Annotated in this window: 56 protein-coding genes (1 of these 56 running past the window's edge); 31 read left to right on the top strand and 25 right to left on the bottom strand. The window is 41.6% G+C overall.

The window, feature by feature from the left end; translation table 11 throughout:
• On the top strand, positions 1–241 hold the 3' portion of the coding sequence (locus ACLHG9_RS01035; protein WP_054281017.1) for a response regulator. Its footprint begins 191 nt before the window's first position; the window shows 241 of its 432 coding nt (coding positions 192–432); the start codon falls outside the window, past its left edge; the stop codon is at positions 239–241.
• Positions 242–327: 86 nt separating this feature from the next.
• On the opposite strand, the gene ACLHG9_RS01030 is transcribed toward ACLHG9_RS01035, so the two are convergent.
• The 13 genes from ACLHG9_RS01030 to ACLHG9_RS00970 all read right to left on the bottom strand — a co-directional run bounded on the left by ACLHG9_RS01030 (position 328) and on the right by ACLHG9_RS00970 (position 10,058).
• On the bottom strand, positions 328–762 hold the full coding sequence (locus tag ACLHG9_RS01030) for a DUF3872 domain-containing protein (protein ID WP_054281016.1): 435 nt from the start codon (positions 760–762) through the stop codon (positions 328–330).
• Between the two features lie 11 nt (positions 763–773).
• Entirely contained in the window at positions 774–1,331 is a 558-nt protein-coding gene (locus ACLHG9_RS01025) for a conjugal transfer protein TraO (protein WP_054281015.1), read from the bottom strand.
• Between the two features lie 17 nt (positions 1,332–1,348).
• Entirely contained in the window at positions 1,349–2,251 is a 903-nt protein-coding gene (traN, locus tag ACLHG9_RS01020; protein ID WP_054281014.1) for a conjugative transposon protein TraN, read from the bottom strand.
• A 27-nt stretch (positions 2,252–2,278) separates the two neighbouring features.
• Positions 2,279–3,610, bottom strand: a complete 1,332-nt coding sequence (gene traM, locus ACLHG9_RS01015; RefSeq protein WP_054281013.1) for a conjugative transposon protein TraM — start codon at positions 3,608–3,610, stop codon at positions 2,279–2,281.
• Complete coding sequence (locus tag ACLHG9_RS01010; protein ID WP_054281012.1) at positions 3,600–3,884, bottom strand: nitrogen regulatory IIA protein; 285 nt, start codon at positions 3,882–3,884, stop codon at positions 3,600–3,602. The genes traM and ACLHG9_RS01010 overlap by 11 nt, the downstream gene beginning before the upstream one ends.
• 13 nt (positions 3,885–3,897) lie before the next feature.
• Positions 3,898–4,326: a hypothetical protein gene (locus tag ACLHG9_RS01005; RefSeq protein ID WP_054281011.1), complete on the bottom strand. Its 429-nt coding sequence runs from the start codon at positions 4,324–4,326 to the stop codon at positions 3,898–3,900.
• A gap of 10 nt (positions 4,327–4,336) precedes the next feature.
• Positions 4,337–4,960 carry a conjugative transposon protein TraK gene (gene traK, locus ACLHG9_RS01000; protein ID WP_054281010.1) on the bottom strand — a complete coding sequence of 208 codons (624 nt, stop codon included), beginning with the start codon at positions 4,958–4,960 and terminating at the stop codon, positions 4,337–4,339.
• Between the two features lie 11 nt (positions 4,961–4,971).
• Positions 4,972–5,970: a conjugative transposon protein TraJ gene (gene traJ, locus ACLHG9_RS00995; protein WP_054281009.1), complete on the bottom strand. Its 999-nt coding sequence runs from the start codon at positions 5,968–5,970 to the stop codon at positions 4,972–4,974.
• A gap of 3 nt (positions 5,971–5,973) precedes the next feature.
• Entirely contained in the window at positions 5,974–6,606 is a 633-nt protein-coding gene (locus ACLHG9_RS00990; protein ID WP_054281008.1) for a DUF4141 domain-containing protein, read from the bottom strand.
• A 62-nt stretch (positions 6,607–6,668) separates the two neighbouring features.
• Positions 6,669–6,884: a hypothetical protein gene (locus tag ACLHG9_RS00985; protein ID WP_054281007.1), complete on the bottom strand. Its 216-nt coding sequence runs from the start codon at positions 6,882–6,884 to the stop codon at positions 6,669–6,671.
• A 20-nt stretch (positions 6,885–6,904) separates the two neighbouring features.
• Positions 6,905–9,412 (bottom strand): TraG family conjugative transposon ATPase, encoded by a 2,508-nt coding sequence (locus ACLHG9_RS00980; RefSeq protein ID WP_054281006.1) that lies wholly within the window; start codon positions 9,410–9,412, stop codon positions 6,905–6,907.
• On the bottom strand, positions 9,409–9,741 hold the full coding sequence (locus tag ACLHG9_RS00975; protein WP_054281005.1) for a DUF4133 domain-containing protein: 333 nt from the start codon (positions 9,739–9,741) through the stop codon (positions 9,409–9,411). Before ACLHG9_RS00975 ends, ACLHG9_RS00980 begins: the two co-directional genes overlap by 4 nt.
• A gap of 11 nt (positions 9,742–9,752) precedes the next feature.
• Positions 9,753–10,058, bottom strand: coding sequence for a DUF4134 domain-containing protein (locus ACLHG9_RS00970; RefSeq protein ID WP_054281004.1), 306 nt, complete (start codon positions 10,056–10,058; stop codon positions 9,753–9,755).
• Between the two features lie 212 nt (positions 10,059–10,270).
• Here ACLHG9_RS00970 and ACLHG9_RS00965 point away from each other — a divergent pair, with 212 nt between their 5' ends.
• The 5 genes from ACLHG9_RS00965 to ACLHG9_RS00945 are packed head-to-tail and all read left to right on the top strand — an operon-like array spanning position 10,271 to position 14,511.
• Positions 10,271–10,588, top strand: coding sequence for a helix-turn-helix domain-containing protein (locus tag ACLHG9_RS00965; RefSeq protein ID WP_054281261.1), 318 nt, complete (start codon positions 10,271–10,273; stop codon positions 10,586–10,588).
• A gap of 20 nt (positions 10,589–10,608) precedes the next feature.
• Complete coding sequence (locus tag ACLHG9_RS00960; RefSeq protein WP_054281003.1) at positions 10,609–11,514, top strand: hypothetical protein; 906 nt, start codon at positions 10,609–10,611, stop codon at positions 11,512–11,514.
• Between the two features lie 4 nt (positions 11,515–11,518).
• Positions 11,519–12,655: a hypothetical protein gene (locus tag ACLHG9_RS00955; protein ID WP_054281002.1), complete on the top strand. Its 1,137-nt coding sequence runs from the start codon at positions 11,519–11,521 to the stop codon at positions 12,653–12,655.
• 3 nt (positions 12,656–12,658) lie between these two features.
• On the top strand, positions 12,659–13,705 hold the full coding sequence (locus ACLHG9_RS00950) for a nucleoid-associated protein (RefSeq protein ID WP_054281001.1): 1,047 nt from the start codon (positions 12,659–12,661) through the stop codon (positions 13,703–13,705).
• A 5-nt stretch (positions 13,706–13,710) separates the two neighbouring features.
• The gene (locus tag ACLHG9_RS00945; RefSeq protein WP_054281000.1) at positions 13,711–14,511 is read left to right on the top strand and encodes a TIGR02391 family protein; all 801 of its coding nucleotides are present in this window, start codon (positions 13,711–13,713) and stop codon (positions 14,509–14,511) included.
• A 19-nt stretch (positions 14,512–14,530) separates the two neighbouring features.
• Here the strand turns inward: ACLHG9_RS00945 and ACLHG9_RS00940 are convergent, their stop codons facing one another.
• The 3 genes from ACLHG9_RS00940 to ACLHG9_RS00930 are packed head-to-tail and all read right to left on the bottom strand — an operon-like array spanning position 14,531 to position 16,367.
• The gene (locus ACLHG9_RS00940; protein ID WP_054280999.1) at positions 14,531–15,169 is read right to left on the bottom strand and encodes a hypothetical protein; all 639 of its coding nucleotides are present in this window, start codon (positions 15,167–15,169) and stop codon (positions 14,531–14,533) included.
• Positions 15,170–15,180: 11 nt separating this feature from the next.
• A complete protein-coding gene (locus ACLHG9_RS00935) occupies positions 15,181–15,594 on the bottom strand; it encodes a DUF3408 domain-containing protein (RefSeq protein WP_054280998.1) in 414 nt (137 codons plus the stop codon).
• Positions 15,595–15,599: 5 nt separating this feature from the next.
• The gene (locus tag ACLHG9_RS00930) at positions 15,600–16,367 is read right to left on the bottom strand and encodes a ParA family protein (RefSeq protein ID WP_054280997.1); all 768 of its coding nucleotides are present in this window, start codon (positions 16,365–16,367) and stop codon (positions 15,600–15,602) included.
• 518 nt (positions 16,368–16,885) lie between these two features.
• Between ACLHG9_RS00930 and ACLHG9_RS00925 the strand changes: the two genes are divergently transcribed.
• From ACLHG9_RS00925 to ACLHG9_RS00820, 22 genes are all read left to right on the top strand, one after another.
• Positions 16,886–17,020, top strand: coding sequence for a hypothetical protein (locus ACLHG9_RS00925; RefSeq protein ID WP_298938465.1), 135 nt, complete (start codon positions 16,886–16,888; stop codon positions 17,018–17,020).
• Between the two features lie 94 nt (positions 17,021–17,114).
• Positions 17,115–17,546, top strand: coding sequence for a conjugal transfer protein MobA (gene mobA, locus ACLHG9_RS00920; RefSeq protein WP_054281260.1), 432 nt, complete (start codon positions 17,115–17,117; stop codon positions 17,544–17,546).
• The gene (mobB, locus tag ACLHG9_RS00915; RefSeq protein WP_054280996.1) at positions 17,543–18,847 is read left to right on the top strand and encodes a conjugal transfer protein MobB; all 1,305 of its coding nucleotides are present in this window, start codon (positions 17,543–17,545) and stop codon (positions 18,845–18,847) included. Before mobA ends, mobB begins: the two co-directional genes overlap by 4 nt.
• 121 nt (positions 18,848–18,968) lie before the next feature.
• Positions 18,969–20,972, top strand: a complete 2,004-nt coding sequence (gene mobC, locus ACLHG9_RS00910) for a conjugal transfer protein MobC (RefSeq protein WP_211321416.1) — start codon at positions 18,969–18,971, stop codon at positions 20,970–20,972.
• 118 nt (positions 20,973–21,090) lie between these two features.
• Positions 21,091–21,690 (top strand): TetR/AcrR family transcriptional regulator, encoded by a 600-nt coding sequence (locus tag ACLHG9_RS00905; RefSeq protein WP_054280994.1) that lies wholly within the window; start codon positions 21,091–21,093, stop codon positions 21,688–21,690.
• Positions 21,687–22,142: a hypothetical protein gene (locus tag ACLHG9_RS00900; protein ID WP_054280993.1), complete on the top strand. Its 456-nt coding sequence runs from the start codon at positions 21,687–21,689 to the stop codon at positions 22,140–22,142. Before ACLHG9_RS00905 ends, ACLHG9_RS00900 begins: the two co-directional genes overlap by 4 nt.
• A 9-nt stretch (positions 22,143–22,151) precedes the next feature.
• Positions 22,152–22,487: a cupin domain-containing protein gene (locus tag ACLHG9_RS00895; RefSeq protein WP_054280992.1), complete on the top strand. Its 336-nt coding sequence runs from the start codon at positions 22,152–22,154 to the stop codon at positions 22,485–22,487.
• Positions 22,488–22,510: 23 nt separating this feature from the next.
• The gene (locus tag ACLHG9_RS00890) at positions 22,511–22,903 is read left to right on the top strand and encodes a VOC family protein (protein ID WP_078781138.1); all 393 of its coding nucleotides are present in this window, start codon (positions 22,511–22,513) and stop codon (positions 22,901–22,903) included.
• 30 nt (positions 22,904–22,933) lie between these two features.
• Positions 22,934–24,259 (top strand): TolC family protein, encoded by a 1,326-nt coding sequence (locus tag ACLHG9_RS00885; RefSeq protein ID WP_072188814.1) that lies wholly within the window; start codon positions 22,934–22,936, stop codon positions 24,257–24,259.
• Positions 24,260–24,283: 24 nt separating this feature from the next.
• The gene (locus ACLHG9_RS00880) at positions 24,284–25,339 is read left to right on the top strand and encodes an efflux RND transporter periplasmic adaptor subunit (protein ID WP_054280989.1); all 1,056 of its coding nucleotides are present in this window, start codon (positions 24,284–24,286) and stop codon (positions 25,337–25,339) included.
• An 11-nt stretch (positions 25,340–25,350) separates the two neighbouring features.
• Complete coding sequence (locus ACLHG9_RS00875; protein WP_054280988.1) at positions 25,351–28,449, top strand: efflux RND transporter permease subunit; 3,099 nt, start codon at positions 25,351–25,353, stop codon at positions 28,447–28,449.
• A 3-nt stretch (positions 28,450–28,452) separates the two neighbouring features.
• The gene (locus ACLHG9_RS00870; RefSeq protein ID WP_054280987.1) at positions 28,453–28,902 is read left to right on the top strand and encodes a DUF2141 domain-containing protein; all 450 of its coding nucleotides are present in this window, start codon (positions 28,453–28,455) and stop codon (positions 28,900–28,902) included.
• Between the two features lie 233 nt (positions 28,903–29,135).
• The gene (locus tag ACLHG9_RS00865; protein WP_054280986.1) at positions 29,136–29,963 is read left to right on the top strand and encodes an RteC domain-containing protein; all 828 of its coding nucleotides are present in this window, start codon (positions 29,136–29,138) and stop codon (positions 29,961–29,963) included.
• A gap of 246 nt (positions 29,964–30,209) precedes the next feature.
• Positions 30,210–30,584: a hypothetical protein gene (locus tag ACLHG9_RS00860; protein ID WP_054280984.1), complete on the top strand. Its 375-nt coding sequence runs from the start codon at positions 30,210–30,212 to the stop codon at positions 30,582–30,584.
• Positions 30,585–30,826: 242 nt separating this feature from the next.
• Positions 30,827–35,197, top strand: a complete 4,371-nt coding sequence (locus ACLHG9_RS00855; RefSeq protein WP_410219705.1) for a CusA/CzcA family heavy metal efflux RND transporter — start codon at positions 30,827–30,829, stop codon at positions 35,195–35,197.
• A gap of 2 nt (positions 35,198–35,199) precedes the next feature.
• Positions 35,200–36,366, top strand: coding sequence for an efflux RND transporter periplasmic adaptor subunit (locus ACLHG9_RS00850; protein WP_054280982.1), 1,167 nt, complete (start codon positions 35,200–35,202; stop codon positions 36,364–36,366).
• A 42-nt stretch (positions 36,367–36,408) separates the two neighbouring features.
• Complete coding sequence (locus ACLHG9_RS00845; protein WP_054280981.1) at positions 36,409–36,852, top strand: thioredoxin family protein; 444 nt, start codon at positions 36,409–36,411, stop codon at positions 36,850–36,852.
• A 1-nt stretch (position 36,853) separates the two neighbouring features.
• Positions 36,854–37,780, top strand: coding sequence for an FAD:protein FMN transferase (locus ACLHG9_RS00840; RefSeq protein ID WP_054280980.1), 927 nt, complete (start codon positions 36,854–36,856; stop codon positions 37,778–37,780).
• Positions 37,777–38,007: a DUF4266 domain-containing protein gene (locus tag ACLHG9_RS00835; RefSeq protein WP_054280979.1), complete on the top strand. Its 231-nt coding sequence runs from the start codon at positions 37,777–37,779 to the stop codon at positions 38,005–38,007. Before ACLHG9_RS00840 ends, ACLHG9_RS00835 begins: the two co-directional genes overlap by 4 nt.
• Before the next feature lie 18 nt (positions 38,008–38,025).
• A complete protein-coding gene (locus ACLHG9_RS00830) occupies positions 38,026–39,231 on the top strand; it encodes a DUF3570 domain-containing protein (RefSeq protein ID WP_054280978.1) in 1,206 nt (401 codons plus the stop codon).
• Positions 39,232–39,248: 17 nt separating this feature from the next.
• Complete coding sequence (locus ACLHG9_RS00825) at positions 39,249–39,710, top strand: heme-binding domain-containing protein (protein ID WP_054280977.1); 462 nt, start codon at positions 39,249–39,251, stop codon at positions 39,708–39,710.
• A 23-nt stretch (positions 39,711–39,733) separates the two neighbouring features.
• Positions 39,734–40,453 (top strand): VIT family protein, encoded by a 720-nt coding sequence (locus ACLHG9_RS00820; protein ID WP_054280976.1) that lies wholly within the window; start codon positions 39,734–39,736, stop codon positions 40,451–40,453.
• A 50-nt stretch (positions 40,454–40,503) separates the two neighbouring features.
• Here the strand turns inward: ACLHG9_RS00820 and ACLHG9_RS00815 are convergent, their stop codons facing one another.
• Positions 40,504–40,707: a hypothetical protein gene (locus ACLHG9_RS00815; RefSeq protein ID WP_054280975.1), complete on the bottom strand. Its 204-nt coding sequence runs from the start codon at positions 40,705–40,707 to the stop codon at positions 40,504–40,506.
• A gap of 93 nt (positions 40,708–40,800) precedes the next feature.
• Between ACLHG9_RS00815 and ACLHG9_RS00810 the strand changes: the two genes are divergently transcribed.
• The 3 genes from ACLHG9_RS00810 to ACLHG9_RS00800 all read left to right on the top strand — a co-directional run bounded on the left by ACLHG9_RS00810 (position 40,801) and on the right by ACLHG9_RS00800 (position 44,886).
• Complete coding sequence (locus ACLHG9_RS00810) at positions 40,801–43,299, top strand: cation-translocating P-type ATPase (RefSeq protein WP_054280974.1); 2,499 nt, start codon at positions 40,801–40,803, stop codon at positions 43,297–43,299.
• A 117-nt stretch (positions 43,300–43,416) separates the two neighbouring features.
• On the top strand, positions 43,417–44,244 hold the full coding sequence (locus ACLHG9_RS00805) for an RteC domain-containing protein (RefSeq protein ID WP_054280973.1): 828 nt from the start codon (positions 43,417–43,419) through the stop codon (positions 44,242–44,244).
• A 48-nt stretch (positions 44,245–44,292) separates the two neighbouring features.
• The gene (locus tag ACLHG9_RS00800; RefSeq protein ID WP_054280972.1) at positions 44,293–44,886 is read left to right on the top strand and encodes an HD domain-containing protein; all 594 of its coding nucleotides are present in this window, start codon (positions 44,293–44,295) and stop codon (positions 44,884–44,886) included.
• A 61-nt stretch (positions 44,887–44,947) separates the two neighbouring features.
• Here ACLHG9_RS00800 and ACLHG9_RS00795 read toward each other — a convergent pair whose 3' ends face one another.
• The 8 genes from ACLHG9_RS00795 to ACLHG9_RS00760 all read right to left on the bottom strand — a co-directional run bounded on the left by ACLHG9_RS00795 (position 44,948) and on the right by ACLHG9_RS00760 (position 57,354).
• Positions 44,948–50,455: an N-6 DNA methylase gene (locus ACLHG9_RS00795; RefSeq protein WP_054280971.1), complete on the bottom strand. Its 5,508-nt coding sequence runs from the start codon at positions 50,453–50,455 to the stop codon at positions 44,948–44,950.
• The gene (locus ACLHG9_RS00790) at positions 50,445–50,879 is read right to left on the bottom strand and encodes a DUF1896 domain-containing protein (protein WP_054281259.1); all 435 of its coding nucleotides are present in this window, start codon (positions 50,877–50,879) and stop codon (positions 50,445–50,447) included. Before ACLHG9_RS00790 ends, ACLHG9_RS00795 begins: the two co-directional genes overlap by 11 nt.
• Positions 50,880–51,017: 138 nt before the next feature.
• Positions 51,018–51,899, bottom strand: coding sequence for an ORF6N domain-containing protein (locus ACLHG9_RS00785; RefSeq protein ID WP_054280970.1), 882 nt, complete (start codon positions 51,897–51,899; stop codon positions 51,018–51,020).
• Entirely contained in the window at positions 51,896–53,977 is a 2,082-nt protein-coding gene (locus ACLHG9_RS00780; RefSeq protein ID WP_054280969.1) for a type IA DNA topoisomerase, read from the bottom strand. The genes ACLHG9_RS00785 and ACLHG9_RS00780 overlap by 4 nt, the downstream gene beginning before the upstream one ends.
• A 17-nt stretch (positions 53,978–53,994) precedes the next feature.
• Positions 53,995–55,482, bottom strand: a complete 1,488-nt coding sequence (locus ACLHG9_RS00775; RefSeq protein WP_054280968.1) for a DUF3945 domain-containing protein — start codon at positions 55,480–55,482, stop codon at positions 53,995–53,997.
• 86 nt (positions 55,483–55,568) lie between these two features.
• Positions 55,569–55,877 (bottom strand): helix-turn-helix domain-containing protein, encoded by a 309-nt coding sequence (locus ACLHG9_RS00770; RefSeq protein ID WP_054280967.1) that lies wholly within the window; start codon positions 55,875–55,877, stop codon positions 55,569–55,571.
• 15 nt (positions 55,878–55,892) lie between these two features.
• Positions 55,893–56,243: a helix-turn-helix domain-containing protein gene (locus ACLHG9_RS00765; RefSeq protein WP_054280966.1), complete on the bottom strand. Its 351-nt coding sequence runs from the start codon at positions 56,241–56,243 to the stop codon at positions 55,893–55,895.
• Positions 56,244–56,505: 262 nt separating this feature from the next.
• Positions 56,506–57,354, bottom strand: coding sequence for an RteC domain-containing protein (locus tag ACLHG9_RS00760; protein WP_054280965.1), 849 nt, complete (start codon positions 57,352–57,354; stop codon positions 56,506–56,508).
• Positions 57,355–57,671 lie beyond the last annotated feature (317 nt).

Genomic DNA, 57,671 nt, shown 5'->3' with positions numbered 1-57,671 from the left:
TGCGGCAGCAAAATTGTTACTCGAAAAACATCCCGATTTAAAGCTATTAATATCAAGTACCGATGATGCAGAGGAAAGTGTTAGAACTATGCTGAAAGCTGGTGTATCGGGCTATATATTGAAATTCGCCGACCCTGATGAGATAATAACCGCCGTAAAAGCATTGAGCAAAGACAGGAAATATGTCAGTGTTGGAATTAGTGAAATAGCAGCAGAATATTTTAGCAGTCACAGCTTATAACGGCACAAATTAAGAACTGCAATAAAAAAGTCGTCCGACTTTTTAGGTCAGACGACTTCTATTTTCCGATTGGTATAGCCGTTCGCTTAGTCTTTATTATTAAATTGAAAACTTATCTGCTTTTCGTTCCCGAAATTGTCGCTTATCCATACATCAAACGACTGCGATACGGCAGATTGTGAGGTGTAATACAGCCGGAACTGTGTCGCTGGCAATTGGTACAAATCATTAGGCATATACGGCGGTTCGCTGTAATATCGCAATGCGCCTTGCCCGTCATATTGGAAATAGCGGATAAAGTATTTTGCATCGTTGAAATTACCACTCCGTTCAATGGTAAACCTTATTTCAACAGTCTGCCCGTTTGCCACATCTCCCGGAACTGGCATCACTTTGACCTCAAACGGATAGTTCTGCTGTATGTCGAGTTCCTCCTTATTACAGGACGATAACACGGCGGCACTTGTAAAGACCAGGAGAAGCAGCCACAAAAATTTATTTCTATTCAAAAATCGTTTCATTGTTATTCTTTTTAAAAGTTAAACCTTAGCCCAATGCCTGCTGATGGGCGGAACTGTTTTAAATCTGTACCCCATAATACTTTGGTACGACCTTGCAGGAGCAGCACAAACCTGTCGGACAGGTATGTTTCCAAAGACAAACGCCCTCCGGCTCCGTAAATAAAATTGTCTTTGTCGAGGACTTTAGAGCCATCATAGAGCGTTGCATCACTCCGGTTAATGGTTTCGTACCCGGCAACAGCAGTAAGCCCCGCATTAAGGTTTGTAGTCTTTCTTGCATCGCCTAAAAGCTGGAGGCTGTACCCCATTTCACCCGTATAGGTTTCAAGAGGTATTTGTACAGTCCTGTAATCGGCAAATTGGTGGGTATATTCTGCACCCCAAATCCAATAGTTTCCAGCTCTGCTATTTACAGTAAGGGTCAAATTCAAAAAGTAATTATCCTTTACTTTCTTAGATAACAATCCGGCGTTTACTTCCAGTCCTTTTTGTCCGGGTGTCATTCGTTGTGCTTGCGTTGCTGTAATGCTCAACACCGCAAGCATTACAGCAAAAATGTATTTTGTCATTGTTTTTTCTGTTTTGGTTACTTAATCTTTAGGTGCATAGCGTTTACCAGCTTGGCGTGTACGAGGTCGGAATTTTCGACCTGTAAGGCTTGCTGCCTGCCGCCATTCTTTTCAAAGATTTCAATTACCAATACCTTATCATCGGTAATGGTGAACTGGTCGAGTAGGAAGACGTTTTGGTCAGTCGTATTGCCCGCAATTTCGGTAAGCGGTTTATACATACGCAACGGGGTCATTGGCTTTTCCTGCACTACGGTACGCTTCGCCACTTTCTTATCTACTACTTTGAAATTCACAAAGTCAATAGCAAACGGAACGTTGCTTGTATTGCGCAACTCTGTATGAAAATAAAATTTGCCGTTGTGTACATAGATGCCTTTCAGTAGAAACTGTACGCCGTAACTTTTGGAGGCTATATGCTTTACAATCCTTTTGTCCTTTTTATAAATGGTTTCCATGAGCAACCCGGCCAGCGATGGCGAATTGCTCCCCAATTCCTCAAACAGCACATCGTTACCGTTTTCCCTGTCTGATGCTTTTTGCATCGTCAGTAAATCATAATTCAGGGTGGTTGGATAAGCACTGTAAAAAACATTGAAGTTGTAGAAACGACCATCATCGGTAATTACAGAAAAATTGGTTTCTTCTTTAAAATCTTTAACGGTAGCCTTTATACGCAGCACGTTTTCGGCATCATCTGCCTTACCTGCAATCAGGTATTCACTGCCCAAATCCACATACCGGATGGCTGCCGGAAAAATCAAATGGGAGGTCTTATTGTACGTTACCTGCATTTCGTAAGGTTCTACTTTACCCATGCTTAATTTGCTTGTATTAGATGCAACCTGCTGCGCATTGGTATTGGCAGTAAAGGCTATTAAACAAGCCATTGCCAAAAGACTTTTAAATATTGCTTTCATTTTATTGCTGATTTTTAGTGTTGAACATTAGTTTTTTGAAACAAGGAAAAGTTGATGACCGGCTTTAACGGTAACTTTCGGTGTTCTTAGTTTTTTAGAGAAGTAGCCCGATATACCCTGCACCACGCCACGGGAAAGGTCGCCTGCCGCCTGCTGCCCTGCAGAGCGGGTCATCATAATGGACGTGCCGGACGTCTGGCTCATGTTGGAGGCTATTTCCGTTAAGGCATTTACTTCAGGCGAATAAGGCACATATAAGCCTTGTTGTCCGTCCAAATCGTACACGGTTATTTCCATAGGGATAATATTGCCCTCAAATTCAATGGACGTTATTTTCAACTGTAACCTACCGCCTGCAAACTTTGCATTTGCTGTTAGCACCGTTCCCGCCGGAATAGTACGACCGGGCGTTTTCGCAGTTTCCATCAAACGCAAGCGCACACCACTTTCATCGGTTACAGTCTGCGTTTCCTGTACTATCGCCCTGATGCTGTTTTTGGGCTGCTGTACCTGCTTACTGGTTCCGGCTGTATAAAATCCCCTGTTACGGGTTTCGTTCCAGTTGGCAAGAAAAGCACTGTCTGTCGGCTCACGGTACAATGCAGACACCGCAGTTTTCCTCACAGGTGAGAACGCTACAAAATGTTCTTTTTGCGTACCGCCACCCTTTACCGGAACCGTTGTATCTACTTTATTGGATTGTGGAACTGTATTTGTTGGCAAGTACTTTGCCGCCATTTGGTACGACTTCTCCATCAATGCCATTTGGTCTTGCACGGTCGTTGTAGCGGGTACATCCTTTTCCGCCAGTTTCTCTTTCAGTTCATCAACCTGTTTGCGGAGTTCCTGCGTTTGATAATCGTTGTTGTCGTAAAATGAACCTAAAGTACTTTGGGCATTGCGATAACTGCTCAAAGCCGGATTGCCCTTAGCAGGCATACCACCTCCGTAAGCAGATCCGTCTTCGTTAACCTCATCCGGATTAGCAGCTTTCTTGTCGGCGGCACTGTCTTCGCTCCAGTAATCGGAAAGGGACATAAGCGCATTGCGTTTTTCCTGTTCTTTCTGTTCCAGCATTTCCTGTTCATACGCTTTTTGCTTATCCGATTGCATTCCGGCATCGGTAGCCTGTGGTACGGCATCATTCAAACCTATATCTACCGCCTTTTTCTTGTCGGAAGATGGTTTGAAGATTAAATACATACAGCCGAGAAATACCACGCCCATAAGGACAAAAATGATTGGCTTTTTTAGCTTTTCGGCTTTGTTCTGCGCACCGTCTTTCGGTGCATCCTGCTGGTTATTCAGGTCGTCATCTTCGACCAGAATACTCACTTTTTTGTTTTCATTATCTTTCATACATCTTATTTTTTAGGATTTTTGAAATACTGTCCTGCGGCGATACCGGGGACTTGTTTTGTTTGATAAGCGGGTTTTCGATATGCTCTATTTTCAGCTTGCTATCGCTTGCGCCAACATCATAGCAGACTTTTGCTATTACTATAATGGACAACAACACATAGCCAGCGAAAAGCAATAGCGTATAGCGGTGCTGTTTTTTTATGGGCAACTCCCGCCACCTGTCATCGAGCCTGTCAAACCACTTGCTGATTTTTGTTCGTAACTTTTTCATTCCTTGACTGTTTTTAGTGCCTGAAACCTTTGCTTTTGGGAACAACTCTTTGCTTAGGCGCATCACTCACCAAAGCGATTGCCTCCCTTACTTTGGGAGCGGTAACCACTGATAGATTTGTGAGTTCCGAATGCTTCAATAATTGCCCGTATTGGTCTTTTCTTGAAACCTCCATTTTTGAGAGGAAGAATTTTCCGTTCAGGTACTTGACCCACATACTGCATTCCACATGGGGCTTGTCTTCACCTGCCCATTGCAGGTAGCCCGTAACCAACAGTACGGGCTTAGGTGCGCCCTCTGTTCCTTTACGACAACTTTCGAGGTATTCGCCTATGCTATCTTTGAGCTTTCCGGGATATGCCCCCTGCGTATGGAAATAGCCGTTATATCCTTTGTCGGTAAGGATTTTGGCGAACGTGTTTAAATCTGATAATGCTTCCATAAAATTGGTTTTAGCGTTCGATAACCTCCATGTCTTTGTTTTCCAGCACGGCAAATTTTTCGATGTTGAAGCCCTGCGGATTGTTGTCCGAACGGACGGAGTTCACGAGGTAGCAAGAGGTAACAAGGCTGCGCCTGGTTACATTGCTTGAACGGATGATGAATTGCTTGGCGTAGGTACGAACCGCATAAGGATAGGTATCGAAATTGCAGACGACACTATCTACTTCGATGCGCTGTTGTACGTTGCCCGAAATGATACGGTTGTAATAGCCCTTTTCCGAAAGGTCTTTGTAGTAATCAAAAGCCGATTTATCTGCGAGATTAAAAGCCCGCTTCATATTGCTTTCGATAGCATTCTTATCGGGTGCGAGCGTAAAAAACAATTCATGGAAACGCCTAACGTGTTCACGGGCTTCCACTGGTCGGTTAATGCTGGCATCCTGTGATAAAGCAAGCATCAATGATTTGCCGTTATCCAATACATAAATCTTTTGTCTTTGTAACTCCGCAAAGCGGTAGGACTGCCAAAGGGCATATCCTACCACTGCAATGCAGAGAATGGCAAAAACAATAGCGTACAGTCTTATCTGTCTAAAACTGTTTTCGATGTTTCTTAATGTTTTAAATTCCATTTTTACGATGATTAATTTTTGTTCAATAGCCTGCCGCCAATGTTGCCCACTGCGGCTCCCGTTCCGGCTCCGGCAAGATTTCCTGTTTTTGCAGCCGTAGAGTTTACGTTACGCATAAAGTTTCCTGCACCGCCTGCCTGTATTACCCAGCCCGCCACCGTTGGGATAGTGAAGTAGCCCACTATGCCTATCAGCATAAAAATGATATACACGGTATTGGAAGTATCGGGGATGTAAGTAGGGTCTGCCAGCATTTCAATATCCCGCTCCAGTATGAGCGATTGTATTTTCGCCAGTATGGAACTGAACATATCGGATATGGGCAGCCACAGATAAACGCTGATATATCGGGTTAGCCATTGCGTGAGCGTGGACTGAAAACCGTCCCAAACGCTTATCGCAAAGGCTATCGGCCCCAATATAGACAGTACGATGAGGAAGAACGTCCGTATCGTATCTATGACCAATGCCGCTGCCTGAAAGAGTATCTCCAGCAGGTCACGAAACCACTCCTTTATGGCTTTCTCCATTTTATAGGCTTGCCTGTCGAGATACATTCCCGTCATGGTAGCCAAATCGGACGGCGACCAGCCCAATTCGTCCAGCTTCTTATCAAATTCCTCGTCGCTTACGAGGTAAGCGGTTTCGGGATTGCGAAGCATGGCTTCCCGCTCCAACTGGTCTTTTTGCTGTTGTAGCTTGTTCAGGTCAAGTACCTGCCCTTCGAGCATGGAGTGCGTGCCTTTTACTACGGGAGACATTACCGCATTGATGGTTCCTAAAACCATCGTGGGAAAAAACATAATGCAAAGCCCGATGGCGAACGGACGGAGCAAAGGGAACACGTCTATGGGTTCTGCCCGGCTCAACGCCTGCCACACTTTCAGCGCAACGTAGAACAGTGCGCCCAATCCGGCAATTCCTTTGGCTATTGCAGCCATGTCTGCCGTCAATGGCATCATTTCATCGTACAGGCTGCGCAGCATTTCGTGAAGGTTATTCCATTCCATAGCTTACCAATATTTTTGTTCTGCGGTTCCGTACAGTTCCAGCACACGCTTGGTGTTGTTCTGTTTCTTCGCCCTCAAAATGCTTACAGAAATATTTTTATTGGTGTAATAGCGTACAAGGTTATGGTAGTCCTTAACCTCTTTGTACACTTTGTCGATTATATCCATACGCTCCTTATCATTTAAGGAAAGCCCGGTCGAGGTAACGATTTGTTTCAACTCTTTCAGCAACTCGGTACTTTCATTCAGAAGCGTAGAATAACCATTAGCAATTGCCGTCAATTCCTGTGGGGTGAAATTGGGGTCGTTCATCATCTTGCCGAAATTCTTCACGTACATTTCGGACACATCGCCCACCAGCAAAACGGTCTGCTGTACCTTGCGGGCATCTTTAACCAGGTTGTTTACGGCTTTCAGTTTGTCGTAATACTCTTTGCCTTGGTCATACACCTTTTTTACCTCATTGAAATTCTTAACCACATTCGATACGGTGGATGAGGTCTGCACGATTTCGTTTGCACTGTTGAGAATGCCGGAGATAAGATTACCGGGGTCAGTTACTACAAATTGTGCTTTAGCGGATGGTGCAACGGCAAGCATAATTGCCGTACACACCAGTAACATTGCTTTTTTCATTGTTTCTGATTTTTAAAAATTAATAACTGTTTGATTTTTTCTTTTCCTGTTGAAAAGCTGCTTTACATTTTCCGACCCATTTTCCTTTTTGGTTCAGGAGGCTTCTTTTGTTGCAGGTCATTGAGCCGGGTAAAAAAGTCTTGCAGGCTTTGAGGTTGGGATGCTGCTGCTTCCTTGCACAGTTTTGCAAAATCCTGTTCCTCTTTGTTGGTGGGGTCGGCTTCAAATATCAAAGCCTTGTTACCACCAATGGGCAGTGTGATTTTCTCCTTTTCCACTTCTCTTGCTTTTAAAATGATTAGTAACTGTTTGCTTTCTCACGTCTTTGGAGGGCAATGCGTTTAATGGCTTGCTCCACGTTACCATCCAGTTCATGGGCAAGCTGCATCACTTCCATTTTTTCGGTTTCCTCCGTGGTGTAGGCTAAGTATTCTTCGAGCGATACCTCTGTGGCGTAAACTGCGGAATGCGTACCGCCCAGCCCAATCCATACTTCTTTGTAAAGCCTTGACGGGTCGTTGTTCATGTTGATGGAAAGGATTTGTGATTTTTCCTTTTCGGTAAGTCCGAGCATCGCCTGAATGTCATCGAACTTGTTCATGTACTTGCGCTGGTCAAGCAGGATTTTGCAGTCGGAGTTGTTGATGATACTTTCTTTCACGATGGGCGACTGGATGATGTCGTCCACTTCCTGCGTAACCACGATGGCTTCACCAAAGAATTTGCGGACGGTCTTAAACAAATACTTGATGTATTCTGCCATACCCTCTTTAGCAATCGCTTTCCACGCTTCTTCAATCAGTATCAGCTTACGCACACCTTTGAGCCTGCGCATCTTGTTGATGAACACTTCCATAATGATGATTGTGACCACGGGAAAGAGGATTTTGTGGTCTTTTATCGCATCAATTTCAAACACGATAAAACGTTTGGAAAGCAGGTCGAGTTGCTTATCGGAGTTCAACAGGTAATCGTATTCGCCGCCCTTGTAGTAAGGTTCCAGTACGTTCAGGAAATTGGCGAGGTCAAAGTCTTTTTCCCTTACCTGCTTTTCTTCCAGTACCGTTTTGTAATCACCCTTTACATATTCGTAGAATCCGTTGAACGATGGGTATTCATCGTTTTGCTTAATGTGGTCAATGTAACCGCTCACGGCGTTTGACAACGCCACTTCTTCCGAACGCTTCGGCGGTTCGTCATCACGCTTCCAAAGCGTAAGGATGAGGGTTTTGATGCTTTCCCTTTTCTCAATGTCAAATACGCCGTCATCGGTATAAAAGGGATTGAACGCAATCGGGTTCTCTTCGGTGTAAGTAAAGTAAACCCCGTCTTCACCTCTGGTCTTTCCTTTAATCAGTTCGCATAAGCCCTGATAGGAATTACCTGTGTCCACGAGCAGGACGTGTGCGCCCTGTTCGTAATATTGGCGCACCATGTGGTTAGTGAAAAAAGACTTACCCGAACCCGATGGCCCCAAGATGAACTTGTTGCGGTTCGTGATGATGCCTTTTTTCATTGGCAGGTCGGAAATATCCAAATGGATAGGCTTACCCGTAAGCCTGTCTGCCATCTTGATACCGAAAGGCGATGGTGAACTTTGATAATTGGTTTCTTCGGTGAAGAAACACAGGGCGGGTTCAATGAACGTGTAAAAACTTTCCTCGCTTGGAAAGTCGGCCGCATTGCCCGGCATAGCCGCCCAATACAGCGTGGCAACGTCAATGGTATTGTGGCGAGGCTTGCACTCCATTAAAGCCAATGCGCTACCGGTATCGTTCTTTAGCTGTTTGAGTTCGTTTGCATCATCCGACCACGCCATTACATTGAAGTGCGCACGGATAGACGAAAGCCCGAAGCTGTGGGCTTCGTTCAGGTACTTTTCAATCCACTCTTTGTTGATTTGATTTGCACGGCTATACCTTGCCAGCGAGTGCATATTCCTTGCGGATTTTTCAAACTTGCGCAGGTTCTCATCGCTGTTATCCAAAAATAAATACTGGTTGTAGATATGGTTACAGCTAAGGAGCAAGCCCACCGGAGCCGCAAAGGACAACAGGCAGTCGCTTCTATCGGTGGACAGCTTTTCATAACGTGTATTTGCTGATACTGTTCCGGGCAAATCGTCTGTATCTGAAAGCGTGTGCAGGCACAATCGCTTATTACCGATGCGCACATCTTCCGTACCGAGTGCCAAATCCTGCAACGGCGTATTGGCTGTCCGTGATAAGGTCAGGTATTGCTCCAACAATCCCTGTTTTTCATTTGCACCGATGATGTCATCTTCTGTCAACCGTTCCAGTTTCACAAACCCGCTGTCGTTGATGATGCGCTCGAATTGCGCCACCGCTTCCATAAATCGGCGGACGGTTTCTTTATCCCTTATTTCTTTCGGGATAAGAACGCCTTTGCAAAGCGAACTAAAGTTGCTTTGCATCCGCATACGCTCTTTGGTTGTCTTCGTCAAAAAGAGGTAGCAGTAATGGTTGAGAAAAGGACGCTCGTTGAAATGTTGCTGGTAGGATTTCGCTAAGAAACTCAATCCGTCCTGTGCAATATCCGGTGCATAATTTTCCTTGATGAACCAATCCTGTTTGTGGATGATGGAGTAATCCGGTAAGGTTTTGATTGCCTTGTGCCATGCGGAGTGTATGGCATCGTACTCCGGTGATGCTACGGTAAACAGTTCCGGCAGGTGTACCCGAAAGCAGGCGGTAATGTCTGCATCTTTTGAAATGACGCAGTTGTGTTCCACCGCCAGTAATGGAAACTTGCTTTCCAGCGTTGTAGTTTTTGCGGTGTTTCTCATACGGCATCGGATTTAGAGGTGAACCTTAAACTGCGATGTACCGCTTTGCGACTGATGATGTATTTGGGATGCTTTTTCTTTGCGCCCAGCTTCATCAACCCGTGTTCGCCGTACTTGCCATTTAATGAGAATGTTTTCCAAACAATCAGTGATGCACCGCCTGCGCCTATGAACAGGCAGATGTAGGAGTTTACGCCTGCCATGTACATAATCATAACAAGGATAAGCACGCCGAGCAAGCCACCTGCGAAGATGAACAGGTATTGTGCTTTCAGCCCTTTGAACTCTACGGTTCTTCCAATGCCTTTGTTGATGTTGTAATTACTCATAGGGCATTGGATTAAAGGAAGAATGAACGCAGGATGGTTGCTGCAACGATTAAGAAGATACACGCACCGAACCAGCTTGCCGCCGTTTTCGATGTGTCCGGGTCGCCACTGCTGAATTTGTTGTAAACCTTTACACCTCCGATTAACCCAACCACCGCACCGATGGCATAAATCAATTTGGTAGCCGGGTCAAAATATCCCGTTACCATTTGTGTTGCTTCCTGAATGCCAGCATTGCCGTTTCCCTGTGCGAACACACCAAATGCCGACAGTAACGCAACGCCTGTCAGCAATACTTTTTTCTTTCTTCTTTCCATAATCTGAATGAATTATTTTGTTTCTACTTCCCGCTTTCTGTGGGCTTTCGGAACAAAAGTGTCAGGAAAAAAGAGGCGCAATAACGATGTGTCTTTCAGTGGAATTACTTGGCAGTGAGTGGCAGTGTTATGAGTAATTGATACCTATGAAATACATATTTTTCAAATCATAGAATTTTATTACTTTTGGACAAATGATGTCCAAGAAGTCAATGTCAACATTAGAAAGAATATCATTTGGCGAGTATGTCCGGTCATTAAGGGGAAAAGCGAATCTTCCTCTTAGAAAAGTCGCAGCGGAATTGAATATTGATACGTCAACATTGAGTAAAATAGAGAAGAATGAACGAAATGCCAATGAACAAATCATTGATGGAATTTCAAGAATGTTCAAAATTGACCAGTCCGAACTAAAGGTTAGATACATTAGCGATAAGATCACTAATCAACTTCTTAATGAGGAAGATGGACTTGAAATCCTAAAAATAGTAGAGAAGAAAATCAAATACTATCGAAGAAAAAAAACTTAGACTTAACTTAAATAGAAATTATGGGAGAATATTCAAAACGTGTAGGAGAAGTAGGCGAAACAGTAGTAGCGGATTTTTTAGCCCTTATAGGATGGATAAATCCTTTAAGAAATGATGATATTGATAGTATTGATACCGAGTTCAGAAAAAGAACAAATGGGATAGATGGATATTTTCATTACGTTAATCCTATGGTGAGCAGCACAATTGAAAATGTCATCTATTCATCAAAATATAGCACAGATCCTTATCCTGTATCACAAGTAACAACACAATTTAAAGAGCGATATCTTGAATTAGCTAAGGCAATTGAATCCTTTAAAAAGTCTGAGTTAAAACAATACACAATAAATCTTCACCAGAACATTGACACACATTTCGATCGAGGTGTTTTGTTTTGGTTGAACAATTCAGGAACAGGTGAGAACGATTTAGTAAGTCGATTATCTCGGATTGAGTTAAATACAGGGGTAAATCACGACGGCATTTTTTTAGTTGACAATAAACGGATTGAGTTCATATATGATTCGATTTGTTTTGCTCAATTGAAATATCGTCTACACAATATTGACTTTGTTTATTTCAACAATGGGCTAAATAATGATGACCGAAATCCACGAAACGGGAGAGTTATGCCGATTCAGTACATTAACTCAAGTATATTACCATTGAGAGCATCAAAGGAGAATGAAACAACTATCATTATAAATGCAATCGACAATTTTGATAGAGATGATTTGATGAAATACATGGGAATAGCAAAAAATATTGGCTGTAATGCACAAGGAGCGACATTAATTGGCTTTCCGGACTATTCAGAAACTGAACATTTGCCAACGGTAAACAACATTAAGCAAATATTCAATGATGCCTCTTTTACTTCGCAGTTAGAAGTAGTAAATTATAATAACCCTATTTTACGTTAGTACTATGGAAAAGTTAGAAGTAAATAAGCATATCCCTTTTGGAGCAACTCTTCAGGACGTTTTAAATCATCCGTCATTATCCGACACAAAATTGAAATACTTGCTCAGACTGCGTGGAATTTATTTAGAGGATTCAAAGAATAATGATACATATCCAATTTTATTGTCAACAATACTTTCTCCGAGTGAATTTGAATATATTAAAGAAAACATTCGAGGAAAAGAATTAAACCAAAAAATTCTTTCAAGACCTTTAGCCTGGCATAATACAGATGATCTCATTAAAGTTGTTCCTGACAAGATTGATTTAAAGGAAATTATAAGAACAGCGGATTCACGACAGGCTGTTATTTCGCAAACCAATTTTGCAATGGTTGAAGGAAATCCAAACAAAGTGAAAATGCAATTTAGATGTCAAACGAATAATTATAATTCTGGCTGGTATAGAACTAAAAATGAGTATGATGGAGAAATTGTCTTAGAGAAGGTACAAGAAAATGACAAGGTATATCTAAGAATGATTTACACCTCTCCTGAAACTCAAACAATTGCGGATTTGGGTGTTAAGCATTTGGTTAATGAGTTTAAAAGTAAAAACTATACTAAACCAAATACAGACGTTGAAAGAATCTTGTATAGCAATTTCACAAATGAAGAAAGGATTAAATTTTTTTTAAGTCTAACTGATAGTTCTGAAATTTTTGAATTTCAAAGAGCCACAGATTTGGATATTGCTCCTGATAGAACTATGGAAATGCCAATTGAAATTGCCAAGTTAATGACGGGTAAAGTAAATACTTTAAAAATAAATGGCGAAACACTACATGAACATTATTTGATTAATGAAAATGAGAATCATAAATATATTGAGTTAGCCTCAGTTGAAGCTCTTTACAATTTTTCCTATCATGCCGCTGAAGGGAACTGCGTAGTTCAATTTGGCTTCAACGGATATTTCAAAAAACGACTTAGCAACATTGAATTTTCAATAGATGTTTCAACCGTTAATCTTAAAGATGAATATAAAGGAGTAAACAAAGATAAAGTGAGGTTATTTTTATTACAAGAATTTGAAAAATTCAAAATGGAAAAATATAATTTACTGAAATCTCAACCACATTCTGTACAACATACGACATAAAAGATGAATAATATAGATTTTACCCAAGTAGAAATAGAGAAAATTATTACGCACCAAATTGGAAATAAATTACGAGATGAAAAATATAGTCTTTCTAATGAAGAATCGCTCTTAGCATCGGACACGAAAAACTATCTTTTAAAATATTTCTTATCCCTTTTAAAAACAGAAGAACTTTACAAATTTACCCATGCAGTAAATATTGAGATGAATGAAGTGTTTACTTTAGCTAAGCAGATATTTTCAGATCCAAATTCTTTTATCTCAAATTCTCAAAGTATAGCAAAATTACTTTATGAACAGTCAATGCACCCCAAAATAAAAGAAGGGCAACTCAATATTTCACTATTCGACAATATAATTATAGAAGATGAGGTTGTTAATGTACTTGGCATTTTCAAATCAGAAACACCTTCTCCATTTATTCAGATGAAGAAGCAAAGATCGAATTATAATATTGTACATGAAATTGGATTCGATTTGAAAAGCATGGATAAAGGCTGTTTGATTTTCAATACAACTGCCGAAACAGGATATAAAATTTTAATTATTGATAATGCAAGCAAATCAAACGAAGCACAATATTGGAAAGATGAGTTTCTTAATGTGAGCATTATCAAGGATGAATACCATCAAACCAACCAATTTTTAGGAATAGCCAAACAGTTTGTAACAAAGCAATTAGATGAAGACTTTGAGTTGAGTAAAGCCGATAAAATTGATTTTTTAAATCGATCTGTGGACTATTTTAAAAAGAATGAGACATTTAATAAAGAGGAGTTTGAAGAGGAAGTGTTTGGAGACAACAATGTTATTGAATCGTTTAGAAAGTTCGATCAAACTTACAGACAGGAAAATGAGGTAGAATTAGCAGATAGCTTCCCAATATCTTCCCAAGCTGTAAAAAAACAATCTCGTGTTTTCAAAAGCGTACTAAAACTTGACCGAAATTTCGACATATATATTCATGGGAATAAAGATCTTATTGAAAAGGGTGTTGAGAAAGATGGTAGGAAGTATTACAAAATCTATTACGAGGAAGAAAAGTAGAAAGTATGGCAAGTATTAAACGTCCAATGTTTGAAGCGCATGTGTTGGAGGGATTATGTAAAACTATTGGAGATGCTTCGGATGGTTTGACAGGTACGGAAATAGGGCAAATTCTATTGAACGCAAACATCCCGGATGTTGACCCTCAAAACACAAAATGGAGAAGACTGTATTCTGCATTTGCTGATTGGCAGAATAAAAATCAATGTTCAAATCATATACTAAGATTTGTGCAAGATGCTTTGCAACCTGTTCGGTATATTGGGAAAGAAGAAATTTTTCATAACCGCAGATTAGAGGTTAATAAACGTTTAGCGTTTATAGGTACAGAACTCACAGAGCAAGGTAAATTCAGATTAGTTGAAAAAGCTACAACAATCGCAGAAGCCGAACAACGTGCCAGCCGCTTAAAACATAAGTTGGAAAGCAGGAATGTTCATGCTGCGATATTTGAATATTGTAAGGCTGAACTATTGGTTGAAAACTACTTTCATTCTGTTTTTGAGGCTACCAAAAGTATTGCAGACCGTTTAAGGAAAATGACCGGGCTTTATGCAGATGGCAATGCTTTAGCAGAAACTTCATTTTCTACCAGTAATCCGTTGGTTAAAATCAATCACTTAAAAACGGATACGGATAGAAGCGAGCATTTAGGATTATGCAACTTGATTAAAGGTATGTTTGGCTTAATTAGAAACTCTACGGCGCACGAACCTAAAATCAAATTTGAAATTACCGAAGACGAGGCTTTGGATATTTTGAATACCATATCCTACATTCATAAAAGACTTGATAAAGCGATATAAACAAAAGGGAGCTGTCTTTTCAGACAAACTCCCCAATGTCGAAACCCTCTAAATCCTTATTCCGCACGTTGGAAGAATTGAAATCCGCTCTGGCGGGGAGGCTTTTATCCAGCAGCTCCGCAATCTTTCGTGAAGCCCCCTCTATGGAGTTTTCGAGCAAGCTAAACAATTCGGTTCCCTGTATTCGCTGAACGATGTCTACCGCTTTTTGTTGAGAGGCAGGTTCCAGCACGTCTTGCTGAAGCAATGCCCCCACGGTTGTCAGTTCCTCGTAGGTAACCCCTGTGGCAAACCCATTGTCGCTGTTCGGTAATCCCTGTTCTTGCCATTCCTCGTCCTCACTCTCAAAATCGGAAACAGGTTCACTCCCAAAAACTTCATCCAATTCCTCCTGCGGAATTTCCCTCGCAAAACCTGCTTCGTTGGTTTCTGCTTCAAAATTATCAGGTATATCAGCCTTTTTATCAAATTGGCGTTTCGTGGCACTTGTTGGCACTATGTGTCGCTTTACAGGCTTTGGCTTGCCCATTATTTCCGATAAATCGGGATTTACCGCAGGATGTTGAGGCTTGCTTTTCACCACCTTTTTGATGATGATTTTATCCTTTGCCAGCAGCACAATAACAATCAGCAGGCAGATAACAATTATTATTTCCATAATCAAATACTTTAAAATATGGGTTTAAATTTCTCATTAAAATCATCGGTGATGGCTTTCTCAAACTGTTCAAAATGGTGTTCGAGAATATTGTCCAAATAAGCATACAGGGGTATTTTATCCTCACCGATAACCTGTACAATACGGGAAAGCCGTTCGTGATATTCCTGCCGGATGTAAATGCTTTTATCACCCCTGCGGGTCATGGTATGACCATTGAGGAAACGCTCACCGTAACTGAACCCGGAAACTTTCTTTTGACGGGTACGCTCCTTAGATGCGGGCTTTTCGTCTATCAACTCCTTTTGTTCTGCCTGGGGTTCCTCCGTTGCTTTTTCAGGCTTTTTTGTTTCACCCGCCATTATGGACATGATGTATGCCTCGTCTATCGGGGCATTTGTTTTTTTCTTATTCTCATTTTCCATAGCCGTTACAATTTGACGGTTCTTAAAAACTCTACCATAAACAAATCCAGCCCGCAGGCTTTCATCAATCTTTCATCGGGAGGTAATAATGTGGAGCGGAAAACGGTCTTTGCGGTAGCTTCGCTTTCCTTGCGAAAGCGTTTGCTGTCTGCAATGCGGGTTTCCATCGTTTGCAGCCCAACTTCATTGATGATATTTCCATAGGCTTCATACAGGTGCGATTTTTCCCGTCCGTCCACCTGGTTCCAAAATAACCGTATCGTTTCGATGCAAGTCTGTCCCCGTTTCATCAAAACATTGGTCAGAACATCGGTAAAGCTCAATGTACTTTCCATCACTACACGGTCTGCCGTGATAGGTGAAAAGATATGTTGCATTCCTGCCAGCGTATTGAGCAAGCCGGGGGTGTTCACAGTTCCCGGTAAGTCGAAGAAAACCACATCCACCGGGACATCGGAAGATTGTAAAAATGCCTCCGCATCCCTTAAAGCATTGTCTGCCTTGCTCTGCAATACCGGATATGCTTTTTTGTTAATGGTCGTGAACTGGCGGTACGCCAGTCTTTTCAGGATTTCGCTTTTCATCACCGTTTTTAAATCCCGTTCCCGCATCTGCCAAAGACTGTGCTGTGGGTAATCACAATCAAATACGACCACGTTATACCCCATGCGGTAATGGAGTATGCTTGCAGTGATGGTGGTAAAAGTGCTTTTACCCACGCCTCCTTTTTGGCTGGAAAAAGCAATGAATCGGGTTTTGTTTTTTGTTTCCATTTTCTATTCTGTTTTAAAATTTAATTCTGTTTGTACTGCCTGCAATCCTGCGGGATGGCTTTCTTGATAGCGTGTTATCCTGCATGAAATAATACTGTCATGCTATCCCGATGGAACTCCGGCTATCAGGCAAACAACCTTTCTGCCTGTCGTGCCGACCATCTTGCATTTCTGCTGTCACGCTTGCAAGCCGTTTCCTTTGTGAGCTGTCATGCCACCTTGCAGCCCAACATGAAAGCCGTCCTGCTTTCTTTCAGGTGTGCCAGCCTGCCGGACTGAATGCTATCAGACATTCTTAGGTTCCTGCAATCTTGTATGCTGTCTTTCTGAACTGCCAACCGGAATGAATGCCTGCCAACACGCTTGCCTGAATGCTATCACAAAGGAGCGGGTTATTTTATCGCATTGCTGCGAAGTGGTAGCTATTGGCGTTCTGTGGCAGTGTTTGGCAGTGTGCAACAGGGTGATGCTTCGGGAAAGCTGCACTTATTTTGTAGTTGCATCAATGCAACAGGAGAATGGAAAAATCATTGGAGATAAGAGGCTATAAGTGGAACGGCTCTAAGTCGTTTTTTTCTGCTTTATCCAATCCGTCCCGCAGGGCGGATTTTCTGTTCAACCGAACAGAGCAAGTTATGTTTTTAGCTGCTTGAAATGCTTTCCGCAGCTAAAAACAACTTGCCATTGCATGGAGCCGGAAAACCCCCTCCGAAGTCGGGGTTTATGGAAATTGTAATGGATAGAGATATGGACGACAAGAAAAGAAATCAAATAAGCAAAGGTGGTCGCAAGCCTAAGAATGACCCTGCAACCCACCGCTATTCGATTAGCCTGAACGATACGGAAAACGCACAGTTCCTTACGTTGTTCGAGCAATCGGGAATGAAAGTAATGGCGCATTTTATTACTGCCTGCATCTTTCAGAAAACAATTAAGACAGTAAAAATTGATATGGATGCCGTAGAATTTCATACAAGGCTCACCAGTTTTTACAGCCAGTTCAGAGCCGTTGGTGTGAACTACAACCAAATCGTGAAGATATTGTACCGCAATTTTTCGGAGAAAAAAGCATCTGCTTACCTCTTTAAACTGGAAAAACAGACGGCAGAAATGGCGGACTTGTGCCGGAAAGTAATTGAACTGACACAGGAATTTGAGAAAAAACACTTGCAAAAATGATAGCAAAGATTGGAAAGGGTGAGCATTTGTACGGTGCTATATCATATAACCAGCAGAAGATTGACAAAGAAAAAGGGCAGGTTTTGTTGCTGAACAAGATACCGGAAACATTGAACAATACTTATTCTACCCATTACCTGCACCAGCAATTTGAGCCCTATTTAGCCGCCAATATCCGAACGGAAAAACCAGTTCGCCACATATCGCTGAACCCTGATCCTGCGGATAAGGTCAGCGATGGGCAGTTTATAAAAATGGCGCAGCAGTATATGCAGGAAATGGGCTATGGCAACCAGCCCTATGTTGTTTTCAAACATACGGATATAGAGCGCACCCACATCCATATTGTGACCGTTGCCGTTGGATTGGATGGCAAGAAGATAGCGGACAGTTACGACCATCCCCGTTCAATGGCAATTTGCAGGAAATTGGAACAGCAGTACAATCTTGTACCTGCAACGGAAAAGCAACGCACGGGGAACGAGCGGGTATTCCACCCGATAGACTACAAAGCCGGGGATGTTAAAAGTCAGATAGCATCGGTGGTACGACATCTGCCAAAGTATTACGGATATGCCAGTTTGGGCGCATACAATGCGTTGCTTTCCCTCTTTAATATTACCGCCGAAGAAGTGAAAGGCGAGCTGAACGGACAGCCCAAAAACGGGCTGGTGTATTTTGCCTTGAACGAACAGGGAGTAAAAGCCAGCAATCCTTTCAAGGCTTCACGTTTTGGCAAACACGCAGGATTGGAAGCCTTGCAGGAACATTTTGCACAATCTAAAGAGCAGATTAAAAATAACCCGGTAAGAGCCATACTGAAAAACAGCATCGAGGTAGCAATGCACACGGCCACCAATGAAACCGATTTTAAAAAGCAACTATTGGAGCAGGGCATCAATACCGTTGTACGCCGCACTGATAAGGGGCGCATATATGGTATGACATTTATAGACCATGAAAGCCGCACAGTTTGGAACGGTTCAGCTTTGGACAAAAAACTATCGGCAAATGTGTTTAACGACTGGTGGAAAGAACAAGTAATGGAACAACGCCAAAATACAGAACATACAAGTACCTCCGCATTGCCAGCCGCAGATAAAAACGTTGTTGAGGAAAAAGAAGAAACTCACAGGCTTTTTGATTTCTTTGATAAAGAACAGCCAACCGATGATACAGGATTGATAGACGGATTGGGCGGGCTATTACCGGAAGCACAGGGCGAGGATTACGAGGAACAGGCTTTTGCAAACCGCATGAAGAAAAAGAAGAAAAACAAAAGACCAGGAAGACGGCAATAAGATTTTGTTCTCTATCAGGAAGCCAGTTTAATGCCAAATAATGCCACTACACGCCATCTGACACCGCTTTCTCTACACCGCTATTCATAGCGGTTACACTTGCATCAAAACAAATTTTTGAATTATGCAAGGAGAAGACGATTTAAGAGGGTTAGCCAAAATAATGGCTTTTATGAGAGCGGTAAGCATCCTCATTGTATTGATGCACTTTTATTGGTTTTGCTATGGGTTCTTTGCCGAACGTGGCTGGACTTTAGAAGTTATAGGCAAGATACTCACCAATTTTAACCGTACCGCAGGGCTTTTCTCACACACGCTTTACACCAAATTTTTTGCATTGGTGTTACTGGCGTTAAGCTGTTTGGGTACAAAGGGCGTGAAAAACGAAAAGATAACATGGACTAAAATCCGTGTTGCCTTAGCCACTGGCTTAGTGCTGTTCTTCCTGAATTTCCCATTGCTGAAATTATCGGCAGGGTTAGCTACTTCGCTTTACATTCTTACAACGGGCGCAGGATATATTGCCCTGCTGATGGCTGGTGTATGGATGAGCCGCTTACTACGCAATAACCTGATGGACGATGTTTTCAACAACGAGAACGAAAGTTTCCAGCAGGAAACCAAACTGATGCAAAATGAATATTCCGTTAACCTGCCTACGAAGTTTTACTACAAAGGCAAATGGAATGACGGTTGGGTTAATGTGGTCAATCCTTTTAGAGCCTCTATTGTGTTGGGTACTCCGGGTTCGGGGAAATCCTATGCTATTGTAAACAACTACATCAAACAACACATCGAGAAAGGGTTCAGTATGTATATCTACGATTTCAAGTTTGATGACCTTTCCACGATTGCCTACAACCACCTGCTAAAGCATACCAACAAGTACAAAATAGCCCCCAAGTTTTATGTTATCAATTTTGATGACCCACGCCGGAGCCACAGGTGCAACCCGCTTAATCCCGACTTTATGACGGACATATCGGATGCTTACGAAGCTGCCTATACCATCATGCTTAACCTTAACAAGTCGTGGATTTTGAAGCAAGGGGATTTCTTCGTTGAAAGCCCGATTATATTGCTTGCAGCAATTATTTGGTTCCTGAAAATTTACGATAACGGCAAGCATTGCACGTTCCCGCACGCCATCGAATTGCTCAACAAAAAATACGCAGACGTATTTACCATACTTACGTCATACCCCGAACTCGAAAATTATTTATCGCCGTTCATGGATGCCTGGTTAGGGGGCGCACAAGACCAGTTACAGGGGCAGATTGCATCGGCAAAAATTCCTTTGTCCCGAATGATTAGCCCGCAGTTGTATTGGGTAATGACGGGGGACGATTTTTCACTGGACATCAACAATCCGAAAGAGCCTAAAATACTGTGCGTTGGCAACAACCCCGACAGGCAAAATATTTACTCCGCAGCTTTGGGTTTATACAATTCAAGGATTGTAAAACTGATTAACAAAAAAGGACAGCTTAAAAGTTCAATTATCATAGATGAGTTGCCAACCATTTATTTCAGGGGATTGGATAACCTGATTGCAACTGCACGTAGTAATAAGGTAGCAGTATGTTTGGGCTTTCAGGATTTTTCACAACTGACAAGGGATTACGGCGATAAAGAAAGTAAGGTAATACAGAATACCATAGGTAATATTTTCTCCGGTCAGGTGGTGGGCGAAACAGCAAAGAGCCTTTCGGAACGCTTTGGAAAAGTGTTGCAGAAAAGGCAGAGCATGACCATCAACCGAAATGATAAGTCCACTTCCATTTCTACCCAAATGGATAGCCTGATACCAGCATCCAAAATTTCAACACTTACGCAGGGCATGTTTGTTGGTGCGGTTTCCGACAATTTCGATGAACGCATCGAGCAGAAAATATTTCATTCTGAAATTGTAGTAGATAATGATAAAGTTGCCGCCGAAACCAAAGCCTACAAGAAGATACCGCAGATATTATCCTTTACCGATGAAAGTGGAGCGGATAATATGAAGCAAGAAATTGAAGCCAACTACAAGCAAGTCAAGCAGGATGTTATGACCATTGTTGAAAGTGAAATGGAACGCATCAAAAACGACCCTGACTTACAACATTTGGTGCAAAAGGAATAAAGAATGATAGTATTGGTTGACAATATCCTTTTCTTGAAGAAATATCGCTAAATAAAAAAATATCACTACCTTTGTTAGCGAATGCTAACTAACATAATTTTGTTAGCGAACGGGTAACATGGAAAAATTCACAAACAGACAAATAGAAATAATGGAAGCCGCAACGGTTCGGATTGATGCTTACGGTATTCAAAACCTGACTATCAAAACGCTGGCTGCCGATATTGGTTTATCCGAACCGGCTTTATACCGTCATTTTAAAAGCAAGAATGATATTTTACTTGGTTTGCTCAACTATTTCATAACAGGAATGAAAAACCGCATAAGTAACATTCCTGTAAATCCTAACGCAACGGCAGGAGATGAATTGAGGGATATTTTTAAATCGCAACTACAAACCTTTACAGATAAACCTGCGATTGTCAGTGTCATTTTTGCGGAAAGTATTTTTCATTATGATGAGGGATTGAGTTATAAAGTTTCCGAAATAATGGAATTAATGCACCAATATGTCAATGCAAACATTGAAAAAGGACAGAAGGTAGGGCAATACGGCAAGCTAATCAATGCCTCCACGCTTACCACTATTATACTTGGTGGAATGAGAATGACGGTTTTGAAATGGAAACTTTCGAGGCATAAGTCTAACCTGATAAAAGACGGTACAGCAGTTTTAGAGGGAATTTTAAAAATGATTGAAAAAAAAATTGAGATATGAAAAAACTACTTGTATTTGGATTGAGCGTTATGCTTTTGTGGAGTTGTAATAATGTTACTGAAAAATCAACGGCACATCAGGAAACAGAAAACCACGCAGAACATCAACACGATGAGGGTTCCAAAGCTATTGAACTCAACAATGGCGAAAAGTGGCTGGTGAACGAAGAAATGAAACCTTTTGTAGTGAAAGGCGAAGAATTGGTAAATACTTATATTCAGGACGGAAAGACTGATTATAAAGCATTGGCTCAACAACTAAAAGAGCAAAACGACCAGCTCGTAAAAAGTTGTACAATGGGCGGCAAAGGTCACGATGAACTGCACAAATGGCTACATCCACATCTTGAAATAATTAAGGCGTTGCAAAATGAAACAGATGCAACCAAAGCAAGTGAAATTGTTTTGCGCCTGCAACATTCGTATCAGCAATATCATCAGTATTTTAATTAAACAACGACTATGGCAACATTTGAAAAAGAAAGCATTTTCAATCTCGAAAATGCAATTGAATACACAAACGGCGGTGTTATCAGCAAACAGGTAACTAAAAGCAAAGGTGGAACCTTGACTTTATTCTCGTTTGACAAAGAACAGGGACTATCGGAGCATAAAACACCTTATGATGCCATTGTGCAGATTTTGGATGGCGAAGCAGAAATAACGATTGCCGGAAAACTTCATCATCTGAAAAAAGGTGATTGTATCATTATGCCGGCAAACATTCCACACGAATTGAAAGCCATTGAACGCTTTAAAATGTTGCTGACAATGATAAAGGAAGAACAATTCATATAACCATATTTAATATCAAACTAAGAATGAAACATATTATAACAACTGAATTTATACTTTATGTAATTGACCAACAGAAAAGTACAGATTTTTACACAAAGCTTTTTCGTATAAACCCTGACTTGAATGTACCTGGAATGACTGAATTTAAACTTTCCGAAAACTGTAAATTGGGACTTATGCCTAATAAAGGAATTGCCAAAATACTTTCGGACAAAACACCACATCCTGACCAAGGAAACGGAATTCCGAGATGTGAGCTATATTTTTATGTTGATAATATTGAACTTGAATTTCATAACGCAATGAAAATAGGAGCTAAACTTATTAGTCCGATAGAAGACAGAGATTGGGGCGACAGCGTTTGCTATTTTACCGATTTAGACGGGCATATTATCGCTTTTGCTCAAAGAATATAAATAAAAAGAAACAAAAAAATTTGCTCAATTATGTTAGTGAACGCTCGCAAACTATTTATTATTCCGTTGATATTTATCGGGTGGAATACTGTTCAGGCACAGGAAGTCTGGACACTGAAACAATGTACTGATACGGCACAGGTCTATAACAAAACCCTGCAAATCAACCGAAACCACATCAGCATCAGCGAACAAAGGGAAAAAGAAGCAAAAGCCAATCTTATTCCGAAAGTTACAGCCAATGCCGATTACAAATATTTTATGGAATTGCCTACACAGCTCATGCCGATGAATGCACTCAATCCGCAAGCACCCGAAGGGCAATTCAGAGATTTGCAATTTGGTGTTCCTCACAACATCAATGCAAATGTGCAGTTGGCAATGCCGTTGTATAATCCGCAGGTTTATGGAGTGATTGAGAATACAAAAATTGCCAACAAACTGACACTGCTTCAATTTCAAAAATCGGAAGAGCAGGTTTTATACGACATCACTATGCTGTATTACAACGCTCAAATATTGAAACATCAATTGGATTTTTTGGAAAGCAATATGCTCAACACCCAAAAGCTATTAAAGAATATGGAACTTTTGAAAAAACAGTTATTGGCAAAGGGAACAGATGTGAGTAAAGTGAAATTGCAAACCGAACAGTTAAATACCCAAAGGGAAAACGTCCACAACAAATACATTTCAATTCTAAATGCACTAAAACTGAATATCGGTATCCCATTGGAGCGAAATATTACCGTTGTTTCTGAAATCGAACAGCGAGCCTTAACTAAAAATAATGTAGAAAACATATTGGATTTGAAAATTATTCAGACACAAAACAAACTATTGAACAGCGAATTGAGTACGTTGAACAAATCACGATTTCTACCCTCGCTTAATTTGATTGCCTCCTACGGAACAACAGGTTTTGGCTACGACAAAACCCCAAATGACTTTCTGAAATTTTATCCCATAGGCTTTGCAGGTTTGCAACTGACTTACCCGCTTTTCAACGGAACAGTTACACAGCGAAAAATAAATCAAAAAAAACTGGAAATCAGCAATAACGAATTGCAGGCTCAACTGATTGGCGATAAAAACAAAATGGAAACTGAAAATGCTTTAAGGCAAAGAACGATTGCACAGCAAACAGTCATCAATACCGAAAATCAAATCACTTTGGCTCAATCTATTTATGAGCAAACCATTTTACAACAAAAGCAAGGTACGGCAACACTTACCGATGTTTTATTGGCTGATAATACACTTCGTGAAGCACAGCAAAATTACCTGTCGGCAGTTATAGATTATCTGAAAGCGGATTTGGAGCTAAAAAAGCTGGCAGGAACAATTAAGAATTAAAATAACGGATAAAAAATCAGGAATATGAATTGGAAAAAAATAATCGGGATAATTGCTTTGATTGCGGTAATAGCACTTGTGTTTTTTAAGTTGAAAAACAATAAAGAAACCACCGAAAGCAAGGTGTATCAATATGACAAAGAAAAACCTATTACTGTAAATGCTGACACCATTCGTTTGCAGACTATTGATGATGCAAATACTTATGCAGGTACTTTTGAGCCGAATAAGGAAACAAAAATCAGTGCGGATATACAAGGAAAAATCAATGCTGTTTTGGTAGATGTTGGAAGTAGTGTAAGCAAAGGACAAACACTTATTCAGTTGGATAACTCGTTGTTGAAGCTACAACTGCAAGCAGTTGAAGTACAGATTGAGGGTTTGGAAGACGATGTAAAACGATACACCATTTTAACAGAAGCCGATGCCGTTCAAGGTGTGCAGTTGGAAAAGGCAAAATTGGGATTGAAAGCTGCAAAAGTTCAGAAAGCGACTTTATTGGAGCAAATCAGTAAAACCACTATAAAAGCACCTTTCAACGGTGTGGTAACTGCCAAGCTCAATGAGGAGGGTGGTTTTGCAGCACCGGGTATTCCGTTGCTACAAATTACGGATATAAGCACTTTACGCTTTACGGTCAATGTTCCCGAAAATGATTTGGTGCAGTTTCAAAACAATCAGACTTATAAAATTAGTGCTGATGTTTATCCCGACATTTCCCTTTCGGGCAAAGTAACAATGACAGGAAGTAAAGCCAATATGGGCAATAGTTTTCCTATACAGTTTCAGGTTGCCAACACCAACAACTTAACCATAAAATCGGGAATGTTCGGTAAGGTAAATCTTTCTGACACCAAGCAAGAACAAGGTATTCTTATTCCGACATCTGCCATTACAGAAGAAAATGGAAAAGCGAAAGTATATATCATAAAAAACGGAAAAGCCGTATTGCAACCGATAACCATATCAAGAAATATCGGCAATAAAACGATTGTATCAGGCGGATTGGCAACAGGCGATATTGTTGTAACGAATGGCTTTATCAACCTGTTTGACGGAGCGAATATTACGATTAAATAAAATCAGCGAAAATGAATATTACAGAAATATCAATCAAACGTCCCTCGCTGATTATCGTACTTTTCAGCGTATTTGCCCTGTTGGGAATTATCGGCTACAAGAATTTGAGCTATGAACTGATGCCCGATTTTAATCAGCCTGTTGTGGTTATCAAAACCGTTTATCCCGGTGCAGAACCCAACGAAGTGGAAACTTCCGTTTCCCGAAAAATTGAAGATGCACTTTCTAATCTGGAGGGCGTAGATTATTTGCTTACCAAATCATTACCCAATGCTTCAATCATCATAGCCAATCTGAAATACGGAACGGATTTGGACAAAACAATGCAGGACGCTCAACGCTACATTGACAATATCCGAAAGGACTTGCCTAACGATATTCAAAACCCTGTAATGAGCAAAGTATCGCCTAATGATTTGCCGATAATGTCGGTAAGTGCAACAAGCAATTTAGAGCCGACTGACTTTTACCAAAAAATGAAAGACGATTACCTGCCACAAATCCAACAACTAAAAGGAGTAGCAGAGATTGCCATTTTAGGCGGAGAAGAACGGGAAATTCAAATCAAGGTGGATAAAGAAAAATTGAAGCTCTATAAAATTTCTTTGTACCAGGTAGTGGAAGCCGTCAATCGTTCAGGTATTGATTTACCTGCGGGAAAATTACAAACCGATACAGAAAATAATTCAGTTAGGTTAGTTGGCAAATTCAATACTATCAATGATATTCAGAATGTTCAGGTCGCAATGCCTTTTCCAAACAGTCCTGTTTATGTGAAAGATATTGCGGAAGTAACAGACGGCATTAAAGAAATTACTTCGTATAGCCGTTACAACAGTAAAAACGGTATTGGCTTAATGATAAAGAAACAAGGCGATGCCAATGCCGTTGATGTTTCAAAACTGATTAGGGAAAAATTTCAGTCCATTGAAAAACAAAATGCCAATGCAGATGTAAAATTTGTAGTTACGGACGATAGCACCGATAACACCATTGCAGCCGTTAACTCGGTGGTGTTTGACTTGATTTTAGCCGTGATTTTAGTGTCGTTGGTAATGTTGCTGTTTCTGCGAAGTTTCAGAAACTCACTGATTGTTTTAGTTGCCATTCCGACTTCCTTAATTACCGCTTTTGCCGTGATGTGGCTTTGGGGCTATACGCTCAATCTGATGACTTTGCTGGCGATGTCTTTAATCATCGGCATTTTGGTGGACGATGCTACCGTAGTTTTAGAAAATATCCAACGCCATTTGGATATGGGTAAAGAAAAAAGAACGGCAGCTATGGACGGAAGAATGGAAATCGGTTTTTCGGCATTGTCTATTACATTGGTTGATGTGGTGGTGTTCTTGCCGATTTTGTTCTTACAGGTTTTTGTTGCCGATATGCTCAAACAGTTTTCGGTAGTAGTTATCACTTCTACGCTTACAAGTTTATTGGTCGGGTTTACTTTAACGCCTTGGCTGGCTTCACGCATCGGGAAAAAAGAAGATTTGCAACCGACTAATTTCTTTAATCGTTTTTTGCTTTGGTTTGAACATCAGTTAGACCAATTCATCAATTGGTATGGCAGAACATTGAATTGGGTTTTACATCACAAACTCATTTTTACAGGATTTGTTTTGTTGCTGTTCGTAGGAACGGTAGCAATGATGAAGCAGGGAATTATTGGAAAGGAACTCATTTCCACAGGCGACCAAGGGAAATTCCGTTTGGCATTAGAGTTTGATAAAAGTACTTCCATTCAGCAAAACAATTTGGTTTCAGAAAAAATAGAAAACTATATTCTGAAGCAACCCGAAGTTTCAACTGTTTTCAGCAATGTAGGCGGACCAAGCACAGGTATCGGAAGTTTGGGAGTTGGTTCTGCCAATAAAACTGAATTTACTATTCAGCTAAAATCCAGGAAAGAAACAAATAATCTCTCTACCGAAACCTTTATGCGGAAATTGCGAACTGATTTGCAAAAAGAATATTCAGGCATCAATTTTTCAATGATAGCATTAGGCTTAATTCCACGTTCTGCACCGATAGAAATTACATTAAGCGGAAGCGACTTAGACCAGGTAATGCAGACAGGTAATGACTTAAAAACAGTTATTGAAAAAATACCCGGAGCAGATAATGTGCGGCTTTCGGTAGAAGCAGGAAGCCCTGAATTAAAAGTCATTCCTGACAAAGACAAAATGCAGCGTTTAGGATTGAACACGGCTTATGTGGGAATGAATTTGCGTACCGCTTTTACAGGAAATGACGATGCCACTTTAACGGAAAACGGAACAGAATATCCTGTACGGATTTGGTTGGATAAATTCAGCCGTAAAAATTATGATGATGTAAACCAACTCAACATTATAAATCCAATGGGCATTCCGATTGAAGTTTCACAGTTTGCAACTATTGAAAGAGATAATTCGCCTTCGCTTTTAGAACGAAAAGACCGGCAACCTGCCGTTACATTAACTTCCGATGCACTCGGCAGACCTTCGGGAACAGTAGCAGACGATGTAGTGGCATATCTCAAAAACAATCCTTTACCCAACGGCATACAAATGACTTGGGGAAGCGATATTAAACGGCAAAACGACAGTTTCGGGGCTTTGGGTTCGGTATTGCTGATTTCATTCTTACTGATTTATTTGATTATGGTAGCCTTATACGACAGTTACATTTATCCTTTTGTTGCCCTGTTTGCCATACCCGTTGCAGCAATCGGAGCATTTTTAGCCTTGAATTTATCGTTAAGCAATTTGAGCTTATTTGCTTTGCTCGGCTTGATTATGCTAATGGGATTGGTAACAAAAAATTCCATCTTGATTGTGGACTTTACCAACCATTTGAAGGCAGAAGGAAAACATTATCAGGAAGCATTGATTACCGCAGGAAAAGAACGTATGCGACCCATTTTGATGACGACTTTATCAATGGCAATAGGAATGTTGCCCATAGCATTAGCCAGCGGAACAGCAGCCGAATGGAAAAACGGTTTGGCGTGGGTAATCATTGGCGGTTTGCTTTCTTCATTAGCATTGACGGTTTATTTAGTGCCAATGGTGTACTACGGAGTAGATAGAATGAAAGAAAAATTGGGTTCAAATAAAAAACAATAATAAATGAAAGCAACAATTTTTATTATACTGACAGTTGGGTTATGTTTTTTTCTCTGTTCATTTTCGGAAAATCAGGCAGAAACCTACACCTTGACCGTTAAGGTAGAAAATTTACGAAATTCAAAGGGTGTTGTTCAATTCGCCCTCTATAACAAAGATAATTCAATCCCCGATGAAGATTACAAAAAATATTACCGATTAGAGAAAGCGAAAATTGTAAATGGCAAATCTGAAATTACTTTTAAAAGCCTGCCCCAAGGGAGATATGCCGTAAATATTTTACACGATGAAAACAATAACGGAAAGATTGATAAAGGTTTGCTTTTACCCAAAGAGGGAATTGGATTTTCCAATTATCAGTCAATAGGTTTACGAAACAGGCCTAATTTTTCCAAAGCAAGTTTTGAATTGAACGCAGACAAGACAATTGACGTAACAGTAATTTATATGTAAACAAATGAAAGATGTTTTATGGGGTGGACATATAAACACATAGAGAAAGTAAACTTAATTCTTTGGGGATTGAGGTTGTAGAACCCCTTTGAGATAAAACGTCAAAAGAGCAATAAATGACTTTTTTAAACCAAAAATTCAAGCAAAAATAATTGTTACACAACCGGATAAATTAAGCAAGTATTTAAGAGTTATTCTGGGGTAATCAATTAATTACAAAAGTGATAATTTGAATGACAGAATATTTTAAGAAAATATCAGATGAATTAGATGAAGAAATAAAAGAATTGGCATACGAGCAGGGAAATGTCTTAGCTTCCTATGAGAAAGCAATTGAACTCATTTTAAGCAAGACTACTGAACTGAAAGAATATGTATTGAAAACTGGATTTGAAAACGAGCAGGAAGAAATACATTTTTTCAAATATCAGAAACCAGCCATTATCGCTCAACTCATTTATTACAATGCCATCTATAAAATTGAGGCAAGAAAACCCTATGGAACGAAATCTATAAGAAAATACCTCAACAAAGAACTCAAAAAATTAAAGAGGTTCTTTGATAATAACCTCGATTTCTATAAGTACTATCGTAGCAATAATTCCTTTCTTGATGAAAATTTTTTTGTGCGGGGTAAGCACGATATTAAGTTATGGCTGGACACTTATTACTTTCAATCTGACCAAACCTTTTCCACTTCACATGACTATAAGGTTGCCAAGATAATCGCCAACGACTTGATACAGGTGTATATCGAAGACCAACTGTACAGCAAAACCCAAGACAGTAAATCAGTAGCCACGCAAAAGCTGAATTGGACGGGAAGTAAAACCGCCATGATAGAGCTAATTTATGCACTGAATTGTCAAGGCGTTTTCGATAACGGCAATAGCGATATAAGACTGATAGCGCAATATTTTGAGAATACGTTTAATATCGAATTAGGCAATTTCTATCAAACGTTTTTGGAATTGCGAACCCGAAAAATAAACCGGACAAAATTTCTTGATGAACTCCGGGACGGGCTTTTAAAGAAAATGGATGAACAGGACGAAAAGTAGGACCAGTCACCAAAAGTAATATCTCCCAAATCATTCCTATTTTGGAATGATTTTTTCATTAATTCAATTCATATTGTTTAACAAAAATAGCAAATTTTGGGTTTTCCACCAGTGTTTATAGTTCCAATTTTTTCTGTTATGGCATATAAAATGGCTACATATATTGAATTTATTTTGAACAATTTAAAATAGCATATACCAGTAAATAGCATTATATTTTTAAGTACCTTTGCTTCAATGAGGAAGATGATAGCCATATTTTTTTTATCAGTCTATCTGACTGCTTTTACACCTTTCAAAGAGGTGTGGAAGTTGCCTGTGCTGATAGAGCATTTTATGGAGCATCGTGCGCAAGATCCTTCTATTTCTGTTTTGGCCTTCCTGGATATGCACTATATGCACGGCAGTCCACATGATGCCGATTATGACCGGGATATGCAATTGCCTTTTAAAATGGTTGCACACACCTCTTTAGTCACCTTTGTTATTCCATCTGTATCTACACATTTTCAAATAGTCCCTCCTTTTTACAATAAGAAAGAAAAACCGCTTTTATACAATTCAACAGCGTATTCTTTCAACTACCAAAATTCTATCTGGCAGCCTCCGAGAGCCTGTTAATGTTTTTTTTCTCACAGAACGTTCCTGTTTTGATTTAACAGCACTACAACAATAGTCTGGACGCTATTCTTATGTTGAATAAGATAGCCATTCTGTTTGCAATACTATCTCAAAGTAGTATTGTGAACTGTAACTGATGTTTTGTCTCTTTTAGATTGTCTATACTTTCTGCAAGGGGCTAAATAATCTTGCTACATACTATTGTTCCGATGTGCGGCTAATCATTGCGCAGGTATTCTTCTGTGAGCCAAATTATCGTTAACAAATTCCAGAAGAAATTTATGCTAAATAGAATTATTGAGTTTTCCGTAAGGAACAAACTCATTGTAGGGCTATTGGTAATCGCCCTGATAGTCATAGGTGCTTATCAAACCACCAGATTACCTATTGATGCTGTGCCGGATATTACCAATAACCAGGTGCAGGTCATCACCATTGCTCCTTCTTTCGGAGCCACTGATATTGAAAGACTGGTAACCTTTCCCATCGAACAGGCAAACAGCAATATTTCCGGCTTAAAGGAGATCCGCAGCTTTTCCCGGTTCGGGCTTTCGCTGGTAACCATTGTTTTTGAAGATGGTATTGATATTTATTGGGCAAGGCAGCAGGTGGCGGAACGTCTGCAACAGGTGCAAAGCCAAATCCCCCCAGGCATCGGTACACCGGCATTAGGCCCCATATCAACGGGATTGGGAGAAATATATCAATATGTGGTACGTCCGAAAAAAGGTTTTGAAAAAAAATACGACATCACCGAACTGCGTACCATTCAGGACTGGATTGTGCGCCGCCAGTTATTGGGCGTAAAAGGCGTAGCCGAAGTCAGCAGTTTTGGCGGCAAGCTGAAGCAATATGAAATAGCCGTAAACGCCGACAAATTACACGCCCACGGCATCAGCATCAAAGATGTGTTTGCTTCACTGGAAGCCAACAACCAGAATACGGGAGGCGCTTACATCGAAAAAGGCCCCACCGTCCTGTATATCCGTAGTGAAGGGCTGATAGGCACTATTGAAGATATTCAGAACATAGCCATTACAAACAGACCCGATCAGCCACCACTTTTTATTCGTGACGTTGCTGCTGTAAAAATGGGCTATGCCACCCGTTACGGCGCTGTGTGCTATAATGACGAGGGCGAAGTGGCCGGTGCCGTGGTGATGATGCTGAAAGGCGAAAACAGCAGCCAGGTCATTAAAAACGTAAAAGAACGCATCGCCCAAATTCAAAAGACACTGCCCCAGGGTGTGGTGATCGAACCGTTCCTTGACCGCACAAAGATGGTCAACAATGCTATCGGAACCGTTGAGCATAACCTGATGGAGGGTGCGCTCATTGTTGTGTTTGTGCTGGTGATATTTCTTGGAAATATCCGTGCGGGTTTATTGGTTGCATCGGTTATTCCGTTGGCTATGCTATTTGCCATCTGTATGATGAACCTGTTTGGCGTAAGCGGTAATCTGATGAGCCTCGGTGCGCTGGATTTCGGCCTGATCATCGATGGCGCGGTAATCATCGTGGAAGCGGTAATGCACCAGATAGCACATAATAAACATTTCCGACAGATAGGTGGCATTTCCAAAGAAGAAATGAACGGAACCGTTACCACTGCCGCCGGTAAAATGATGAACAGCGCCGTGTTCGGGCAGATCATCATCCTTATTGTTTATCTGCCTATTCTTTCCTTACAGGGCATAGAGGGCAAGATGTTCAAGCCGATGGCGCAAACCGTGGCCTTTGCCTTATTGGGTGCATTTTTACTATCACTTACCTATATTCCAATGATGAGCTCGCTGGTACTGAAAAGAAAAAGCAGTACAAAAGTGAACTATTCCGACCGGATGATGGCGGCCATTGAAGCATTTTATCAAAAGATGTTACTCCGGGCATTGCGGCTGCCCAAACTTATCCTTTCATTGGTTGCAGTACTTTTCATTGTTTCAGTTTTTATTCTTTCCCGTTTGGGTGGCGAGTTTATTCCCTCCCTGGAAGAGGGTGATTTTGCCGTAGATACCCGTGTGCTTACCGGCAGCAATTTGAACACAACAATCGAGCATACGCAGAAAGCCGCACACCTTTTAAAGACAAAGTTCCCGGAAGTAATAAAAGTGGTTACCAAGATTGGCAGCGGTGAAGTACCTACCGACCCTATGCCAATGGAAGCCAGTGATATGATGGTGATCCTGAAAGACAAAAAGGAATGGACTTCCGCAAAGACATTTCCCGAACTGGCAGAAAAAATGAGTAAGGCGCTACAGGATGTTCCGGGCATCACCGCAGGTTTTCAGTACCCGGTGCAGATGCGTTTTAATGAACTAATGACCGGTGCCAGGCAGGATGTGGTATTAAAGATTTATGGGGAGAACCTGGATACACTGGCTGCTACAGCAGCACAGTTGGGAAAAGTGGTGAATACCGTACAAGGAGCGGAAAACCTTTATGTGGAACCGGTTACAGGAATGCCGCAGGTAATTATTCAATACAACCGGCCGCTTATTGCACAGTATCATTTGTCCATTGCCGACATCAACAATATAGTAAACACGGCATTTGCCGGGCAAAGCAGCGGGCTGGTTTTTGAAGGTGAAAAACGTTTTGATCTGGTGGTTCGACTGGATGCCAATGACCGCAAGCGACTGGAAGATGTAAAACGTTTGCTGATACCTACCGCCCAGGGCAACCAAATACCACTTTCGCAACTGGCCGATGTACAGATCAAGGAAGGGCCTAACCAGATACAGCGTGAAAATGCCCAGCGCCGTATCATAGTCGGTTTCAATGTCAAAGGCCGGGATGTGCAGAGTATCGTGAAAGAACTTCAGCAAAAAGTAGCGCAACAAGTAAAATTGCCCGTAGGGTATCACATTACTTATGGAGGTTCTTTTGAAAATCTGAACCAGGCCAAAGAGCGGCTGATGATTGCTGTTCCGGTGGCATTGGTGCTGATTTTCATCCTGCTTTTCTTTGCTTTCAGGTCTGTTAAAGAGAGCCTGCTTATCTATACAGCCATTCCTCTGTCCATTATCGGTGGTGTATTGCTACTGGCTGCCCGTGGTATGCCGTTCAGCATTAGTGCCGGTGTTGGGTTTATTGCCCTGTTTGGTGTGGCAGTACTGAACGGGATTGTACTTATTTCGGAGTTCAAACGCATTAAAAACGCAGGTTTGACCAACATTTCCCGCATCGTGGTTTATGGCACTAAAATCAGGTTACGTCCCATCCTGATGACCGCAAGCGTTGCATCACTGGGCTTTTTGCCGATGGCTTTGAGCAACGGAGCAGGAGCCGAAGTGCAGCGTCCGCTGGCAACAGTTGTAATCGGCGGATTACTGATTGCTACGCTGCTTACTTTGTTTGTGCTTCCGCTATTGTATATCCTGTTTGAAAAAGGCATCAAAATCAAAAACAAAGCGGTCGTTATACTGTTCATCGGCTTGCTATCTGCCGGAACAGTAAGCGCACAGACACCGGTTAGCTTAGATGAGGCGATCCATATTGCCATAAAGAACAACCTCCAGGTAAAAAATGAAAAACTGGTTTCGGAATATAGTAAAGCCCTGGTAAAATCGGGTGCCAATATCCCTCAAATGGCGGTTACGGCTGATTTCGGTCAGATCAACAGTGCGTATAATGACACCCGGTTTGGCGTGTCGCAGAGTTTTGCATTTCCTTCTGTTTACCAAAAACAAAACAGGGTTCTTGAAGAAGAATACAAGCAGAGCCTGCTGAATATTTCACTGAAAGAATATGAGTTGAAAAAAGCCGTAACCCAAACATTTTTCACCCTCCTTTATTGGGAAAAGAAAGAAGCATTACTGCTTGGGGCAGATAGTTTGTACAGTGGATTTTATGAAAAGGCAAAACTGCGCTTGCAAAATGGCGAAAGCAATATATTGGAAAAAACAATTGCAGAAAGCCAGAAAGCAGCTATCGCCATACAGTTGCAGCAGGTAAGGCAGGAGCTGAATACAATGGGCATCCGTTTGAGGTTCCTGTTGAACACAGATACCCCTATGCAACCGGCAGATGACAGTAAAATACCTGTTTTATCTTCTAATTCCGGCAACGATCATCCTTTATTGCAAATATTAAAACAACAGCAAGCTATTGCGATAGCACAGACCAAAGCTGAACGGGCAAAACTATTGCCTGATCTGATGCTGGGTTATAACAACAACAGTTTTAAAGGCACAGGTCCCGACAATAATTCCTATGGCACGGCTAACCGGTTCCATTCCGTACAGATTGGCATTGGCATTCCTGTTTTTGCGCAGGCGCAAAAAGCCAGGGTGAAAGCATCCCGTATAGCTGAAAATATTGCAGAAGGTCGGCTTGCAGCCGAAACGGCCGCATTGAAGAGTAAATACGAGGAACTGCTTTCCGCCTATGATAACAATATAGCTATTGTCAGGTATTTTGAAACCACCGGGCTGAAAAATGCAGCTACCATCGTTGCTACAGCGCAGAAGCAGTTCCTGGGTGGCGAAATCAATTACCTGGACTGGGTAATGCTGATGAACCAGGCTATTGCAATACGGAGCAATTATGCCGATGCGGTCAATACGCTTTGCCAGTCCATTATATCCATCAATTATCTCAATCTAAATCCATAATTATGCTTTTATCAGCAATCCATATAAAAAAATCAGCCCCATTAAAATGTGTCTTACTGTTGGCTGTCCTGGCATTTTCCCAATGCAAAAACAAATCTGCGGATGCCGAGAAGCCAGCCGTCAAAGGAGAAAACAATGTGGTCATATTAACCGATGCACAACTGAAAAACGCACCGGTAACCACTACACAGCTTTCCGACAGGAATATTGCCACCCAATTAAAGCTCAATGGCAAGATAGACGTGCCACCCCAAAGTTTGGTTTCGGTAAGTGTGCCGCTGGGAGGTTATCTGAAAAATACCAAACTATTACCGGGAATGCAGGTAAAAAAGGGCGAAGTAATCGCTGAACTGGAAGACCCGCAATACATCCGGTTGCAGCAGGATTACCTTCAGGCGAAATCAAAACTGCATTTTGCACAACTGGATTACAACCGCCAAAAAAATCTGAATGAAAACCAGGCGGCGAGCGATAAAGTAATGCAACAGGCACAGGCAGAAATGGCTGGTCAGCAGATACAGCTCAATGCACTGGCGCAGCAACTACGACTCATTAATATTAATCCTGATAAACTTTCAACAGCCACGATAGCTAAGGGTATCCGCATTTACAGCACCATCAATGGTTTTGTAAGCAAGGTGAATGTGAACATTGGTAAATACGTCAACCCTTCAGAAGTATTGTTTGAACTCATTAATCCCGATGATATTCATTTGAATTTGAGGGTATATGAGAAAGATATCAGCCATTTGAAAATCGGTCAGCAGGTAATTGCCTATACCAATAACGACCCCGGTAAAAAAATACCTGCTGAAATTATTTTGATCAGTAAGGACATCGGAATGGACGGAACCGCTGATGTGCACTGTCATTTTCACCAGTATGATAATGGACTATTACCCGGAATGTACATGAATGCGGTCATAGAACTTCAATCCACTTTTTCACAGGCATTGCCCGAAGAAAGCATTGTTGATTTTGAAGGGAAAAGCTATGTGTTTGCGGTAAGCGGTAAGCAAAAATACACCATGCTGCCGGTTACACCTGGCACACAGGAAAACGGTTTCGTTCAGATACTGAACAGCGGTGAGCTGGCAGGAAAAAACATTGTGGTACAGAACGCTTATACGCTATTGATGAAACTCAAAAATGCAGCAGAAGATGAATAGCTGCTATTGATAAATTAAATCACAATCTTAAAAATTAATAAAATGAAAAATGTAAGTGTAGCCATCCTACTGGCGTTATTTTCAAACATAGCCTTTTCGCAATCACGTTTCGATCAGGCTAAAAAAGAAGCTGCTGAAAAAAAGGAGCTGATCGTACTCAATTTTTCCGGGTCGGACTGGTGCGTTCCCTGCATTAAGCTCCATAAGAATATTATAGAAACCGAAGCATTTCAAAAACTGATTTCGGATAACGCTGTGATATATCTCAATGCCGATTTCCCGAGAAGCAAAAAGAAACAGCCGACACAGGCCGTTAAAAAAGAAAATGCAGAACTGGCAGACCAGTACAATCCGAACGGGATATTCCCTTATACGCTTTTGTTGGATGCAGAGGGTAAAATCTTAAAGACCTGGGAAGGATTGCCGGCCCAAAGTGCGGACGCTTTTACAGGTGAAATACGGAATTTCTACAACAAAAAACATTAAGATGCTACAGGAATTTCGCAAACCCCAAAGGCTGATGGGCAATGCTTTTGAAATTACCGTTGTGGATACCGATGAGCGGCAGGCACTGGAGCATATTGATGCCGCCATAGCCGAAATCCAACGGATTGAGCAATTACTCACCACTTATAAGGAAGACAGTCAAACCAACCTCGTTAACCGCAATGCGGGGGTGCAGCCTGTAAAAGTGGATGCGGAAATGTTTAACCTGATTGAACGGAGTATCCGCATCAGCCAGATTACAGATGGTTATTTTGATATTTCTTACGGTGGCATAGATAAAAGGCTCTGGAACTTCGACAAGGAAATGAAGGAGCTTCCTGATCCCGGATCTGTTAAAGAACACCTGAAACTGGTCAATTACAGGAACATCCTTTTAGACCCCGAAAAACAAACCGTTTTCCTGAAAGAGAAAGGTATGCGTATCGGTTTCGGGGGAATTGGAAAAGGCTATGCTGCCGAGATGGGCAAACGATTATTGCAGCAACGTGGTGTCCAATCCGGTGTTGTCAATGCTTCGGGTGACCTTACGGTTTGGGGAAGCCAGGCAGACGGTAAACCCTGGACGATTGGCATTGCCAATCCCGATAATGCAAGATTGCCATTTTCGTACCTGAATATAACGGATACGGCGGTAGCCACTTCAGGTAATTACGAAAAATATGTCATGATCGGAGGCAAACGGTATTCCCACACCATTAATCCCAAAACAGGAATACCCGTTTCCGGGGTCAAAAGTGTGACCATTATCTGCCCGAATGCAGAAATAGCTGATGCAATGGCTACGCCTGTAAGCATCATGGGCATCGATGCAGCGCTAAACCTTATTAACCAGATCCAACAGGTTGAATGTATCATCATTGACGATGCCAACCGCATTTATTCATCCAAAAAAATCAATTTAAAATGAAACAATTATCAAGTAAAATATTTTTAAAAGCTGCTGCTTTTATGGCAGTTTGCGCTTTGGTTTCCTGTACAACAGTAAAAGAATACCAAAAGAATAAGCTGAATGATGCCGAAATGGTACTCGGCAATCGCACCATCGAAAAAACCGAACTCAATTTTCAATCCTACCGTGAAGGCTCATCCGGTGCCAATGCAGGCAAATCTGGTGGAGGCTGTGGCTGTAATTAACCTAAAAAGAGAAAAACAATGAAAAGAATATTTTTAACAGCAGCAGCTCTTATGGCGTTATTGCATTCCCATGCGCAGACTACGCCTGTTGATACCAGCCATATATCCCGAAAATTAAAAGTTGATGAAATTAACCTGGTATCCAGCTATTATCATCAGAATGGCAATAACTCGGCAGTGACGGGTGGTATCGGTTCTGAAAGGTTGACGGATATTTCCAATGTCATAGACGTTACACTCGTTAAATATGACAGAAAGAACAGGAAAAATAAATTCAGGCTGGATGTAGGTGTAGATCATTATACCTCTGCTTCTTCCGATAGGATCGACCTGAAAGCCAATTCTTCCGCATCTCACGCCGATACAAGGTTTTATCCTTCGATTGGCTGGACGAGAGAAAATGAAAGTAAAGGCAGCACACTGATGGGTGGAGTTTCCTATTCCGGGGAATTTGACTACCAGTCTTTAGGTGCCAATATTGGCTTTGCACAGAAAACAGCCAATAAAATGGGTGAATTTACAGCCAAGTTCCAGGCTTATTTGGATCAGGTGACACTTATAGCGCCGATTGAATTAAGACCAAACTATAGTCCGGGAACTGGTGGAAGGGAACATGAACAATATGGTACCAGCGGGCGGAACACGTTTGCACTTTCACTTGCCTATTCGCAGATTATCAATCCAAACTTTCAGGTGGAACTGCTTACGGACGTTGTGCAGCAGAGTGGCTATCTAAGTCTGCCTTTTCACAGGGTATATTTTTCGGATGGTACCGTACATCAGGAAACCCTGCCCGATAAGCGTTTTAAAATCCCACTGGGGCTACGTGCCAATTATTTTCTGGGAGATCAATTTATCATCCGTACCTATTACCGCTATTACACGGACAGTTGGGGTATAAAATCACATACGATCAGTTTGGAAACTCCGATCAAATTATCACCTTTTGTTTCAGTCAGTCCGTTCTATCGTTTTTATACGCAAACAGGGGCAAAATATTTTGCGCCTTATCAGGCACATGGGGTATCGGATGAGTTTTATACCAGCAATTACGACCTGTCCAAATTCAATAGCAATTTCTTTGGTGCAGGCATACGTTACAACCTGCCCAATGGGCTTTTGGGCATACAACAGATCAATATGCTGGAATTACGATATGGTCATTATACCAAGTCGGTAGGAATGGCATCGGATATTATTTCGTTAAACATCAGGTTCAAATAAAAAATAATTAAAATAAAATGAAAAAATCAATCTTAAAAAAGATAGTAGCAGCCATAGTGCTGCTGCTTATCATCATTCAGTTCTTTGGAACAGAAAAAAATAGCAGTATTGTAGCCTCTGAAAATGCAATTACCAGGCATTATAGCGTACCTCCGAAAGTACAGGGATTGCTAAAAACAAGCTGTTACGACTGTCATTCCAATAACACCACTTATCCCTGGTACAACAATGTGCAGCCGGTAAAATGGTGGCTGGCCAGTCATGTTACTGAAGGTAAAAAGCATTTGAATTTTGATGAGTTTAATACCTATCCTGCAAAGAAGAAGCTACACAAACTGGAGGAAGTGGTAGAAACGATTAACAGAGATGAAATGCCGTTAAACTCTTACACGCTTATTCACGGCAATGCAAAACTTTCTGATGCAGACAAAAAAGAGATAGAGGCGTGGGTGAATACAGTAAAAAAAGAAATTCAATAAATCATTTAATAAAAGGAAAACAAATGGCAAATAGTAAACAAACAGGAACACTGGATAATTATCTTGACAATCACTATATGCACAAAAGCAACTGGCTGCGTGCGGCGGTATTGGGTGCCAATGACGGCATATTGTCTGTTGCCAGTATCGCTATTGGCGTAGCAACAGCCAGCAGTACAAGAGAGCCAATTATTTTAGCGGTTTTGGCAGGTCTTGTTGCCGGGGCATTGTCAATGGCTGCCGGAGAATATGTATCGGTAAGTTCGCAGACCGATCTGGAGAAAGCGGATATAAAAAGAGAGCAGCAGGAACTGGATGAAATGCCCGAAGTCGAATTGCAACGGCTAACAGAAATATACCAGAAACGGGGACTGAAAAAGGAAACCGCTCAACTTGTTGCCAAAGAATTGACGGAACACAATGCACTTGAAGCACACCTTAGGGATGAGCTTGGCATCAATGAAATCACACAGGCTAACCCCATTCAGGCGGCATTGGCATCGGGCGCAGCGTTTACGGCAGGCGGTATTTTACCCTTAGCAATAACACTGTTTTCTCCTGTAAAGAATATGGAATATGTTCTTTACATCTTTTCCATTGTATTTCTGGGTATTCTCGGTGCATTTGCTGCACGCACCGGTGGTTCAGCAATAGCAAAAGCAGTTGTTCGGATTACGCTTTGGGGAACTATTGCAATGGTATTGACCGCTCTGGTGGGGTATCTTTTTGGAGTAAAAGTATAATAGAGTTACAAGCCTTGGAAAAGAAGCGTTTTTCAGGGCTTAATCTTTCGTTAGTTCTTGCTTTTCATTTTTTTTAGCCACAAAACCACTGTCCATACGGCAGTGACGCCAAACAGAATAAAAAGCGGTACATAATAGTTTGCAAAGACACTGTGAAAATAACTGCCTGCAATGATATAAATACTGGCAATGCAAAGTTTAAATGGGATAAATTCTTTGTTTGCCCAGGTGGTTTTTTTATTGAAGAAGCTCATGTTTTATCAATTTATATATAACAAAATTATTGAAAGCAAAACACAGGAACAAAGAAAGCATATGTATTTTTAAAGATTAATATCTAATTGTTTATGTCATATAATATACCCGACCATCTGAAAGGTCTTAACGATAGCGAAGTAGCCGCTTCTAGAAGGCAATACGGCTACAACAAAATAGACGGTGTTCATACAAGCACGGTGCTGGAATTGCTGATGAATATACTCAAAGAACCAATGCTCATACTGCTCTTTGCCATTTCAGCCATTTACCTCATCGTAGGCAATTATGGTGAAGCCCTTTTTATGTTGCTGGCAATCGTTGTGGTTTCCGCCATTTCATTATACCAGGATACCCGTAGCAAAAAAGCACTGGAGGCATTGGAAAAACTGAACGAGCCATTGAGTAAAGTTATCCGCAATGCACAGGTTATTGAAATTCCGACCCACGAAATTGCGGTAGGCGATCTCTGCATTACCGAAGAAGGAAAAACGATTAACGCCGATGGCGAGATTATGCACAGCAACGACTTTTCCGTTAATGAAGCCTCTCTGACCGGCGAAAGTCTTTCTGTATTCAAAAGCAGGGAAAGCGAAGACAACAAGGTTTATAGTGGCACATTAGCAGTATCGGGACTGGCTGTATTTAAAGTGGAACAAATAGGCGCAGCAACCCGCCTTGGTAAAATCGGCGTTTCCCTTTCGGGAATAAAAGAAGAAGCCTCGCCTTTGCAACTTCAAATACGCAGCTTTGTAAAAGCTATGGCTATTGTGGGTATAGCTATTTTCGGGATGGTATGTGCCGTTAGCTATTATCATACTCAAGATCTGATTAACAGCCTGCTCAATGGGCTTACGCTGGCAATGTCTGTACTGCCGGAAGAAATTCCCGTAGCATTTACCACTTTTATGGCATTGGGTGCCTGGAAGCTGATGCGTGACGGTATCATTGTCAAACGCAGCAGCATTGTGGAAACATTAGGCAGCACAACGGTGATCTGTACTGATAAAACCGGAACCATTACTGAAAACACGATGCACCTAAAGCATCTTTACGACTACCGGTCGGATAAAATTTTAGATGAGAAAGATTTCAGCGATGTGGCACTTTCTACGCTGATTGACTATGCCATGTGGAGCAGTGAGCCTGCCCCTTTTGACCCGATGGAAAAGACTTTGCACAAAGTATATGAGCAAACACAATCCAACGACCAACGGAAAGCATTTAAAATGATACATGAGTATCCACTGGAAGGGAAACCTCCAATGATGACACATCTTTTTGAAAATGCTGAACAACAACGGATCATCGCTGCTAAAGGTGCGCCGGAAGCCATTCTTAATGTATCCACACTTTCGGAAAATGAAAAAAATAAAATACGGGAGCTTATCAAAAATTTCGGACAACAGGGCTTCCGGGTTTTAGGGGTTGCCAGCACCTCTTTTGAAGGGAATGACTTTCCTTTAAAGCAACAGGATTTCAGGTTTGATTTCCTGGGGCTGGTCGTTTTCTATGATCCGCCAAAGCAAAATATTCAGGAAGTCTTCCGCCATATTTATGACGCTGGCATTAAAGTAAAAGTAATTACGGGTGATAATACTGATACCACCAGAAGCATTGCAGCACAGGCGGGAATTTTAAACACAACCGATGCAGTAGAGGGAAAAGATATTATGGAATATTCGGATGCTAAGCTTATGGAAGCAGCCGAAGATAAAGTATTGTTTACCCGGATGTTCCCTGATGCCAAGCTGGCTGTGGTAAACGCACTAAAAAAGCAAGGTGAAGTAGTGGCCATGCTGGGCGATGGCGTAAATGACGGCCCGGCACTGAAAGCTGCTCATATTGGTGTGGCAATGGGCAGCAAAGGAACTGAAATAGCTAAAGCTGCTGCAGCATTGGTGATTACCAATGACGATTTAGACAAGCTGATTACCGGTATCGCATCCGGTCGAAGAATTTATGCGAACATTAAAAAAGCTATTCAGTATATTATTTCCATTCATATACCGATTATTCTTACGGTTTCTCTGCCTTTGTTTCTGGGCTGGGTATTCCCACAGATATTCACTCCTGTCCACGTGATCTTTTTAGAATTGATAATGGGGCCTACCTGCTCCATTGTATATGAAAACGAACCGATGGAGCGTAACACCATGTTGAAAAAGCCACGAAAAATGACGGATACATTTCTGAACTGGAAAGAGTTGGCTGTTAGCATTGCTCAGGGGTTGATCATAACAGGTGGTGTATTGTTCGCTTATCAATATACCGTGCAAAACGGCGGTAATGAAGAGAAAACAAGAGCGATGGTTTTTACGACCTTGATTTTTGCCAATATTTTATTGAGCCTGGCCAATCGCTCATTCCATTACAGCCTGTTTGAAAGTTTTAAGAACAGGAATAGGCTGTTTGTGGTAGTCAACAGCTTAACCTTTATTCTGCTGTTCGCTATATTATATATTGCACCTTTTGCCAATTTCTTTCACTTAACAGGATTAAATGCAGGCGAATTAGGTACGGCTATTGGCATTGCATCGGTATCTGTATTATGGTTTGAAGTGTATAAATGGGTGAAGCGAGTGAAATAAAGAAACATAGAAATTTTAATTAATACGCCTCGTAAAATGCTAACAGAATAGAGCATCGGCAAAACAATTTGGGTTCTTCTATTAGCAACCAATATCTGGGGCATTTAAAATAATAAAATGGAAAAATTCTATAATGAAACGCTATATAAATTGGAATTTTCAATCAATGAGTTAGAGATTGAAACCGATTGTTCTATACAACAGGTAGAAACTGTGATACACCTTATTCTTAAATGCCTGTCCGAAGTAAAAGAGTATATATTGAAAAGAGGATTTAAGAATACAGATGAGGAAATCCGTTTTTTCAAATATCAGAAACCGACCATTGTTTCAAAACTTATTTACTACAATACCATTTACAAGATTGAAGCAAGAAAACCCTATGGAGCAAAGCCAATAAAAAAATATCTTACCAAAGAACTGAAAAAGCTAAAAAGATTTTTTGATAACAATCTCGATTTCTATAAATACTATCGTAGCAATAATTCTTTTCTTGATGAAAGTTTTTTTGTACGTGGCAGGCACGATATAAAACTATGGTTGGATACTTACTATTTTCAGTCTGACCAGTCCTTTTCCACTTCACACGATTATAAGGTTGCCAAGATAATTGCTAACGACATGATACAGGTTTATGTCGAAAAACAACTATACAGCAAAACCCAGGACAATAAATCGGTAGCCACTGAAAAGTTAAATTGGACGGGAAGCAAAACGGCTATGATAGAATTAATTTACGCACTGAATTGTCAGGGTGTGTTTGATAATGGCAATACCGATATAAGATTAATAGCACAATATTTTGAAAATACGTTCAATATTGACTTAGGGAATTTTTATCAAACGTTTTTGGAGTTACGAACCCGAAAAATAAACCGTACAAAATTCCTTGATGAACTCCGGGACGGTCTTCTAAAGAAGATGGACGAACAGGACGAGAAATAATTGTGTCCATGTTCAGTACTTAGAATATAAATTTCAAATTATCAGATAATGGTAGCAGAGAATATTATTGAATTGACACGGAAATATGTATCTGAACTTTTGTCCGGCAAACTTCCTGATGGTATTTTCTTTCACAATGTAGAGCATACGAAAGAAGTTGTAAAGGCAGCAATTGAAATTGCCCAAGCATGTAATTTTAACCCGAAGCAATTAGAAATTGTTACGCTTTCCGCATGGTTTCACGATTGCGGTTATACAGTGCAGTATATTAACCACGAGGACAGCAGCAAAGCCATTGCCTCCGATTTTTTAACCCGGTATGGCTATCCAAAAGATGATATAGAAAGGGTTTTAGCCTGCATTGAGGCAACACGTTTCCCACAAAATCCCCAATCGCCGGAAGATAACGTTATTGCAGATGCAGATTTGTATCATTTCACAAAACCGGATTACCCCAAATATGAACAGCGATTAAGGAAAGAGTTTGAAATACATTTGGGTAAATCCTGTACAGATGTTGAATGGAACAAAACAAACTATACTTTCTTGCAGAACCATAGTTACCATACGGAGTATGGGCAAACTGTCCTTCAAAAGTCCAAAGAAGTAAACATAGAACGGATAAAACAAATCTTACCGTAGATATGGAAAAAGTAAAAGGGGACTTGCAGATCCCCTTTTACTTTTTATCGCTCCTTTCAGTTTATAATACCCCACGGGGTAAATGAATGCCTTTAACCCGTACAATTGTTTCCGAATTATTCTGCACTTGCTTTTCGGCTTTTTCGGGTTGTTCTTCGCCCGTATCGGTTTCCGGCTTTATGGATAATTGTATTTTCCTTTCAACCGCCGCCAGTTCCGTTTTGAGGTCGCTTAATGCCTGCTCTTTCTTCCATGAGCCATTTACCACTTCCTGAAGAACCGGAAGGTCCTTTTGCAATTCAGCAATTTTCTTCTGTTCCTGCTCTAAGATACCCGGTATCTTTTCGAGCGCATTCAGAAAATTAAAGGATGCTGTTTTCGCATCGGTAGCCATCTTGCCGTTATTGTACGTGTACTTGATATTGCCCTCACCCTGAACAAAGAAACGGTTGTCCTTAATATCCACACCGTCCTTTTGCGAAACCTCTGTTTTTACTAAGAGCGTAAAACCATATAGCGTACCGATTTCCTCATACTGCCCTGCGGTGCGGGCTTTTTCGGAAAGCTGATTGAGTTTTGCCCCAACCTGCTTTACATCGGCGTTTGGTGAAAGCCCAATAAGCTGCACAGGGTTGAGTATTTCGCCCTCTTTGTTTTTCTGTATGCGCTTTTGCAGGTTTCCGAGGTCGAGGCTCATACGGTCGAAACGTGCCTGCGTACTTTCCAGTGTGGCAACAGTATCTTCCAGCTTGTATTTGGAACTAAGTTTGGAACGGTTATGCGCCTGGCGTTCGCTTTCCAGTCCGGCAATCTGCTTCTCCAGCTTTGCTTTTTCTAATAGGTCTGTATTGCCTGAAAGTATCGCCACGTATTCGGAGAAGTTCATGCCCGTTTTCTCGTCCATTCCACCTTCATCAATGGTACGTTTGCCGAGGCTGTTGCTCTTTAATTGCTCGATAAATACCTGCTTATTGTACAGCGTATTGAATTTGTAGCTATCCAGCGATTTTTGAACGGCGTAGATGAAAATATCCACTTTGTTATCGGCAAAGAATTTGGCAATATCATTGCCCTTGCGGATAGCCCTGCCATCCCGCTGTGCAAGGTCTGATGGTCGCCACGGTATATCTAAATGGTGGACAGCAACTGCCCGCTTTTGAGCGTTAACGCCCGTACCGAGCATTTCGGTAGAACCGAACAGCACCCGTATTTTTCCCTCGTTTACATCCCTGATAAGCTCCTTACGTTGTTTCTCATTTTTAGCCTCCTGAATAAACCGTATTTCATGAGCAGGGATACCGTGGTCTTCCACCAGCTTACGCTTGATTTCAGAATAGATATTCCATTCGGCGGGTTTATAAGTGCCGAGGTCGGAGAAAATAAACTGCGTTCCTTTCTGCGCATCGAATTTGTTGTAGTATTTAGCAATATTAGCCGCACAGTGCGAGGCTTTATTGTCGGGGTGGTCTTCATAACCCCGGCTAATCATCCGCATATCCAGCGACATCTTACGTGCGTAGTCTGTCGCAATCAGCATTTTTGCTTTTTCTTCGCTTTCGCTCAGCGGCGGTCTGCCTAATAATTCGGCGTTGCCCGTTTTGGCAAACTCCATCAACTTTTTGATGAAAACCTCCTGTTCCGGTGTCGGTGGGATATGGTACAGTATCTCATTCTTTTCGGGACGGTCTATGCCAATGTCCTTTGCCGTCCGGTAGTCGGTAATCTCCGAATAGAACTGCGCCAGTTCCGGCACTTTGATGAAGAAGCGGAAACGCTCTTTTGATACTATATTGTTCGCTACCGAAAATTCATAATCGGTGGTTTTACGAGCGTAAATAGCTGCCCAAGCATCAAAACAGTTGATGCCCTGTTTTTCCATTGCTTTAGGGCGCAGGTATTTAAAGAGCAAATACAGTTCAGTAAGCGAGTTGCTGATCGTCGTACCTGAAAGGAACGTTGCGCCCAAGTCTTTGTCTGTGCGCTCCTGAATGGTGCGGATGGCAAATAGCAGGTTCAAAGCCTTTTGGCTTCCCGCCATGTTGCCCAATCCCGCTACACGTTCATGTCTTGTGTTGAACATGAGGTTTTTAAAACGATGGCTTTCGTCCACTAAAATGTGGTCTATGCCCATCATTTTAAAGTCCACAACATCGTCCTTGCGGTTTTCGATGTCATGCTCCAGTGTTTTTAACCTAACCTCTAAATTTTGCTTACGAACAATTACCCCTTTGAGCATTCCCCTTGAAACTTCCTTGCCCTGTCTTTCCAAAGCCGCAAGATTTTCTTCCACGCTTTCCAATTCGGCTTCCAAAATCTGCTTTTGCATTTCAGGCGATTGCGGTATCATCCCGAACTGGTCATGCGTTAAGATGATGCAATCCCAATCGTTGTTTTTAATATCGCCGAAAATGCGCAGACGTTTCTGCGGGGTAAAATCTTCTTTGCCGGGATATAATATTTTGGCGTGTGGGTAGGCTTTGCGGTAAGTTTCCGCTATTTCATGCACGTTGGCTTTTAACCCGATGATTATCGGCTTATGTGCCAGCCCCAAACGCTTCATTTCCTGCGCTGCAGTACACATGATGAGCGTTTTACCCGCACCCACTTCATGGTCGCAGATAGCACCGCCGTTCATCTTAATCATCCAAACGGCATCTTTTTGGCTTGGGTAGAGGTCTTCAATGCCCAACGCCTTGCGGTCAAGCCCCGGAAAATCCTGATGGCTGCCGTCATATTGCGGACGAACAAAACAGTTAAAGGTGTCGTTGTATTTATCGGTCAGGCGTTGCTTAAACTCATCGTTCTGCGCAAAAAGCCAATCTGTAAACTCCCTGCGTATCTCATCAATTTTACTGTTCGCCATTTGTATGGCTTCCATATCCCGCACCTTGACTTCTTTATCATCTATAATTACCTTTTTGGTAATGTCGGGCGTGGTATTGACAAGAGCGTGTTTCAGCAGGGTAACGCCGTCAAACGTGCGGCTTTCCGACTTGATGGCGTATTTTTCTGTGATATGGATATTCTTACGGTCGCAATGGATTGAAAAATCATCGGAACTTTCGGAATAATGAATGCGGATTTCGGTATCGAACAGATGCGAAGCAAAACGATTGTAAATGCCCGCTGGTATCCAACGTTCACCGAGGTTAAAATCGAGTTCGTCAAACTCTATCCTGCGGGGCTTGGCTTCTTCGAGTGCTTTAAGACTTTCGGCAGCTTCTTTGCTATCCGGTTGCCCTGCGAGGTACGCCCGTACTTCTGCCGCTTTTTCTACTACGTTGCCCGAAACCCATTTTTCTGCAATCTCATATTCTCTTTGTGCAGGATTGTAAAAGATGCGGCCATGCAGCGCATCTTTTAAATCTTCGCCGGACATTCCGCTTAACTCCGACATATAGTTCAAATCAACCGTTCCGTACTTGTTGAGCGATGCCGCCAACGCTTCATCCGGGTTGTCCGTTGCGAGTGTTGTTGTTGCAAAACTGACAGGCTGGTGGAATATATCTGACTTATGTACCACGCCACCTACCACACGCTCCAAATAAGGTACTTCCTTACCTGCGCTATCGGTTTTAATCAATTTGATATTGTCGGCACTATTCAGATTGCCGTATCTTTTTTCAAAATCATCATACAGGCGGTTCAGTGTTTCCCGTTCTTGTTTGTACTCTTTATGATATTGTGCTTCGTGATTGTAAAGCTGCTGATAGGCATCCCGTAACCCTATATAGGCTTCGGCTCTTACTTTCTGATTGGGAGGCAATAATAGCGGACAGAATACAGCCGTGCCATTGGGTATATCCACATCCCGCAAATGCCCAACAAAACCCTTATCCGTTGCAAGGCAATCATCCCTGTGGAATGATTGCAGTTCGCCGGAATATGGTGCGGGTTCAGGGATGGTATTGTCCGTTGCAGGGGCAGGTTTGTTTTTGGGCAGTTCTTCTATTTCGCCGTTGCTATTGACACTAACAGACGAAAACAAATCGCCAATTACGGCTGATTGCTCACTTGTTCGTGACGTGATTGGAGGCTTTGGCGTTTCCTCTTGTAAACTACGCAAGGGTATATAATCGAACAGCCCCGGCTGTTGGGTGCGACCGCCTACCTTTTTCTTGGTAATGCTCGTTTTTCTTCTGACCTTTTTCGCTGGTGCGAGAACGGCAGATTGTGGCGTATTGTTAAAGAGGTCAAACAAACTCAATTGTACTTCTTCCCGTGTTGACGGCGCATCCGCTACCGCCGTGATGCCTTGCAGTGTACGGCTCATGACAGGTTGTGCCGCCGCAGGATTGGTAAAATTGAATAATGTGGGCTGTGATGTTTTTCCCCTTGCATTGCCGGTAGCTGGCTGCACGGGGGCTGGTTCAGGTACTAAAGTAATACCCGGCTGTATGGTAGGTTCATCCGGCGCAATTCCTTTATAAAGGTTCAGGTTTAAATTGCTTTTAAAATCCGCAGACAGTATTTGCCTGGCTTCTTTTGCAATTTCTTCCACACCGCCACTATGTACATATACGGTGTAGGGCTTACCGTACAGGTCGGTGGATTGAATGATTTCATCGAACACAACGGGAGCGGTATAATGAACAAAGGCATTTACGTGGTCGTTGTGCTTTGTGAGCAGTGTATCGCAAAAATCTTTTTCCAATTCCGTAAGCCCTTGTTTGCCCTCATTCTTTTGAAGTACGATAAGGTCGCTTCCAACTTCAGTTCCTGCATAATCCATAAAAAGATTGTTCGGTAGCCGTACCACCGAAACAAGATTATGCGCTGCCATCAATGCCTCACGGATAGGCTTATTGCTTGGGCTATCCAAAACACCCTGCGAGGTAATGAAAGCGAGCATACCACCATCCCGTATGGTGTCCGTTCCCTTCAGAAAAAAATAATTGTGGATACTTTTTGCTGCCTGCGCTCTTGCAGGGTCATCACCACGCGAATAGGAAAGGTCAAAGACCGAACTTGTGCCAAATGGAATATTGCTGGCAATTACATCGTAGCTGTTCAGTTCCTTTTCCGGTATTTGTTCAAAACCGTTTATTCGGATATTTCTGTCTGGGCAAATCTGTTTAAGGATTTTGCCCGTAAGCAGGTCTTTTTCATAAGCCGTAACCTGCGGCACGTCTTTATCTGTAAAAGACTGAATAAAACCGCCAACCCCTGCTGATGGTTCTAAAAATTTCTGTATCGTTATGCCGTTTTCCTTGAAAATATCGGATAGCATATTTATAATTTCGGGAGGGGTGTAAAACGCCGTCAGTACCGAGCTGCGCATACTGTCCACATAATGTTTGTATTGCTTTTCGTCTGGGGCATTTTCTTTCAGCATCCGGTGGAGTTCCTGCGTTTCCTCAAAATAGGTTCGCTCATAGTCTTTCCATTGCCTTATGTCTGTTGGATGCTCTGCGGGATTTAAGATGAATTTTATCCCGCCGAAACCGCTATACTGCAAAAGCTGCTGCCGCTCGGCTTCGGTAGCTTGGCGTTTTTCCTTTTCTAACCTGAACATGACCCGCAACGCCTCAATATTCAATTTCAGGTGTTCACGTTGATTAAATGCCATAGTCCTCGATATGAATTGCTATGGTTCCCGTGATTTCTGTATAGAGCAGGTCGTGGTCGGTGGTGTAAGCAAAGTCATCCGTTAGCACATATTTGGCAAATACGGGTTCGCAGATTGGCAGCATCTTTAATGCGAACGGGCGGAGTTCTTCGTCCAGCATGATGCTGTTAAACTCATTGCAAACCACTTGAAAAACAGTGTCGAATTTGGAATAGTGAAGTCCCTCAAACAGTATGTAATCTGCGATACGGTTGCATTGCTCTGTGGAGTTTCCCGAACTAAATGCACCCTCGTAGGCGTTTGCCGCCCATTTGGAACGTTGCTCGATAAATCTTTGGTCATGTGCTTTTTCGGGGAAGCTGGTATTTAATAATTCCTGTAACCTTAACGAGAAATAAGAGAGGTCTTTTTGCTGTGTACTCATATTGATTTTGTTTAAAATTTTCAATGAGTAGCTAAAGTATTATGGCAATAAACTGCCACGTCAAAAGCGGTAGCAGTTGGCTTTTAGTGGCAGTTATTGACCGGGTAACGGTCTGCTATATAGGTTGGAAGGATATACTTAAATGGCGTTCAGGAAACTAAGCATTTTGCTTGTTTCTGCGTTCATCTTAGAAAATGCAAACCATTTTTTACCCAAATCTTTTAAAGATGCGCCAATGTGATATAATTCTGTGCCGTCAATAATGAGGAAACGGTCATGCGCATGAACAAAAGTATGAATAGTGATGGGTGGGTATTGGCTGTTGTAACGCTGCAAATCGAGTTGCAACTGATTGCTGATGCTTTTGGTATAGATAGTGGCAGATACGGTTTGTCCACGCTTTCCGAGTAGCGTAAGCACCGTATCGTCCACATAATTGTCAATAAGCACAATTGACCTTTGGGCACTTCTAATAATATCAGCGACAAAGACATAGGCATCGAATATCTGCCCGTCGTAGAAAATACCTTTTTCGCTGTGTAGCTTACCGCTTTCCAGTGCTTTAAATATTTCCTCAAATTTTCCGTCTGCTTCAATTTGTTTGAGTTCCACTTTATCCATCCGGGAGAACAATGCGGCATTGCCGATTAACAACTTCCGCATTTCCACAAAGGCGTTCATAATCTCAATGCTGACCGTTACAGCTATTTCGCTGCGCAAAACAGCGGACAGCATAGCGACCCCTTGCTCGCAAAAAACATAAGGCAGGTAACGCCTGCCGCCGTAATTCAAACTTGAGGTTCCAAGTTGGAACCTCAAGTTTTCAGCTTCTTTTTCGGTTAATTGGAAGCAGAACGATTGGGGAAACCGCTCTATGTTTCTTTTTACGGCTTTGTTAAGATTTTTTGTTTCAACCTGGTACAGGGTTGCAAGGTCGCTGTCCAACATAACCTGTTTGTCCCGTACTGTGTAAATAAGGCTTTCTATATCCTTTCGATTTATGATAGCATTGTTGTTCATTTCTTTTTGCTTGTGGTGTTGGCAAATTCAAAAGAGCTTTCGCAATTATCTTTCAGGATGATAAAAGCATCGAATTTTTTACCCGCTTTACTTTTCATTCCTTTGAGAAGATTGGTCTTTCTTTTGGTTACAAGGTTTTCTATGTCGGCAACGCTCAATTGTACACCGCACACATTGCGAAACTGAAGCCAGTTGCAAGCCTCATTGGGACATTTCACAACCTTATCCCGAATGAGCAGTTTATGGGTTCCACATTTGGGACAGGTTAGGTCTGGGTGATTTTGACTTTCGATAGTTATGCCTAAAATTTCCTGCGTAACAGAAGATGTATAGGTTTTCATTGATTGATGGAAGTCCATAGCATCTGCTTCGTTATTCTCAATCTTTTGCAAAGCCATTTCCCATTCAGCGGTCATGGCAACATCGGCAATTCGCTTATCCTTTACGACTTCATATACCTGCAATCCCTTTTCGGTGGGAACAAGTGATTTTTTATCCCGCCTGATATATTCCCTTTTAAAAAGGGTTTCTATAATGGCGGCTCTTGTGGCTGGTGTACCAATACCGATACCTTGCAGGGCTTTACGTTCATCTTCGTTCGCTATTTCCTTTCCGGCATTTTCCATTGCAGACAACAAATCTGCTTCCGTGTAAAGTACAGGTGGCTTGGTCTTTTTCTCCAGCACTTCAGCACTCTTGATTTTAAGTTCATCGCCCGATTTTAATTCCGGTAATTCCTGCACTGGTTCGCTTTCTTCATCACTAAAATTTCTTTTGATGCCACGCCAGCCCGCTTCTATAATTTTGCTGCCTTTCATTGCAAAATCATAATGCAATGCCTGTAATGTAACGTCTGTTATTTCTTTGGTGCTGGCTTGCGATAAGGCTTCCAGCAAGCGCAGTGCAATCATATCATAGACAGCTTCTTCGTTTGAGGGTAATGCAGAGGGGATGGTTTCGGTGATGAGCAAACCGTGATGGTCTGTTACTTTTACATCGTTCACAATCCGCTTGTTAAAACGACCCCATTTCAATTTCCCTACTGCTTCTTTACAGGAAGTTCTTGCTTCCAGTGACCTTACCAAAGCGGGTATTTCCGCCCAAACATCTTCGGGTATGTATTTGCTCCCGGTACGTGGATAGGTGATGAGTTTCTTTTCGTACAGGGTTTGGGATATGTTCAGCGTTTCTTCGGCGGTTAAAAAGAGCCTTTTGTTTGCTTCCTTTTGCAAGCCCGTCAGGTCAAAAAGTAATGGCGGTTGTTCGGTAACTGTTTTGGTTTCTACGGTTGTAACAGTTGCGACCCCGGTGCGTTCAATAGATTTAAGCGTGTCGTCTGCTAATTTCTTATCGTCCCATTTGGTTTTTGAAAGGCTTTTGAAGTCTGTAAATTCCTTTCGGTGTTCCAACTGTATCTGCCAATATTTTTTGACAGCAAAATTTTTGTTCTCCAAATATCGTTTACAGATGAGTGCGAGTGTAGGCGTTTGCACACGCCCCAGCGAAAACAAACCACGCCCTGCAATGCTCAATGCCTGTGAAGCATTGATGCCTACGAGCCAATCGGCTTGGCTTCGTGCTTGCCCGGCACGGTACAGCCCATCGAAATCACCTCCGGGTTTTAGATTATCAAAACCTTGCCTGATGGCTTTTTCAGTCAATGAACTTATCCATAAACGCTGAAAAGGTTTGCTGCATTTCAGGTATTCATAAATATACCTGAAGATGAGTTCACCCTCACGTCCCGCATCGGTAGCAACAATAATGCTATCGCAACGCCCGATAACCTGTTCAATAATTTTCAACTGCTTTACCGCTCCACTATCGGGAACATAGGCTTTTTCTTTTCGCACTTTGCGTACCGTCAATAAAAAAGGGTTGGGCAATATGGGCAGGGCTTCCTTTTGGAAACCCGAAAACCCATAATCTTCCGGCATTGCCAAACCGACCAAATGCCCGAATGCCCACGTAACCTGATAGCCATTGCCTGTTACGTAGCCATCCTTTTTTTCGGTGGCTCCCAACAGGGAGGCTATTTCACGGGCTACGCTTGGTTTTTCTGCTATAATTGCTTTCATATCTTATCCTTTAGAAATTACATTTTCATTCCTTTTGATTTAGCTGGCTTTGGCGGCTCCTGCTTTTCCTGCTGCTGTTTGTTCACAGGAGCAGTTTGTTGGGGTTTTAAAGGCTCATTGATATTTTTGGTAGCCTCATTGGTTTTACCCTCTGAATTGACGGCAACCTGCGTTTTATGGGTTTCTGCGGGAACAATCTTGTCTTTTAATTTATCCGGGTTTCTAAAACTGAAATCAAACTTGCCTGTTTCGGCATTCAGCGTAACATAGCCCTTGTAAGGCTGTCCTTTCCCGTCTATGAAATCAGAAACATAAATGGTCTTGCCCTCTGTGAGCTTTTTGTATTGCTCATCGTTAAATTCTTTACCTCTGAATAATTTGGGATTTTCCTGTGATTGCGCTTGCTGCTGGCTTTGGGTCTGTTTGTAATTTGCACCCCTTTCAAAAAGGTATTCGGGAAAACGCTTGTCAGCATTATATTGAATATCGCTGCTGAACGTTTTGCCTTTCTGCGAAACCATACCCTCTAAGTAAATGGCTTTGCCCTCATATAAGACTTGCTTTTGCTCCGCGGTGAGTTTTACACCTCCAATATCGTCAGGCACTTTTATCCAATCCTGCCGTAAGGCAATAACTTCCTTTGTCAGTTTATCAATGCTGATAATGGACGGTATTTTTTCTCCGGTCTTGGGATAGGTCAACTCTACCACACGCCCCATGTTCCCGGTTTTGAGCAAATTGTCTTTGTCCTCTTTGGTAAATTCATGACCGAAAAAAGGAGTATGCAGGTTCGGCTCGTGGCGAACGCCATACATTACAAATACAGGCTTGCCGTTTTCTCCGTTTTGAAGCCCCAACCTTGCCTCCGAACGAATTACGGCAGAACCAAAATTGATACCTATGGGATATACCTTATTGGTTTTATAGCCTTTCAACAGCATATCCAATGTGCCGTCTTTTTCAAGCCGCTCTTTGGTTATCCCAATTTGTGCCAGTGTTTTCCAATCAATATCATCTGCCTTAAAACGATGGTCGTTTGTTTCAGGGGTTGCCTGCGTTGTCTGTGTTGCTTGTGTAGTTTCCATATCTTTTTTGTTTTCTTGCTGCACTTCCTTTGGCTCTTTCACTTCATGTTTAGCCATAACTGCCTCGCCCTCTTTGGTAGGGGCGTTTATTTGTTGCTGCATTTTTTGGGCTGTTTCAACGGCTTCCTGTTCAGGAACTTTGAAAAATGAAAAACGGGTGGGGTCTTTGAGCTGTCGCCAAAAGTTGGAGAAGAAGTTGGAGAAAAAATCTCCGCTCTTATCTACCCGCATAAATTCGCTTTGGTTCTTTTTATTGGCATCAACGGTTTTTAATTCGCCATTTTCGTCAATACCTGTAACCGCTTGAATAGTCTTTTTTTCCTTATCCATGACCAGCAAAACATCTGAAAGCTGTTCAGGGGATTGCTGTGGTTTTTGCTGCTGCTCTTGTTGAGGCTGTTCTATTGTCTGCTCGCTCATAATATTGATATTTTAAATTGTTATCGTCCGAAAGTAATTGAACAGGGTACGGCTACGCCGTACCTGTCTTTAGGTGGCACTATTTGTCACCCGTTGTCCTTTGTGCGTTGCAGGGGAACATTGAAACTATCCCTGATGAATTGGTGTACATCCGATAGCTTGTAATACAGCTTTCCGCTAATGGTGTAGTACGGCAGCTTGCCAGACGAACGGTAACGCTGCAAGGAGCGGTGGCTGATTTTCAGCATTTGTAACAGGTCTTGGTTGTCCAGCAGTTCTTCGCCGTCTATGGTATTGCGTTGCTTTTGTATATCTATGATGTGTTGTTTCAGAACATCAAAGCGTTCCATAATTCGCTCCATCCATGCAAAAAATTCCATTCTATCTATGTTCATAGCAGTACGTTTTAATTATTTGCCGGATTTTATTGTTCTTCCTTTTTCGATATAGCTTTTACCCCTTGCCATAAGCTCCTGTATGTATTCCTCGCTGGTTTGCACAGCATGGGCATTGAGCATATTTTTTATGGCTCCTATGGTATAGTAATACTGCCCGTACATTTTGGAGTAGGCTATTTCGCCTTTGGAACGCATACGCCAAAGTGTTTTTTCGCTGATGTGGAGGTACTGACAGACTTCATGGTTATTGAGCCAAAGACTATCATAGCTGGTGTTTTCTGATTTCAGAATAAACTCGCTAATGGATTTAATACGCTCGTTGAGCGACCTCCATGCTTCTTCTTCTATGGTTATAATATTCATTGCACAGTTGCTTAATGTTCACTGTACAAAATTGGAGCGTTTGGCTGGGGCTGTCTTCCGATACGTGTCTATCAAAAAGGCAGTTTTTTTTATTTTTTTGCAATTGATGTAAAGTATTGCTGTATAGGGATTTCTTGCTTTTTACAGTATGAACTAAGAGTGCCGACCAACGGATTTGCCTATATACACATATAGGCAAACGGGCAAAATAAAGGACAGCACCATCAATGCCGTCCTTTATTCCTTAAAATAAAAAAGAAGATTACGCAGTATCTTCCTTGTCCATGTATTCTTCTAAGCTGTATTTCAGTTGGTCTAAAAACAAAGTCCGTGAACCTGCACGGGTCTTCATTCGGTGGAAACTGTTATGAATATCGCTAAGCGAAACACGGAACAGGATTTGAAATACCATACTGATTTTGCGAATACCCAATTTGCCGTGTGAAAGCGCATCGGCGGCATGAAGCGCATAAATCAATTCGATAAGGGCGTTCTTTGATTGTGTCCAAAAAATATCTTTTGTATCGCCATTCTGCAATAGCACATCGGGGCTTTGTTCCGGGCTTAATTTTGTGGTGAGGTAGTTATAGATTAATTCATTGGCTAAGATTTTTGCCACCTTATAATCAAAGTAGGTTGAGAATTGCGGGTCAATTTCAAAAACAAAGCTGTTTAATCCCTCATAGTAATTGATATTGCCCAGCGTATAATAATTTTCGTCCCGGTCGGTTCTGCCGGAACGGTAGTACCTGTAAAAATCTGAATTGCAGATATGCTCTTTATATTCTTGTTTTAACTCCCGGAGTTGTAAAGCAAAATAGCATTGATGCAAATTCCCGTTATCTGCGGGGCAAGCCGTTTCAATCCGGTACACTTTGTTATAGTAAATCAATTTGCCGAGAATGTTCGGCTTAATCAATTTGAAAAAATGGACTTCTTCGGCTTTACTGGCAAAGCCCTCTTTCAACACGTCTTCTTTCACGGCACGCAATAATTCCTGAAGATAGATAGTCATTCTATAAGCCTCATCAATAAAGCTGGACGCTTCGGCAGATAATTTTCTTTCCTGCCTTTGAATTTCGGCAACGATGGTTTGTAAGGGATGTCTCATAGCTACACTCGTTTTATCAGGCTGTATTTATCCAAATACAAATGTTACCCTTAACTGTGAATTAATCCCATGAGATATGCCGAAGTCAGGTAAAATTTTTTCTAAATACGTATAAAAACGCTATTACGGAGCCTATATAAAAAGATATAAAAAAGGGTCGAACCGACCCATATTTTTTTTATATTTGCTACTGATTTACAAGGAAATCGAAAGAAAATGAATGCAATAAGCACCATTACTAAATCGTTACCGACAATGATTTCCCGCCTCGTAAACTACTCATTATAAGCTATATTTAGCTTTTCTAACTTTTTTTT

It is taken from the genome of Pedobacter sp., from assembly GCF_046462515.1.
Lineage (GTDB): Bacteria > Bacteroidota > Bacteroidia > Sphingobacteriales > Sphingobacteriaceae > Pedobacter.
The sequence above is the reverse complement of the archived record's forward strand: the minus strand, read 5'-3'. Positions and strand labels throughout refer to the sequence as shown.

What these genes read in the sequence shown, in the direction of transcription:
- traM (WP_054281013.1), bottom strand. Translation starts at nt 3,610, where the DNA reads ATGAAAGATAATGAAAACAAAAAAGTGAGTATTCTGGTCGAAGATGAC.
- ACLHG9_RS00775 (WP_054280968.1), bottom strand. Translation starts at nt 55,482, where the DNA reads ATGAGCGAGCAGACAATAGAACAGCCTCAACAAGAGCAGCAGCAAAAA.
- ACLHG9_RS00935 (WP_054280998.1), bottom strand. Translation starts at nt 15,594, where the DNA reads ATGGAAAATGAGAATAAGAAAAAAACAAATGCCCCGATAGACGAGGCA.
- ACLHG9_RS00770 (WP_054280967.1), bottom strand. Translation starts at nt 55,877, where the DNA reads ATGAACATAGATAGAATGGAATTTTTTGCATGGATGGAGCGAATTATG.
- ACLHG9_RS00830 (WP_054280978.1), top strand. Translation starts at nt 38,026, where the DNA reads ATGAAAAGAATATTTTTAACAGCAGCAGCTCTTATGGCGTTATTGCAT.
- ACLHG9_RS00965 (WP_054281261.1), top strand. Translation starts at nt 10,271, where the DNA reads ATGTCAACATTAGAAAGAATATCATTTGGCGAGTATGTCCGGTCATTA.
- ACLHG9_RS00990 (WP_054281008.1), bottom strand. Translation starts at nt 6,606, where the DNA reads ATGAAAAAAGCAATGTTACTGGTGTGTACGGCAATTATGCTTGCCGTT.
- ACLHG9_RS00925 (WP_298938465.1), top strand. Translation starts at nt 16,886, where the DNA reads ATGGAAAAATCATTGGAGATAAGAGGCTATAAGTGGAACGGCTCTAAG.
- ACLHG9_RS00810 (WP_054280974.1), top strand. Translation starts at nt 40,801, where the DNA reads ATGTCATATAATATACCCGACCATCTGAAAGGTCTTAACGATAGCGAA.
- ACLHG9_RS00960 (WP_054281003.1), top strand. Translation starts at nt 10,609, where the DNA reads ATGGGAGAATATTCAAAACGTGTAGGAGAAGTAGGCGAAACAGTAGTA.
- ACLHG9_RS00890 (WP_078781138.1), top strand. Translation starts at nt 22,511, where the DNA reads ATGAAACATATTATAACAACTGAATTTATACTTTATGTAATTGACCAA.
- ACLHG9_RS00940 (WP_054280999.1), bottom strand. Translation starts at nt 15,169, where the DNA reads ATGGAAATAATAATTGTTATCTGCCTGCTGATTGTTATTGTGCTGCTG.
- ACLHG9_RS00780 (WP_054280969.1), bottom strand. Translation starts at nt 53,977, where the DNA reads ATGAAAGCAATTATAGCAGAAAAACCAAGCGTAGCCCGTGAAATAGCC.
- ACLHG9_RS00905 (WP_054280994.1), top strand. Translation starts at nt 21,091, where the DNA reads ATGGAAAAATTCACAAACAGACAAATAGAAATAATGGAAGCCGCAACG.
- ACLHG9_RS00825 (WP_054280977.1), top strand. Translation starts at nt 39,249, where the DNA reads ATGAAAAAATCAATCTTAAAAAAGATAGTAGCAGCCATAGTGCTGCTG.
- ACLHG9_RS00840 (WP_054280980.1), top strand. Translation starts at nt 36,854, where the DNA reads ATGCTACAGGAATTTCGCAAACCCCAAAGGCTGATGGGCAATGCTTTT.
- ACLHG9_RS01030 (WP_054281016.1), bottom strand. Translation starts at nt 762, where the DNA reads ATGAAACGATTTTTGAATAGAAATAAATTTTTGTGGCTGCTTCTCCTG.
- ACLHG9_RS00795 (WP_054280971.1), bottom strand. Translation starts at nt 50,455, where the DNA reads ATGGCATTTAATCAACGTGAACACCTGAAATTGAATATTGAGGCGTTG.
- traN (WP_054281014.1), bottom strand. Translation starts at nt 2,251, where the DNA reads ATGAAAGCAATATTTAAAAGTCTTTTGGCAATGGCTTGTTTAATAGCC.
- ACLHG9_RS01025 (WP_054281015.1), bottom strand. Translation starts at nt 1,331, where the DNA reads ATGACAAAATACATTTTTGCTGTAATGCTTGCGGTGTTGAGCATTACA.
- ACLHG9_RS00765 (WP_054280966.1), bottom strand. Translation starts at nt 56,243, where the DNA reads ATGAATATTATAACCATAGAAGAAGAAGCATGGAGGTCGCTCAACGAG.
- ACLHG9_RS00880 (WP_054280989.1), top strand. Translation starts at nt 24,284, where the DNA reads ATGAATTGGAAAAAAATAATCGGGATAATTGCTTTGATTGCGGTAATA.
- ACLHG9_RS00805 (WP_054280973.1), top strand. Translation starts at nt 43,417, where the DNA reads ATGGAAAAATTCTATAATGAAACGCTATATAAATTGGAATTTTCAATC.
- ACLHG9_RS00870 (WP_054280987.1), top strand. Translation starts at nt 28,453, where the DNA reads ATGAAAGCAACAATTTTTATTATACTGACAGTTGGGTTATGTTTTTTT.
- ACLHG9_RS00980 (WP_054281006.1), bottom strand. Translation starts at nt 9,412, where the DNA reads ATGAGAAACACCGCAAAAACTACAACGCTGGAAAGCAAGTTTCCATTA.
- ACLHG9_RS00900 (WP_054280993.1), top strand. Translation starts at nt 21,687, where the DNA reads ATGAAAAAACTACTTGTATTTGGATTGAGCGTTATGCTTTTGTGGAGT.
- ACLHG9_RS00785 (WP_054280970.1), bottom strand. Translation starts at nt 51,899, where the DNA reads ATGAACAACAATGCTATCATAAATCGAAAGGATATAGAAAGCCTTATT.
- mobA (WP_054281260.1), top strand. Translation starts at nt 17,115, where the DNA reads ATGGACGACAAGAAAAGAAATCAAATAAGCAAAGGTGGTCGCAAGCCT.
- ACLHG9_RS00955 (WP_054281002.1), top strand. Translation starts at nt 11,519, where the DNA reads ATGGAAAAGTTAGAAGTAAATAAGCATATCCCTTTTGGAGCAACTCTT.
- ACLHG9_RS00800 (WP_054280972.1), top strand. Translation starts at nt 44,293, where the DNA reads ATGGTAGCAGAGAATATTATTGAATTGACACGGAAATATGTATCTGAA.
- ACLHG9_RS00760 (WP_054280965.1), bottom strand. Translation starts at nt 57,354, where the DNA reads ATGAGACATCCCTTACAAACCATCGTTGCCGAAATTCAAAGGCAGGAA.
- ACLHG9_RS00845 (WP_054280981.1), top strand. Translation starts at nt 36,409, where the DNA reads ATGAAAAATGTAAGTGTAGCCATCCTACTGGCGTTATTTTCAAACATA.
- ACLHG9_RS00790 (WP_054281259.1), bottom strand. Translation starts at nt 50,879, where the DNA reads ATGAGTACACAGCAAAAAGACCTCTCTTATTTCTCGTTAAGGTTACAG.
- ACLHG9_RS00850 (WP_054280982.1), top strand. Translation starts at nt 35,200, where the DNA reads ATGCTTTTATCAGCAATCCATATAAAAAAATCAGCCCCATTAAAATGT.
- ACLHG9_RS00865 (WP_054280986.1), top strand. Translation starts at nt 29,136, where the DNA reads ATGACAGAATATTTTAAGAAAATATCAGATGAATTAGATGAAGAAATA.
- ACLHG9_RS00930 (WP_054280997.1), bottom strand. Translation starts at nt 16,367, where the DNA reads ATGGAAACAAAAAACAAAACCCGATTCATTGCTTTTTCCAGCCAAAAA.
- ACLHG9_RS00975 (WP_054281005.1), bottom strand. Translation starts at nt 9,741, where the DNA reads ATGAGTAATTACAACATCAACAAAGGCATTGGAAGAACCGTAGAGTTC.
- ACLHG9_RS00895 (WP_054280992.1), top strand. Translation starts at nt 22,152, where the DNA reads ATGGCAACATTTGAAAAAGAAAGCATTTTCAATCTCGAAAATGCAATT.
- ACLHG9_RS01005 (WP_054281011.1), bottom strand. Translation starts at nt 4,326, where the DNA reads ATGGAAGCATTATCAGATTTAAACACGTTCGCCAAAATCCTTACCGAC.
- ACLHG9_RS00815 (WP_054280975.1), bottom strand. Translation starts at nt 40,707, where the DNA reads ATGAGCTTCTTCAATAAAAAAACCACCTGGGCAAACAAAGAATTTATC.
- ACLHG9_RS01010 (WP_054281012.1), bottom strand. Translation starts at nt 3,884, where the DNA reads ATGAAAAAGTTACGAACAAAAATCAGCAAGTGGTTTGACAGGCTCGAT.
- ACLHG9_RS00835 (WP_054280979.1), top strand. Translation starts at nt 37,777, where the DNA reads ATGAAACAATTATCAAGTAAAATATTTTTAAAAGCTGCTGCTTTTATG.
- mobB (WP_054280996.1), top strand. Translation starts at nt 17,543, where the DNA reads ATGATAGCAAAGATTGGAAAGGGTGAGCATTTGTACGGTGCTATATCA.
- ACLHG9_RS00875 (WP_054280988.1), top strand. Translation starts at nt 25,351, where the DNA reads ATGAATATTACAGAAATATCAATCAAACGTCCCTCGCTGATTATCGTA.
- ACLHG9_RS00950 (WP_054281001.1), top strand. Translation starts at nt 12,659, where the DNA reads ATGAATAATATAGATTTTACCCAAGTAGAAATAGAGAAAATTATTACG.
- ACLHG9_RS00885 (WP_072188814.1), top strand. Translation starts at nt 22,934, where the DNA reads ATGTTAGTGAACGCTCGCAAACTATTTATTATTCCGTTGATATTTATC.
- ACLHG9_RS00820 (WP_054280976.1), top strand. Translation starts at nt 39,734, where the DNA reads ATGGCAAATAGTAAACAAACAGGAACACTGGATAATTATCTTGACAAT.
- ACLHG9_RS00860 (WP_054280984.1), top strand. Translation starts at nt 30,210, where the DNA reads ATGATAGCCATATTTTTTTTATCAGTCTATCTGACTGCTTTTACACCT.
- ACLHG9_RS00945 (WP_054281000.1), top strand. Translation starts at nt 13,711, where the DNA reads ATGGCAAGTATTAAACGTCCAATGTTTGAAGCGCATGTGTTGGAGGGA.
- ACLHG9_RS00970 (WP_054281004.1), bottom strand. Translation starts at nt 10,058, where the DNA reads ATGGAAAGAAGAAAGAAAAAAGTATTGCTGACAGGCGTTGCGTTACTG.
- traK (WP_054281010.1), bottom strand. Translation starts at nt 4,960, where the DNA reads ATGGAATTTAAAACATTAAGAAACATCGAAAACAGTTTTAGACAGATA.
- traJ (WP_054281009.1), bottom strand. Translation starts at nt 5,970, where the DNA reads ATGGAATGGAATAACCTTCACGAAATGCTGCGCAGCCTGTACGATGAA.